This is a genomic window from Streptomyces sp. NPDC055254 (genome assembly GCF_053606025.1).
Map to the genome: position 1 here is coordinate 1 of NZ_JBSGQV010000013.1, position 57,671 is coordinate 57,671.

The window sequence follows — 57,671 nt, forward strand, 5'->3', positions numbered from 1 at the left end:
CGCCGGGGGAGCGGGGCCGGACCGTGCCCGGCCGTTCCGTCCCACCGACGATCGGGGCCGCGGGGCCCGGCGCCGGGGCCCCGGCCGGGCGACGCCCGGGGAGGGGGCCGGCGGAGCGCGGGGCCGGTTCGGACAAACCCGGCGGTTACCCCATTCGGGTCGGATCGTTGTACCGGTCGGGCGTACCGTTTCCGCCCCGCCCCGCCAGGCCTCCGGAGGAACCGATGACAGCGCCGCACACCCCCGGCAGCGTCCCCGGCTCCGCCCCCGCCACCACCCCCGGAACACCGCCCGCGCTCGCCGGCGGCCCCGGCGGTGCCGATGCCCTGCGGCCGCTCCTCGACACCGTCCTCGACGCCCTCCGCACCGGCGCCCGCGCCCGCGGCGGCCCGTTCCCCGCCGGCGGCCCCGACCCCGTCGCCGCCCGCACCCGGGCCGCGCTGGGCGACGTACTGCCCGCCCGCGGCGCCGGCGAACACGAGGCCCTGCGCACCCTCGTGCACGCCCTCGCCGCCGGCGCCGCCGACCCCGCGGACCCCCTCTGCGCCGCCCACCTGCACTGCCCGCCCCTCGCCGTCGCCGTCGCCGCCGACCTCGCCGTGAGCGCCCTCAACCCCTCCCTCGACTCCTGGGACCAGGCCCCCGCCGCCTCCGCCGCCGAAGCCCTCCTCACCCGCGCCCTCGCCGCCGAGTTCTACGACACCCCCCGCGCCGACGCCCTCGTCACCACCGGCGGCACCGAAGCCAACCAGCTCGCCCTCCTCCTCGCCCGCGAACGCCACGGACCCCGCCTCACCGTCCTGCACGGAGCCAACGCCCACCACTCCGTACCCCGCGCCGCCTGGCTCCTCGGCCTCCCCCCGGCCGTCGAACTCCCCACCCCCGCCGGCGTCCTCGACCCCGCACACCTCGCCGCGGCCCTGGCCCGCACCCCCGGCCCCGTCCTCGTCACCGCCACCGCCGGCACCACCGACGCCGGACTCGTCGACCCGCTCCACCCCGTCGCGGACCTCTGCGCCCACCACGGCGCCGACCTGCACATCGACGCCGCGTACGGCGGCCTCCTCGCCCTCAGCCCCCGCCACCGCGCCAAGGTCGACGGCCTCGGCCGCGCCCACTCCCTCACCCTCGACCTGCACAAACTCGGCTGGCAGCCCGTCGCCGCCGGACTCCTCGCCGTCCCCGACACCGCCCTGCTCGCCCCCCTCGCCCACCAGGCCGACTACCTCAACGCCCCCGACGACACCGAAGCCGGGCTGCCCGACCTCCTCGGCCGCTCCCTGCGCACCACCCGCCGCCCCGACGCCCTCAAGATCGCCGTCACCCTGCGCGCCCTCGGCCGCGACGGTCTCGCCCGGCTCATCGACCGCACCTGCGACACCGCGCACCACCTCGCCCGCATCCTCGACGCCCACCCCGGCTTCGAACTCCACGCGGCGCCCACCATCAGCACCGTCCTCTTCCGGCCCACCCACGCCGACGACGAGCAGGTCGCCGCCCTGCGCCGCACCCTGCTCCACCAAGGCCGCGCCGTCCTCGGCCGCACCCGCGCCGACGGCCGCCTCTGGCTCAAGGCCACCCTGCTCAACCCCCACACCACCGCGGGGGACCTGCGCGCCCTCGTCTCCCTCCTGGCCTCCACACCCTCCTGAAAGGCGGCACCGGCCGATGACCGCACTGCTCGAAGCACCGCATGACCTCGTCGGGATCGGCATCGGCCCCTTCAACCTCTCCCTCGCGGCCCTCGCCCACGGCCTGCCCCAGCAGGGCGCCGGTGAACTCTCCACCGCCTTCTACGACCAGCGCCGCGACTTCCGCTGGCACCCCGGACTCCTCCTCGACGGCGCCACCCTCCAGGTCCCCTTCCTCGCCGACCTGGTCACCCTCGCCGACCCGGCCAACCCCCTGAGCTTCCTCAGCTACCTCAGGCACAAGGACCGGCTCTTCCCCTTCTACTTCGCCGAGCGGTTCCACATCCAGCGCGCCGAGTACGACGCCTACTGCCGCTGGGCCGCCGCCCGCATCCCCGGCCTCCACTTCGGCCACCAGGTCGACGCCGTCCGCTGGAACCCCGAACACGACGTCTTCGAAGTCGACTTCACCCAGCTCGACGCCGACGGCGAAGCCGAGGCCCTCGGCCGCACCTACGCCCGCAACCTCGCCCTCGGCATCGGCACCGCCCCCTACGTCCCGGAACCGCTGCGCCCCCTCGTCGAAGCCCCCACCGCCCCGGTGATCCACTCCGCCGACTACCTCGACAACCGCGAGCGGATCCTCGGCGCCGAACACGTCACCGTCATCGGATCGGGCCAGTCCGGCGCCGAGGTCTTCCTCGACCTGCTCCGCGCCCGCCCCGCCGGCCGCGAACGCCTCACCTGGCTCGCGCGGAGCCCCGCCTTCGCCCCCATGGAGTACTCGAAGCTCGGCCTCGAACACTTCACCCCCGACTACACCCGCTACTTCCACTCCCTCCCCGAACCCGTCCGGGACCGGCTCGTCCCCTCCCAGTGGCAGCTCCACAAGGGCATCGACGCCGACACCATCGCCGCCATCCACGACGAGCTCTACCGCCGCACCCTGCACGGCGGCTGGCCCGACGCCGTCCTCACCCCCGGTGTCAGCGTCCGCACCGCCGGCCGCGTCGCCACCACCAAAGTCGAACTCCACCTCGAACACACCGACCAGGGCGCCCGGTCCCGCCTCACCACCGACGCCGTCGTCCTCGCCACCGGCTACCGGGAGCGCCCCCTGAGCCGGCTCCTCGCCGGCCTCGACCCCTACCTGCGCACGGACTCCTCCGGCCGGCCCCGCATCGACGAGCGCTACCGCATGGTCCTCGACCCGGCCGTCACCGGCAGCCTCTACGTCCAGAACGGCGAACGCCACACCCACGGCGTCGGGGCCCCCGACCTCGGCCTCGCCGCCTGGCGCAGCGCCGCCATCCTGAACGCCCTGACGGGCAAGGAGCCCTACCCCCAGCCCGGCCGCACCGCCTTCACCACCTTCGGCCTCGAACAGCGGGAGCACACCCGCCCGCGGCCCGCGGGCGAGCTGCTCCCCCTGGTCGATCACCCGTAGCGGCGTCCTAGAACACCGGCACGGAATCCCGCGTCAGCCGCCAGTCCACCGAGGCGAACCCCGCGGGATCCACCGTGCCCTTCGCCTTCACCCACTGGATGATCGTGTTCCGGATCTCGTCCGAGTTCGCCCACAGCTGCCTGGCCTGCGGCACGTGCGGGAAGTTCCCGCCCCCCGAGGCCCGGTAGTTGTTCACCGCCAGCACGAAGCTCCCCGCCGGATCCACCGGCGCCCCGCGGAAGGACAACCCCGTGATCCGCGCACCCACCGGCTGCGCGATGTCGATGTCGTACGTGAGGCCGTACACCGCGTCGTAGTTGTAGTCCGGGATGCCCTCCGCGTTCGTCAGCTTCGCCGGATCCACCACCTCACCCGGCGCCGTCCGCACGAAGTACCGCGCCGAGTACTCCAGGTAGTCCTTCAACTGCGCCCCGGTCATCAGCCGCGCCTCCAGCGTGTTCTCGAACGGGTACAGCCCCGCCGCGTCCCGGATCGTCACCTGCCCCGCCGGAATGGCCGCCGTCCGCGAGAAGCAGGAGGCCTGCGAGAGCACCGGCAGCGCCGCCCACTCGGTCCCCGCCAGCGCAGCCCGCACCGTCTCGGCCTGCACGTGGTTGATCAGGTCGATGATCGGCACGTCCTTGACCGGGCCCTCCGCCGAGGACATCACCCGCGTCGAGGTGCCGATCACCTGGTTCACGTACGCCACGACCTTGCGGTGCTCGTCCGACAGCAGCCCCGTGATCTTCGGATCCTCGGCGACCGCGTTGGAGTTCAGCACCTTCGCCGACACCTTCACCACCGACCAGCGGCCCCGCTCCCACGCCAGCTCGAAGTCGAACAGCGTCAGCCGCTGCCCCCACTTCAACGGCTCCGAGAGCACCACGTCCTTGCCCGTCGCCCGGTTCGCGACCCGGTACTCGGCGATCTCCGTGTGCGCGTGCCCCACCAGGATCGCGTCGATCCCCGGCACCTGCTCCGCCACCAGGGCCGCCGCGTTCTCCACGTACGGCAGCTGGTCCCCGTACGAGGACGTCCCGCTCGACCCGGAGTGCGCCGACACGATCACCACGTCCGCACCGAGCGAACGCAGCCTCGGCACGTACTTCGCCGCCTGCTCCTCCAGCCCCGGGAACGTCATCTTCCCCTGCACGTTCGCCTTGTCCCACAGCGCGATCCCCGGGTTCGTCAGCCCCAGCACCGCCACCTTCACGTCCGGCCCGTGCGGAGTCTTCAGCCGGTGCATGCTGTACGGCGGGAACGCCGGCCGCAACGTCCTCGCGTCCAGGGCGTTCGCCCCCAGCAGCGGGAAGTCGCACTGCTCCTCGAACCTGCGCAGCACGGGGATGCCGTAGTTGAACTCGTGGTTCCCCAGCGCCGCCGCGTCGTAGCCGATCGCGTTCATCGCCTGCGCCATCGGGTGCACCGGACCCCGCCGCGCGGTGATCGGGTCCACCTTCGCGTAGTAGTACGACAGTTGCGTGCCCTGGATGGTGTCGCCCGCGTCGATGAGCAGCGTGTTGCACCGCCCCTTCTCCGCCCGCACCTGGTCCACGAGGGTCGATATCTTCGCCAGACCGACGTCGTTGTGCGCCTTGTCGTCGAACTCCTTGTCCGTGAAGTAGTCCCAGTTGAACACGTTCCCGTGCAGGTCGGTCGTGCCCATCACCGTGAACGAGTACGTCCGCGGCCCGCGCCCCCGCGGCACCGGCCCGGCCGCCGCCGGGGCGCTCGCGGCCCCCGTCAGCGCCACCGCCGCACCCGTCGCGGCCGTGGTCCCAAGAAACGTCCTGCGGTCGAACGCCATGCCATCTCCCCTTGTGAGGCGTCACTACGCGTGTGAACAACGCGCGTAGATTTTGACCCATCCGTCACAGGCCGCAACACCCCCACCGGGTTTCGATCCGATGACCGACCCCGTACGAGTGACAGTGCGACAGTGAGGACATGACTCAGGACGCATCGCCCCAGCCCTACGGAACCCCCGAAGTCCCGCGCGTCGCCGTCCGCGGCGAAGCCCGCATCGAAGTCGACCCCGAGATCGCCCGCATCGGCATCACCGTCAGCGCCCGCGGCACCGACCGGCGCACCGCCCTCGAAGACCTCACCCGGCGCAACAACGCCGTCCTCGACCTCATCAAGAGCTACGGCGACCCCGTGGAGAAACTGGAGACGGGCTCCTTCTCCATCACCCCCGAACTCACCCGCCACGGCCGCGGCGAACGCGTCCGCGCCTACCACGGACGGGTCCATCTCACGGCCGAACTCAACGACTTCACCACACTCGGTGAACTCACCACCCGCCTCGCGGACCTCGACCTCACCCAGGTCGACGGCCCCTGGTGGGCCCTGCGCCCCACCTCGCCCGCCCACGGCAGGGCCCGCCGCCAAGCCGTCCTCGAAGCCGTCCAGCGCGCCCGCGAGTACGCCGAGGCCCTCGGCGCCCGCCTCGCCGCACTCGTCGAACTGGCCGACCTCGGCGCCGAGAACGCCGTGCCCTTCGAGGCCGGCCCCGGCGCCGGCATGCGCACCATGGCCTTCAGCACCGCCGAAGACGCCGGAGCCCCGCCCCTCGACCTCGAACCCCAGCGCCAGACCGTCTACGCCCAGGTGAACGCCCGCTTCACCATGACCCCTCCGCAGCTCTGACGCACCGAAAAGCAGCGCACCGGGGGTGCTCATCAGAGCACCCCCATGCACATTCAACAGTTGTCAACAAGCTTTTGCTCAAAGGTTGTTGAGTGGACACCCGGAACCAATTTCCTACTGCCTGGTAGGGGAATACGCTCGTTTCATGCGCCGAGCGAAAATCGTATGTACCCTGGGCCCCGCCACCGACTCATACGACCAGATCAAAGCCCTGGTCGAAGCCGGAATGGACATCGCCCGCTTCAATCTCAGCCACGGCACCTACGCCGAACACGAAGAGCGCTACCAGCGTGTACGCAAGGCCTCCGACGAGACGGGCCGCAGCGTCGGCATCCTCGCCGACCTTCAAGGCCCGAAGATCCGTCTCGGCCGCTTCCGTGAAGGCCCCGTACTCCTTGAACGCGGCGACGAGTTCACCATCACCGTCGAAGAGCACGAAGGCGACCGCCACGCCTGCGGCACCACCTACAAGGGACTCGCCGACGACGTCACCACCGGCGAACGCATCCTCGTCGACGACGGCCGCGTCACCCTCGAAGTCACCGCCGTCGAGGGCCCCCGCGTCCGCACCGTCGTCGTCGAAGGCGGCATGGTCTCCGATCACAAGGGCCTCAACCTCCCCGGCGTCGCCGTCTCCGTCCCCGCCCTCTCCGAGAAAGACATCGAAGACCTCCGCTGGGCCCTGCGCATCGGCGCCGACGTCATCGCCCTGTCCTTCGTGCGCAGCGGCCGCGACATCGAGGACGTCCACCGGATCATGGACGAGGAAGGCCGCCGCCTCCCCGTCATCGCCAAGATCGAAAAGCCGCAGGCCGTCGAGAACATCGACGCCATCGTCGCCGCCTTCGACGGCATCATGGTCGCCCGCGGCGACCTCGGCGTCGAAATGCCCCTCGAACAAGTCCCCATCGTCCAAAAGCGCGCCGTCAAGCTCGCCAAGCGCAACGCCAAGCCCGTCATCGTCGCCACCCAGATGCTCGACTCGATGATCGACAACTCCCGGCCCACCCGGGCCGAAGCCTCCGACGTCGCCAACGCCGTCATCGACGGCACCGACGCCGTCATGCTCTCCGGCGAGACCAGCGTCGGCAAATACCCCGTCGAAACCGTCCGGACCATGTCCCGGATCGTCGAAGCCGCCGAAGAGGACATCCTCGCCAAGGGCCTCCCCCCGCTCACCGAACGCAACAAGCCCCGCACCCAAGGCGGAGCCGTCGCCCGCGCCGCCGCCGAAATGGGCGACTTCCTCGACGCCAAGTTCCTCGTCGCCTTCACCCAGAGCGGCGACACCGTCCGCAGGCTCTCCCGCTACCGCTCACCCATCCCCCTCCTCGCCTTCACCCCCGACCCCGCCACCCGCTCCCAGCTCAACCTCACCTGGGGCGTCGAAACCTTCCTCGGCCCCCGCGTCGACTCCACCGACGCCATGGTCGACCAGGTCGAGGAACAACTCCTGCGCATCGGCCGGTGCGTCCCGGGCGACGTCGTCGTGATCACCGCCGGCTCACCCCCCGGCGTCACCGGCTCGACCAACCTGGTCCGCATCCACCACATCGGCGACGCCGTCCGCTAGACCGGCCCTCCCGCCGCACCGCCCCACCGCCGCGTCGGGCCACCACAGCCCGACGCGGACCCCGGCAGCCGGCAACCGCCCGGCCCCCGGCGCCGACCGCCCGCCGCAGCCCGCCCCGGCCCCCCCCCCCGCACACCGACCAGCCCGCCGGTCCGCACCCCGCCTACCAGCCGAACCGCCGCTCCACCACCGCCGCGAACTCCTCGAACGACAACACCGCGTCCCCGTTCTGATCCGCCGCGTCGAACAACGCCGACGACGCCTGCGCGTCACCCACACCCCAGAACGGCAGATCACCCCGAGCCGCCAACGTCGGCCCCTTCGCACGCAGCGCCGAGATCACCTCGAACCGCGTCAGCTCCCCGTCCGCGTTCAGATCCAACGCGTCGAACAACCTGCGAGCCTTCTCGCTCATCCCCGAATCCCTCTCTCACATCCGAAAACCTCGACCTCAACCTACGCCGAAGCACAGACGGCGAAGCCCGCCGCCTCCACCCCGTGCCCCCACAGCACGGAGCCCCGGCCACCGCTCCTCGCGGCGACCGGGACTCCCGGACACATCTGCACCACCACGCCCCTACGGGACGAAATACCCCAGCAGGTCCGTGATCACATGCGTGCTGCCGCCGTAGCTGTTCCACACGTCGACCCGACCGCCGCTCACCGGCGAGGTCACGTGATTCGGAACCGTCTCACCCGGACGCGTCTGCAGGCTGCTCGCCTGCGGCCGGACACCACCCTGAGCGAACACCGTCAAGAAGCCCGGACCGGACGCATCAGTGGCCGTGACGTTCAGCGCCGCACCCACCGCGTTCGCCGGGATACCGCCCACCGTCGCGGTCGCCCCCGGACTCAACTTCCCGGTGGCACGGGTGTCCGCCAGGCGCTGCGGCACGACCGGCGTGAACAGTGCCTTGCCCCCCTTGGCGTAGTAACCCACCGCATCGACGATCAAATGCGTCGACCCGGTGTTGGTGTACAGGACGATCGTCCCGTCCGGACCCACCGGCACGATCGCCTGGTTGGACTTGTCCTTGCCCGGCTCCGGATTCAGGTTCGACGTCGAAGGACGCTCCACCGGACCCGGATACGCGATCACATGGCTGTTCTCCGTCGAACCGGTACTCGTCAGATTCAGCGCGACGGCACTGGCATCCGCCGGAATACCGTTCACACCCGCCACCTTGACCGTACGGGTGTGGGTCAGCGGGCCACCCGATACCCGGGTGTCCGCCAGCCGGGTCGGAGCCATCGGACTGAACCGCTCGCCCGCGTTCGGCCGGTAGTAGCCCACGAAGTCCACGATCACCGACGCCGTACCGGAGTTCAGCTGCGCCAGCACCGAACTGCCCGCGCCCAGCGGCACGGTCACCGTGTTCGACGAGGTACCACCCGCCCGCACGTTCACGTTCGAGGTCACCGGACGCGGTTGGCCATTGGGCCAGATACTCAGGTGCGTGTCCTCCGTGGCCCCGGTGACCGTCACGTTCAGCACCGCGGCGGACGCACCACCCGAGTGGTAGCCCCCCGAGCCGTGCAGCACGACCGGCACGGTCACCGGAACCGGTGTACCGCCCTGCACGAGCCTGTACGGATTGCGGGTGTCCAGCACACGCTGCGGAGTGACAGCCACGTAACCGGACGGCATGTAAGCCACCTTCACCGTGTGGCTGACCGTCGAGGTACCACCCTTGACGTCCCGGACCGTCAACGACACCTTGTACTCGCCGGGCTTGGCGTACGCGTGCGAAATGGTCTCCAGACCGCTCCGGGGCTCGGACGTGCCGTCACCGAAGTCCACGGTCAGACCCTGCACCGGCCACGGCGTCCTCGTCGCGGTCCGCGGGTCGATCTCGGCGGTCAGCGGCGCCACGTACTTCGACGGCTCCTCAGCCGTCGGCAGCTCCTGCCGCCACGTGAAGCCGGCCGACAGCGGGGCGGACGGCGTCACCTTCGTCGCCTTCTCGGCGACGGCGCGCAGCGTACCGCTCGCCGCCGTCACCTTGACCACGCACTCGCACGGCGAGGCGTACACGTGCTCCGCCGAGCCCGTCGACGTGACGACCGGAGCCGTCCCGTCACCGAAGTCATAGGTGGAGGAGACCGGATTGCCCCAACGGGTCTTCGCCGAAGCCGTCGCCTTCACCACGGTCCCCGCCGGCGCCCACGGCTCGTCGATCCCCAGCGTCACCCCGTAATCGACCCAGGAATCCCGCGACTCGTACGCGCCCCGGTCGATGTGACCGCCACCCCTACCGGTGTTGGCCACCGTCGGGTCGTCCGAGACCGGCACACCCTCGATGTCCGAGTCCAGCACACCCGGCACCGTCGGATCTCCGGAGTCGATCGTGGGGGACCCGGTGTTGTAGTGGAACGTCCCCACGAACGAGTCCCGCAGGATGTCGTGCGCGCCCTGACCGCTCGCGGCCGTGAAAGCGGCCTGCGTCGTGTGGTCGACACCGGCCCACCGGTACGCCACCCGGTTGGCCACCGCGACACCGGTGATCAGGTTGTAGTCGACCCGGGTACCGGAGGCCGCGCTCTGCGACACCACGATGCCCCGGCGAGGCCCCGGAACCGGGCACGGGACGGTGAGGGACAACCGGACCACGTTGTTGACCACCGTCGAGCCGGTCGACGCGCCGTCGAGCGAGAGAGCCGACTCGCACTCCAGGTGCAGCTCGTTGTTGGTCACGACCGTGCCCGGCGCGTCCCACGCCGCGACCGCCGGCATCACGTAACCGAAGATCTCGTTGCGGCTGAGCACGGTGTTCCGCGCACCGCCCTCGATCTGCGCCGTGCTGTGCAGCCTGCTCCGGGTGACGCGGACGTCCGCGCTCCCCCCGTCCACCGCGAGGGCGACAGGAGCGGGCCCCGGGCCGCTGACTTCTGACCGGTCCAGCTCGACGGCGGTCGAGCCAGTGATCTTGGCGCCGCCGCTGACGCGCAAGCCGCGCAGGATCACGTGCGAGGCGCCGCTGACGGTCAGGGCGCGGTCCGTACCGAGGTCCACCCGGTCGGAGGGCTTCGGACCGTCGGCGACGAAAGCGATCGGCTTGCCGGGCTCGCCGGAGCGGTCGATCGTGACGGACTCGGCGTACGCCTTGCCCGGCTTGATCCGCACGGTCTGACCCGGCCGAACGACCTTGGCGGCGGCCCCGATCGTGCAGAACGGCGCCGAAGCGGAGCCGGCGCCGACGTCGGAGCAGTTGGCCCCGTCCTGATTGTTGACATAAAGACTGGACGGTGTCTCGGCGGCGACGGCGGTGGCCGGCAGCCCGAGAAGAGTGACGAGACCCGCGGTGAGCAGGACCGTCGTACGTGTGGCACGCACCAGGAGGGTTCCTTCGACAGAAACGACGTGGAATCGCCACGGATGCGTGCGGGTGCGGCCGTGCTGCGGCCGGTTCCCCCCAACAACCGGTCGGGCGCAAGCGAACCCATGGCGAGAACCAACATCATCCACTGCGCCGGCAGCCGCTGTCACATCGGATATTCGGCCCGCGCTACCCCAAACCCCTGGTCAGCGGCTGTCCTGAAACAGCCTCCGCTCCGGACGTGGCGCACCCGGTCCCCTTGTTGGCGCGCGACGCCCGCCGCCGCGGCTAGTGCTTCGGCCCGATGTGAGCGTCCATCAAGGCGACGGACTCCCGTCGGGCGACGGAGATGTTGCAGGCGTTGGCCCGCCGCCACTCGACGCCGAGGCGGTCCAGCGTGCCGGTCAGCAGCCGAATGATGTCCTCGGACCGGTTGGTGAAGAAGTACCGCGGGTACTCGTAGCGCTTGCGCACCCCACCGACGACCCGCGTGGTCCAGTTGACGGTCCGACACCCGTCGGAGTGGATCAGCCCCCGCACGAACTCCCAGGGGTGCGCGTCGACGATCTCCCGCTGCCAGTCGTCGAGGGCGATGCGCCGCCCGTGCTTCTTGCCGGGACCGTGCTGCGGGAACAGGCAGGTCCAGTGCCGCCCGTAGCTGGTGACGGCCACGCAGCCCTGGCGCTGCACCACGTAGACCTTGTCCGACGGTCGGACCGCCAGGACCGCCGTGCGGCACTGCTCGATGAGCCCGGGCCACGCGTCGGCGCACGCGATGCGCAGGTGATGGCCGCCCCGCGGGTGGGGGCTGATGCAGCCGTCGCCGAGGTAGAGGCCGAGGAGGTACGCGTAGGCGAGGGGGTCGGCCGGGCCCGAGCAGGTCCCGGCCTGGTTGAGCCGGGGGAGCGGATCGATGCGGACCTGCCAGGAGCGCAGGGACGACCGGGATATCCCGGTTTCCTTGCTGACCGAGTTCAGACTCCGTCCGTCGCCAAGAAGTCGAATGGCGTGCTTCCGGACATCGATGTCGTACACGCACTCGATGCTGCTGCGTACATATCGTGCCGGAGGGGCATTCTCGCGCGCGTCCGCTGGAAAGAGTGAAGGTCACGCAATCTCACGTGACCTTGGAAAAAGCGGAAAAGTGCCCCGGGTCGGACTCGAACCGACACTGAATGGGTTTTGAATCCATCGCCTGCTGCCAATTGGGCTACCGGGGCCCCGCGAATCGAAGGTTAGCCCCGACCCGCTGCGAGTCCACCTTACCGCAGCTAGGTAGGCTCGGGGGAGCAGTAATGCCCCGCACCGAGGAGCCCCCCGTGACCGCCGAGCACGAGTCGACGCCCACGCCCGACGCCGACCAGTCGCACGTTCCGCCGCTGACGACCCGCGTCGTCATCGCCGAGGACGAGGCGCTCATCCGTCTCGACCTGAAGGAGATGCTCGAAGAGGAGGGGTACTCGGTCGTCGGTGAGGCCGGGGACGGTCAGAGGGCCGTCGAGCTCGCGCGCGAGCACCGGCCCGACCTGGTGATCCTCGACGTGAAGATGCCCGTCCTGGACGGGATCTCGGCGGCGGAGAAGATCGCGGAGGAGTCCATCGCCCCCGTGCTCATGCTCACCGCGTTCTCGCAGCGCGACCTGGTCGAGCGGGCCCGCGACGCCGGCGCCATGGCGTACCTCGTGAAGCCGTTCAGCAAGAGCGACGTGGTGCCGGCCATCGAGATGGCGGTGTCGCGTTTCGCGGAGCTGAAAGCGCTGGAGAAGGAGGTCGCCGACCTCTCGCTCCGGCTGGAGACCCGCAAGCTCGTCGACCGCGCCAAGAGCGTGCTGCAGACGCAGTACGGCCTGTCCGAGCCGGCGGCGTTCCGGTGGATCCAGAAGACCTCCATGGACCGCCGGATGTCGATGCAGCAGGTCGCCGAGGCGGTCATCGAGGACGCCGAGGAGAAGAAGAACGCGGCCAAGGGCTGACCACCCGCCCCGCCCCGCGCATGCGTGAGGCCCGCCTCCCCCCGAGGGGAGGCGGGCCTCACGCGTGTGCGGACCCGGTGGGTCAGTCCTCGCCGAGGTAGGCCTTGCGGACGTCCTCGTTGTGGAGGAGGTCCTGGCCGGTGCCGGAGAGGACGATCTTGCCGACCTCCATCACGTGCGCGTGGTCGGAGAGCGAGAGCGCCGCCTGGGCGTTCTGCTCGACCAGCAGGATGGTGGTGCCCGTGGCCTTGAGCTCCTTGATGGTCGCCATGATCTTCTGCATCATCAGCGGGGAGAGGCCCATGGAGGGCTCGTCCAGCATGAGGAGCTTGGGCTGGCACATGAGTGCGCGGCCCATGGCGAGCATCTGCTGTTCGCCGCCCGAGAGGGTGCCGGCGGCCTGCTTGCGGCGCTCTCCCAGGATGGGGAAGAGGTCGTAGGCGCGCTGGATGTCCTTCTCGATGCCCTCCTTGTCGGTGCGCAGGAACGCGCCGAGCTGGAGGTTCTCGGTGATCGTCAGCCGGGGGAAGATGTGGCGGCCCTCGGGGGAGTGGGCCAGCTTCATCGCGACGATCTTGTGGGCGGGGACGTTGGCGAGGGGCTTGCCGTCGAAGGTGATCGTTCCGCTCTTGGGCTTGAGGAGCCCGGAGAGGGTACGGAGGGTGGTCGTCTTGCCGGCGCCGTTGGTGCCGACGAGGCAGACGATCTCGCCTTCGTTGACTTCGAAGGAGATTCCCTTGACGGCTTCGATCTTGCCGTAGGCGACTTTGAGGTCTTCGACCTGGAGCAGTGCGGTCACTTGGCCTCTCCTTCCGTGCGGGTGGTGCTGTCGGCCTCGCCCTCGGTGGAGGCGTCGTCCGCGTCCGGGGCCTCCGTGGAGGCATCGTCCGGGGTCGTGTCCGGGGCGTCGTCCGGGTCGGTGGCGGGCTCCGCGGCCGGTTCCGGCTTCTCGGCCGGCTCGGTCGCGGGCTCCGCGGCCGCGGCGGCTTCGGCGGCCTCGATCTCGGCGTCCTCCTCGGCGCCCGGGTCGCCTTCGAAGGGCTCGCCGAGGTAGGCGGCGATGACGCGCTCGTCGCCCTGGACCTCGGCGGCGGTGCCTTCGATGAGCTTCTCGCCCTGGACGAGGCAGGCCACGCGGTCGCAGAGGTTGAAGATGAAGCGCATGTCGTGCTCGATGACGAGGACGGCGATGCCCATGTCGCGGATGGCGAAGATGAGTTCTTCGGCGGCGCGGGTTTCCTGCGGGTTCATGCCGGCGGTGGGCTCGTCGAGGAGGAGCAGGCCCGGGTCGCTGGCCAGTGCGCGGGCGATCTCCAGCTTGCGCTGTTCGCCGTAGGGGAGGTTCTTGGCCAGGTGCTGGGCCTTGTTCTCCAGGCCGATGAACTCAAGGAGTTCCATGGCGCGCGCTTCGGAGGCGGCTTCGGCGCGCTTGAAGCCGGGGCCGCGCAGGAGGGCCGACCAGAGGCCTTCCTTGGTGCGGGTGTGGCGTCCGACGAGGACGTTCTCCAGCACGGTCATGTTGGAGAAGAGCCGGATGTTCTGGAAGGTGCGGGCGATGCCGGCCTTGGTGACGAGGTGGGGCTTGGGCGGCAGGACCGTGCCCTTGTAGCTGACGGTTCCCTCGGTGGGGATGTACAGCCCGGTGAGGCAGTTGAAGAAGGTGGTCTTGCCGGCGCCGTTGGGGCCGATGAGTCCGACGATCTCGCCTGCGTTGACCTTGAGGTCGACGGAGCGGACGGCGGTGAGGCCGCCGAAGCGCATGGTGACGCCGCTGGCTTCGAGGACGGTTTCGCCGGTCGGGGCGGTGGTGGCCGTGTCGGTCGTTTGGTTCGTCATGGTGGTTACGCCCCCGCCTTGGCGGTGGCCAGGTCCGTGGGGGCCTGGTCAGCGGTGTCGTCGTGGTACTCGAGCTTCGCGCGCTTGTTGGCGATGAGGCCTTCGGGGCGGAAGCGCATGAGCAGGATGAGGGCGATGCCGAAGCCGAGGAGCTGGTAGTCCTGGAGGAAGGACAGCTTGGCCGGGATCAGGAAGAGGAGTGCGGCGCCGAGGATGGGGCCGCGTACGGTGCCCATGCCGCCGAGGATGACGGCGGCGAGGAGGAACGCGGAGTTCGGGGGCACGGGGCCCGCGAAGACGTAGTTCTCGGGGACGACCGTGGTGTTGACGTGTGCCTGGATGGTGCCGGCGAGGCCGGCGAGGGTGGCGCCGAGGGCGAAGGCGATGAGCTTGACGTTGAAGCCGTTGATGCCCATGGCGGTGGCGGCGGTCTCGTCTTCGCGGATGGCGACCCAGGAGCGACCGATGCGGCTGTTGGCGGCGCGGGTGAAGATCACGATGACGAAGGCCATCACGAGCAGCATCAGCAGGTAGTAGTTGGCGTACGCGCCGAGCGTGACGCCGAAGACCACGTGCGCTTCCCCGAAGTTGAATCCGAAGAATTCGAGGTGGGGGATGTTGGGGATGCCGTTCGGGCCGTTGGTGATCTTCGGGCCGGAGACGCCGTCGAGGTTGCCCATGGCGATGCGGAAGATTTCTCCGAAGCCGAGGGTGACGATGGCGAGGTAGTCGCCGCGCAGGCGGAGGGTGGGTGCTCCGATGACCACGCCGAAGACGAGCGAGGCGAGGGCGCCGGTGAGGACCGCGGCCCAGAAGGGGAACTGGACTCCGAAGGCGGAGGAAGCGGCTCCGGAGACGAGGGCCGCGGCGTACGCGCCGACGCCGAGGAAGGCGACGTAGCCGAGGTCGAGGAGGCCGGCGAGGCCGACGACGACGTTGAGGCCGAGGGCGACGGTCGCGAAGATGAGGATGTTGACCGCGATGAGGGTGTACGTGTCGCCGCTCTGCTGGATGAACGGGAACGCGACGGCGGCGGCCATGGTGCCGATGACGGTGACCTGGCGGTTGTTCGCCGTGATGGTGGAGAAGCGGTCGATGAGGCCGGCCTTGAGCAGTGCGGCGGCGGAGAAGCCGACGATGATCAGGTAGGCGACGAAGAGCTGGGGTTCCTTGTCGTCGGTGTCGATGCCGAAGGTGACGACGAAGAGGCCGACCGCGAAGACGGCGGTGATGATGAGGATTTCGGCCCAGGACGGCAGTTGCTTGGCGGGGGTCGCCTTGCGGGTGTCGTCGGGGAGTTTGAAGGCGGCGACGGCCGGGATGGCGGAGGCGATGACGGCTACGCCCGCACCGGGTTCGAGGTCGACCAGTGCGCCGAGTTCCACGATGATCGCGAGGGCGGTGTACGTGGTGGTGGCGAAGGTGCCGAGGGCAAGGAGCCAGACGGCCTTGCGGGATCCGGCGGGGGTGAGCCAGCGGAAGCCGTTGACGCCGAGCGCGGAGAGCGCGAAGGCGGCGGTGAGGAGGGCTCCGACGAGGGTGAGGTACTGGAGGGGCGCGGGGCTGCCGTAGTAGGTCAGGTCGCCGGGGAAGGAGCTGTCCCAGGTCCAGGCGAGGAAGGTGCTGACCGCGGTGACGAGGCTCGCGCCGATGACCGTGTAGAGCAGGGCGGTGGGCTTGGAGCCCTGCTCGGTGACGGTGGTCTGCGGGGTGGTGTTGGTGGTCATGGTTCTCACGCCCGATCCGCGACGCGCTCGCCGAGCAGGCCTTGGGGCCGCACGAGGAGGACGACGATGAGGAGTACGAACGCCCAGACGTTGGACCAGGCTCCACCGCCGAGCTGCTGCATGCCGGGGATCTCTTCGATGTAGGCGATCGAGAGTGCTTCGGCGAGTCCGAGGACGACGCCGCCGACCATGGCTCCGTAGATGTTGCCGATGCCGCCGAGGACGGCTGCGGTGAAGGCCTTGAGGCCGAGGATGAAGCCCATCTCGAAGTTGATCTGGCCCTTGTCGAGGCCGTAGGCGACGGCTGCGACCGCGGCGAACGCGGCACCGATGGCGAAGGCCATGACGATGATGCGGTCGGTGTTGATGCCCATGAGCTTGGCGGTGTCGGGGTCCTGCGCGGTGGCCTGCATGGCGCGGCCGCTGCGGCTCTTGCTGACGAAGACGCCGAGGGCGAGCATGCACATGGGGGCGAGGAGGAGCACGAAGGCGTCAGCGCGCTGGATCGCGAGGCTGTCGGTGAGCTGGAAGGCCTTGCCCTTGAACTCGGGGAAGCTGACGGCCTTCTTGGCGTCCGGGTAGAACTGCCAGATGAGCTGCTGGAGCGCGATCGAGAGGCCGATTGCGGTGATGAGGGGGGCCAGCCGGGGTGCGCTGCGCAGGGGGCGGTAGGCGAAGCGTTCGGCGGCGGTGGCGACGAGGACGGAGGCGAGTGCGCCTCCGACGATCATGACGGGGATCGCCACCAGCAGGGAGGTCCCACTCGGAAGAACGGTGTAGGCGGTGAGGGCGCCGAAGCCACCGATCATGAATATCTCGCCATGGGCGAAGTTGATGAGCTGGACGATGCCGTAGACCATGGTGTACCCGATGGCGATGAGGCCATAGAGAGCACCGAGGGCCAGGCCGTTGGCCAGCTGTTGCGGCAGTTCGTGCACCGCAGGGCCTCCGATGAGCGTGTCGGATAAGACTCCGCGCGAGGGCGCTGTTTGCGCCCTCGCGCGGTGGGATTCATTTCAGGCGGTGGTGCTGGGTGGTGCGGGGTGGTGCCGGGGTTACTCGTTGAAGGTGTCGCTCTTGACGTCGACCCACTTGCCGCCCTCGACCTTGTAGACGGTGAGCTGCTTGTTGGTGGTGTCGCCGTACTGGTCGAAGGCGACCTTGCCGGTCACGCCTTCGAAGGTGACCTTGCCGAGGGCCTCGACGACCTTGGCGCGGGAGTCGGCGGGGAGCTTGCCACCGTTGGCGGCGACGACGGCCTTGACGGCCTGGACGACGGCCCAGCCGGCGTCGTAGGAGTAGCCACCGTAGGCGGCGTAGGGGTCCTTGTAGCCGCCGGCCTTGTAGTCCTCGATGAACTGCTTGGCGGTGGGAAGCTTCTCGACGGGGAAGCCGATGGAGGTCGAGAGGTCGCCTTCGTTGGCCTCGCCGGAGGCGCTGATGAAGGCGGGGTCCTGGATGCCGTCGCCGCCCATGAGGGGGATGTTGGCGCCGGTCTTCTTGATCTGGTCGGCGAGCAGGCCGCCCTCGGGGTACTGGCCGCCGAAGTAGACGGAGTCGGCGCCGGAGGCCTTGACCTTGTCGGCGGTGGAGGAGAAGTCGGTCTCCTTCACGGTGACGTGGTCGGTGCCGACGACCTCGCCGCCGAGCTTCTTGAACTCGTCGGAGAAGATCGCGGCGAGGCCGGCGCCGTAGGTCTGCTTGTCGTCGACGACGAAGACCTTCTTCTTGCCGGCGTCCTTGAAGAGGTACTGGGCGGCGAACTTGCCCTGGACCACGTCGGTGGCGGCGGTACGGAAGTAGGTGGCGAAGGGGCGCTTGAACTCGCCCTTGCCCCAGTTGTCGCCCTGGCTGAGTGCCGGGTTGGTGTTGGCGGGCGAGACCTGCGCCAGGTTGGCGGAGGCGAAGACGCCCTGCATCTGCTGGGCGACGCCCGAGTTCAGCGGGCCGACGACGCCCACGACGTCCTTGTTGCCGACGAGCTTGGTGGCGTTGGCCTGACCGGAGGCGGGGACCGCCTGGTCGTCGAGGGCCTCGACCTGGAACTCGATGCCCGGGACCTCGTTGTTCTTGTTGGCCGTCTTGGCCGCGAGGTCGACCGAGTTCTTGATGCCCTGGCCGAGGGCGGAGAGGGAGCCGGTGAGCGGGGCGTCCACGCCGATGACGACGACGGTCTTCTTGCCGCCGCTGTTGTCCTTGGAACCTGCGTCGTCGCGCGAGCCGCAAGCGGTGAGGGTCAGTGCTCCCGTGGTGATCACGGTGGTGAGAACGAGCAAAGAACGGTGTCGCACGATTCTTCCTTTCCCTGGCGCGGCCGCCTCTGTCGAGGTGCCGTTGAGCCGCCGGGCCGCACTGGGAGATACACGGCCGTGCTGATTCGCGCCCAGCGGCGCGGTGACTGGCCGTGACTCTAGGCCCGAGGTGGCGAGCGCGGGGAGCGGGGAAAGGAGGATGTGACTCTCTTGTTATGCCAAGGCCAAAAATGTGTGGTGAGAGTACGGACAAAACGGGCGTTTAGCCGCGCCCCCATGTGTCCGCATGTTGAGAATCCGCTAGTTAACTAAGGCGCTTGCGACCTTCATGGTCCTGTCTCTGATCACATTGCGCCGAATGTGGCTGCGCGTGGCCGAAACATTCCGTCGAGTGTTATTTCCCCGGGGAAAAGGGCGATTAAGTACGATGCCCTCATTACGCAGTGTGACGAAGGGGCGAGTGCGCTCGCCGGTGCGTGGATCTTGTCGCCCGGGGCAAAGGGCCTTCGACCTGCGGTTCGGTCGTGTGGGCGGAGGTGCGTCGGGGCGACCGGAAGCCGGACAGGGCGTACGGGAATGCGGTGACCGGGGTCACTCGGCGGGGCTCGGGGCGGCGGCTCTGCCGGTGGCGCCGTCCTCGTCGGCGCAGCGCCGGGCGACATACCGGTCGATCAGCTCAAGTGCCCTGTCCCGCCCGGAAGTTGCTTCCTCGGCCCGGCCTGCGGCGACGGCATCCTCGTGGATGGCGTACTGGTCGTTCGAGAGCCCCTTCTGTTCCCAGTCGAGGCCGGACCACGGGGTGCCCAGGAGGGTCTCCTTGGCCCAGTAGGAGACGAGGGCGGTGCAGATCCGCGCGGGTGGGGCGGGGGTGGGCGCGGGGGTGTGCGAGGAGGTCGGGGGAGCAGAGGCGGAGGGGGAGCATCCGGTCACGGCGAAGGCCGCGAAAAGGGTGGATGCGGCCGCGTGCCGGAGCGAGGTGCGTGACCGGGTCCCCATGAGGGGAAGGTAGGCGGTCACCATCGGTGACACAACTGCTCGCGGGGGAATGTAGTCGGACTGTCGCATTCCGGGCGGCTGGCCGGCGCGCGGACGGGCCGGGCGGCCGGCCGCGGCGGGCGGGTCGGGGCGGTGCCGGGAGGGCGGGGCCGGGGCGGTGCGGGCGGAGTGGGGGCGGGCGGTGAGGGCGGCGGGCCGGACGGCCGCCGGGCGGTGCGCGGACGGCTCCGGGCCCGCACGGCGCCGGCTCCCACGCCGCGGGCCCGGACCCCCTCGCCGCGGTGCGGTCGGGGTCCGGGCCCGGTGGTGCGGTACGCCGCAGGTCGCGCGCCGGAGGTCAGGCGCCGGCGGGGGCCTCGCCGGCCGGGGCGGCCGGGGCGTCGCGCAGCAGACAGGTGAGGCGGGCGGTGCAGACGCGGCGGTCCTGCTCGTCACTGATCACGATCTCGTACGTGGTCGTGGAGCGGCCCCGGTGCACGGGGGTGGCGACGCCCGTGACGATGCCTGACCGGGCGCCGCGGTGGTGGGTGCAGTTCAGGTCGACGCCGACGGCGATCTTGGTGATGCCGCCGTGCATCATCGCGCCGACGGACCCGAGGGTTTCGGCCAGTACGGCGGAGGCTCCGCCGTGCAGCAATCCGTAGGGCTGGGTGTTGCCCTCGACGGGCATGGTGGCCACGACCCGGTCGGCCGAGGCCTCCAGGATGCGGATGTCCATCCGTTCGCCGAGGTGGCCCGCCGAGAACAGCGAGGGCAGGTCGATGCCCAGGGCCGTGTACTCGTCGAGGACCTCCTGCGGGAACTTCACAGCGTGCTGCTCGCCCATGGGCCGGCTCCGTTCGTCAACGCTCGTTAACCATCTTGTCCTGGGGTCGTTCTATCAGGCCGGTTCGAAGCGCACGACGACGGACTTGCTCGCCGGGGTATTGCTGGTGTCGGCGGTGGAGTCGAGGGGGACCAGCACGTTGGTCTCGGGGTAGTAGGCGGCCGCGCAGCCCCGGGCGGTCGGGTAGTGGACGACGCGGAACCCGGGCGCCCGCCGCTCCACGCCGTCCTTCCACTCGCTCACCAGGTCCGTGTAGGCGCCGTCGGCCAGTCCCAGCTCCGCCGCGTCCTCGGGGTTGACCATGACGACGCGGCGGCCTCCGGTGATCCCCCGGTAGCGGTCGTCGAGGCCGTAGATCGTGGTGTTGTACTGGTCGTGGCTGCGCAGGGTCTGCAGCAGCAGCCGCCCCTGCGGGACGCGCGGGTACTCCACGGCGGCGGCGGTGAAATTGGCCCTGCCGGTCTTCGTCGGGAAGCGGCGCTCGTCGCGCGGGGCGTGCGGCAGGGTGAAGCCGCCGGGGCGGGCGGCGCGGGCGTTGAAGTCCTCGAATCCGGGGACCACGCGGGAGATCCGGTCGCGGATGGTCGCGTAGTCGCGCTCGAACTCCTCCCACGGCGTCTTCGAGGCCGGGCCGAGGACCGCCCGGGCCAGGCGGGCCACGATCGCGGGCTCCGACAGCAGGTGCGGGCTCGCGGGGGCGAGGTTGCCCCGGGAGGCGTGGACCATGCCCATGGAGTCCTCGACGGTGACGAACTGCTTGCCCGCGGCCTGCACGTCCTTGTCGGTGCGGCCGAGGGTGGGAAGGATCAGGGCGCGCCGGCCGGTGACCGCGTGGGAGCGGTTCAGCTTCGTGGAGACGTGCACGGTCAGGCGGGCGCGGCGGATCGCGGCCTCGGTGACCTCGGTGTCGGGGGTGGCGCCGACGAAGTTGCCGCCCATGGCGAAGAACACCTTGGCCTCGCCGTCGCGCAGGGCGCGGATGGAGCGGACGACGTCGAAGCCGTGGTGGCGGGGCGAAGTGATCCCGAATTCCCGGTCGAGGGCGTCCAGGAAGGCGGGCGCGGGGCGCTCGAAGATCCCCATGGTGCGGTCGCCCTGGACGTTGGAGTGGCCGCGGACCGGGCAGACGCCGGCGCCGGGCCGGCCGATGGCTCCCCGCAGCAGCAGCAGGTTGACGACCTCGCGGATGGTGGCGACCGAGTGCTTGTGCTGGGTGAGGCCCATGGCCCAGCAGACGATGGTGCGCTCGGAGGCCAGGATCATGGCCAGGGCGCGCTCGATCTCGGGCCGGGTCAGACCGGTGGCGGTGAGGGTCTCGGTCCAGTCCGCCTCCTTGGCGGTGGCCGCGAACTCCTCGTACCCGTGGGTGTGTTCGCGGATGAACTCCTCGTCCGTCCCTCCGTCCGCCTCGATCACCAGCTTGTTCAGCAGGCGGAAGAGGGCCTGGTCGCCGCCGATGCGGATCTGCAGGAACAGGTCGTTGAGGGCGGTGCCCTTGAGCATGCCGAGGGGGGTCTGCGGGTTCTTGAACCGCTCCATGCCGGCTTCCGGCAGCGGGTTCACCGAGATGATCTTCGCGCCGGCGGACTTGGCCTTCTCCAGCGCGGAGAGCATGCGCGGATGGTTGGTGCCCGGGTTCTGCCCGGCGACGATGATCAGGTCGGCCCGGTGGAGGTCTTCCAGGGAGACGCTGCCCTTGCCGATGCCGATCGTCTCGGTCAGCGCGGAGCCCGAGGACTCGTGGCACATGTTGGAGCAGTCGGGCAGGTTGTTGGTGCCGAACTCGCGGGCGAAGAGCTGGAAGAGGAACGCGGCCTCGTTGCTGGTGCGGCCCGAGGTGTAGAAGAGGGCCTCGTCCGGCGAGTCCAGCGCGGTCAGCTCCTCGGCGAGGACCGCGAAGGCCCGCTCCCAGGAGATCGCCTCGTACCGGTCGCCGCCCTCGGGCAGGTACATCGGGTGCGTGATGCGGCCCTGCTGGCCCAGCCAGTACCCGGAACGGCCGGCGAGGTCGGAGAGCGGGTGCGCGGCGAAGAAGTCGGGGGTGACCCGGCGCAGGGTGGCTTCCTCCGCGACGGCCTTGGCGCCGTTCTCGCAGAATTCGGCGGTGTGCCGCTTGTCGCCCTCGGGCCAGGCGCAGCCCGGGCAGTCGAAGCCGTCCTTCTGGTTGACCTTGAGCAGGGTCCGGGCGGTGCGGGCCACGCCCATCTGCTGCCGGGCCATCCTCAGCGTGTGCCCGATCGCGGGCAGCCCGGCGGCCGCGTGCTGCGGGGGCGCGACCTGGGGCGCGTCCTGTACCGGATCACCTGCGGGCGGCTTGGCGGCCATGTCGCTCCCCTTCGAGCAGTCTTCGCGTACACCTCCGATCCTGTCACGGTCCGCCGACATCGCCGCCGCCGGAATTGTCGGCGGGGGCGCCTAGGATCGGGGACGTGGCAGATTCAGCATCGAAGAAGACCGACCAGACGACCGCAGCGGACCGCCCCCGCCTGATGCTCATGGACGGGCACTCCCTGGCGTACCGGGCGTTCTTCGCGCTGCCCGCGGAGAACTTCACGACCGCGACCGGCCAGCCGACGAACGCCATCTACGGCTTCGCGTCGATGCTGGCGAACACGCTGCGCGACGAGGCGCCCACGCACTTCGCGGTGGCCTTCGACGTCTCGCGCAAGACGTGGCGGTCCACGGAGTTCCCCGAGTACAAGGCGAACCGCTCCAAGACCCCCGACGAGTTCAAGGGGCAGGTCGAGCTGATCGGCGAGCTGCTCGACGCGATGAAGGTGCCCCGGTTCGCCGTCGACGGCTTCGAGGCCGACGACGTGATCGCGACGCTGGCGACGCAGGCGGAGGCCCTCGGCTTCGACGTGCTGATCGTCACCGGTGACCGGGATTCCTTCCAGCTCGTCTCCGAGCACACCACGGTGCTCTACCCCACCAAGGGCGTCTCCGAGCTGACCCGGTTCACGCCGGAGAAGGTCGAGGAGAAGTACGGGCTCACCCCCCAGCAGTACCCGGACTTCGCGGCCCTGCGCGGCGACCCGTCCGACAACCTCCCGGGCATCCCCGGCGTCGGCGAGAAGACCGCCGCCAAGTGGATCATCCAGTTCGGGTCGTTCAAGGAACTGGTGGAGCGCGCCGAGGAGGTCAAGGGCAAGGCCGGGCAGAACTTCCGCGACCATCTGGAAGCGGTCAAGCTCAACCGCGTCCTGACCGAGATGGTCAAGGACGTCGAGCTGCCCGGTACGCCCGCCGACCTGGCCCGCGCGCCCTACGACCGCGCCGCGGTCACCGGGGTGCTGGACGTGCTGGAGATCCGTAACGCCTCGCTGCGCGAGCGGCTGCTGGCCGTGGACCCGGGCGCCGCCGAGGAGGCGGCACCCGCCCCCGTCGCGGCCGGTGTGGAGTTGGACGGCTCAGTGCTGGGCACGGGTGAGCTGGCGCCGTGGCTGGAGAGCCACGCGGGAGCGCCGCTGGGTGTCGCCACCGTCGACAGTTGGACGCTGGGCACGGGCCGGATCACCGAGATCGCGCTGGCGTCGGCCGGCGGCGCCGCCGCCTGGTTCGAGCCGTCCGCGCTGGACGAGGCCGACGAGCGCGCCTTCATCGCCTGGGCGGCGGACCCGGCGCGGCCCAAGGTTGTGCACAACGCCAAGGGCCTGATGCGGGTCTTCCCGGAGCACGGCTGGAGCCTCGCCGGCGTCGCCATGGACACGGCGCTCGCCGCCTACCTGGTCAAGCCGGGCCGCCGGTCCTTCGCCCTGGACGTGCTGTCCATGGAGTACCTGCACCGGGAGCTGGCGCCGGCCGCCGCGGACGGCCAGCTGGCCTTCGGCGCCGACGACACCGCCGAGGCGGAAGCGCTGATGGCGCAGGCCCGCGCGGTCCTGGACCTGGGCGACGCCTTCACCGACAAGCTCGACGAGGTCGGCGCCGTCGAGCTGCTGCACGACATGGAGCTGCCGACCTCCGAGCTCCTCGCCCGGATGGAGCGGGCCGGTATCGCCGCCGACCGCGAGCACCTGGAGGCCATGGAGCAGCAGTTCGCGGGCGCCGTGCAGCAGGCGGTCAAGGAGGCCCACGCGGCGGTCGGGCACGAGTTCAACCTCGGCTCGCCCAAGCAGCTCCAGGAGGTGTTCTTCGGCGAGCTGGACCTGCCCAAGACGAAGAAGACCAAGACCGGCTACACCACGGACGCCGACGCCCTGGCCTGGCTGGCGAAGCAGACCGACCACGAACTCCCGGTGATCATGCTCCGGCACCGTGAGCAGGCCAAGCTTCGCGTCACGGTCGAGGGCCTGGTCAAGACCATCGCCGTCGACGGCCGGGTGCACACCAGCTTCAGCCAGACCGTCGCCGCCACCGGCCGGCTCTCCTCCACCGACCCCAACCTGCAGAACGTGCCGGTGCGCACCGACGAGGGCCGCGCCATCCGGCGCGGGTTCGTCGTCGGCGAGGGCTACGAGTCCCTCATGACCGCCGACTACAGCCAGATCGAGCTGCGCGTCATGGCCCACCTCTCCGAGGACGAGGGCCTCATCGAGGCCTTCGCCACCGGCGAGGACCTCCACACCACCGTCGCCTCCCAGGTGTTCGGGGTGGAGCGGACCGCCGTCGACGCCGAGATGCGCCGCAAGATCAAGGCCATGTCGTACGGGCTCGCCTACGGGCTCTCCGCCTTCGGGCTGGCCCAGCAGCTGAACATCGAGCCCGCCGAGGCCCGCGGCCTGATGGAGACGTTCTTCGAGCGGTTCGGTGGGGTCCGGGACTACCTGCAGCGCGTCGTGGACGAGGCGCGGGCCACCGGCTACACGGCGACGATCTTCGGACGGCGCCGCTACCTGCCGGACCTCAACAGCGACAACCGCCAGCGTCGCGAGGCCGCTGAGCGGATGGCGCTCAACGCCCCGATCCAGGGCACGGCCGCCGACATCGTCAAGGTGGCCATGCTGCGCGTGGACCGGGCGATCGCCGAGGCCGGGCTGGCGTCGCGGATGCTGCTCCAGGTCCACGACGAAATCGTGCTGGAGATCGCTCCGGGCGAGCGGAAGAAGGTGGAGGAGCTGGTGCGCCGCGAGATGGGCGCCGCCGTCGAGCTCCGCGCACCGCTGGACGTGTCCGTGGGCGTCGGCCCCGACTGGGAGTCCGCCGCGCACTGACGGGCCGGGCGCTGCGGGCCGTGGACTGACGCGCCGCGCACTGTCCCGCCGGTCCGGCGGACCGCCTGCGGGCCGGTCCGCGTGCGTACGGTTCGCTCCGCGCCCGTCCCCGCCCGTCCTAGACGGTGGGGGCGGGCGTTCGCGCGTCCCCGGCCTCGGCCCCGGCCTCGCGGTGGCGGTCGCCGCCGCGGTGGCGCAGCCGTACGAGGACCCCGTACAGCAGCAGGGCCACGGCGAGGCCGCCGCCCGCGCCGAAGCAGACCGTCGGAATGATGTCCAGCGGCGTGCGGATCCGGTCGAAGAACGTGAACCAGCGGATCACGCGCAGTGTGATCCCCACCGCCACGCACACCACGACCAGGGCCAGCGCGCCCAGCACCTCCGTGCGGCGGAGCACCGGCACGGACGCCGGAACGGGGCGGTCCGGCAGCCGCCGCAGCGCGGTCGCCGCGAACCACGCCAGCACGCAGGCCGCCGCGGCCGAACTGCCGTACTGCACGTACGAGTAGAGGGGCAGACCGAAGGCGAAGGGCTCACCGAGCGCCGGCAGCACCTCGGTCCCCCAGCGGCCGGGGTGCGTGAAGCTGTCCCACGCGACGTGCGTGAACGAGCCGGCGACCGCGGACAGGTAGAACCAGACCGCCAGCGACGGCAGTCGGCGCCCGCGCCAGTGCTCGCCGCGGAGCAGGGCGTGCACCCGGCCGCGCCGGCGGCGCGGCAGCAGCGCGATCAGGGGTTCGCGCAGCAGCAGCCAGCAGGCCGCGAGGGCGGCGGTGAGCAGGGCGTCCACCGTGAGCACGCCCACCGGCGAGTGCGTGAGGGCGCCGTGGCGCATGGCGCCCTGCACGACGGCGTCCGCGAAGTACACGGTGTCGGGGGCGAACGACCCGAGGACCAGCGCCGAGGCGACCAGCGGGCCCCGGGCGCGGCCGGTCCGGCGGAGGGCGGGCAGCACGGCGGCCGCGTGGCTGAGGGTGAACGGCACGGCGCGTCTCCTGGGGTGCTCTGCTTTTCGGCGGTTCGGCGGTTCGGCGGCTCTACGGTCCCGGGGGTCCTGCGGTCCTGCGGTCCTCTGTTCCCGCGGTTCCGCGGTGTCCGGCGCGGCCCCGTCGTCGGCCGGTGCCCCGGAAGGGTCCGGACAGTATGCGCGACCCGTGCCGGGACGGGGGGACGTGGCGGAGCCAGGACCGCGGTGCGTGCCCTGTGCAGCGGGTCGACCCTCGCGGCGATCGGCAAGGTCGAGTCCGGGCAGGCGCGCGGGGGGCGGGTGGGCGCGGGCGGGACCATGCTGCGGCCGATCCTGGGGCCGGACCGTCCACCTGGGCGGCCTGGGGCCAGGACGCGGACGGCGACGGCAGGTGCGACCCGAACAACATGCACGACGCGCCCTCGCGGCCGGCCGGTACCTGTGCGCCGGGTCGCGGGACCTGCGGGTGGAGGCAGACCTGGACCGGGCGGTGCTCTCCGCCGACCGGTCCACGGAGTACCTGCGCACGGTGCGGTCCGGGTTCACGTACTACCTCAAGGGCACGCACGAGGTCCCGGACGGCCAGGCGGCCGCCCCGGACAAGGGCGCGCCGCCGACGACACCCCCGAAGCCGACCCCGCCCGCCCCGACCCCTGCCCCGCGCCCCGCCCCGTCACCGATCCCGACGCGTCGCCCTCCGTCGCGCCGCGCACGCCCGGCCCGGCGGCCATCCCGTAGTCGAACGCTCCTGCGGTCAACACGTCCCCGAGAGCGGGCTGTTGGCTGCCCTACCATCCACGAGTGACAGATTTAACCGGTGCCGGTCCAGGCCCCGGCGCGGTCCGTGCGGCCCGTGTCGGCTGGCGCATCCTCAATCAACGTCGTTGGTACCGCTACGTGCGCTACCAAGCGGTGGTCAACGCCCTCATGGTTGGCGACGACGTCGACGACCCCACACCCCACGCCATCCATGAGGCGGCCCTCCGCCTGTGCGAGATCCTCGAAGCACTCTTCGTACCGATGGAAGCCCGTACCGGATTCTTCACGAAGACCGGACGCTGGCTGCGCGAGAAAATCACCCAGGGTGTGCGTTACCCCCTCCACGACGGCCCGCACGCCTCAACCTACTGGGATCGGCTCTACCGATGGGCCAGGGCCGCAGCCGAAACGCATGACGGGGTCGAGGCGCTCGACCACGCACGCTTCCCGGCGATCGAGGACCGCGCCCACCTATTCGCCCAGCGGGTCGTGGCCAAGACCTCCGCGTTGCTGCTCAGCCACGCCCTGGTGGACGACGGACTGAACGAGGTCCGCGACCGAATGTCGGCGCAGGTCCACAGGGGACGGACTCGCAACGAGGCCGTTGCCGTGCACCGGCGCGTCATCGCCCTCGCCCGCACCGCGACGGCGGGCGTCGCGTCGACCTTCCTGATGCACGTCGGGTTCGACCAGGACCTCACCAGCTCCTTCACCGTCGGGGGCGTTGCCCTGGCGTCCGCCGCCGTGCACGAGGTCACGACGGGGGGCTTCATTACTGTCTCGGAACCCATGGAGGCGGCCCGCCGGCAGGCCCGGGATTGGTTGGCCACGATGTCGATGTGGCTCGTCCAGTACGTGACCTGGAGGGACGGCCTCATCCGGGAGGGCCGAGGGGACGGCATCCACCAGCTCCTCGGCATTCTGACGGCCATCCGGTCCGGAGCGGCCGGGTTGAAGCGTCCGGACGACACCGAACGCGTCGAGTACCACCTCAAGCGCCTCATCGAGAACGCGAGCAGAGTGGGCGACGGTGAACTGGAGACGGCGCTGATGAACCTGGAGAGCGCGGTCCTTTACCGTCCGGACCGGATCCTCAACGCGTTGACGGCGCTGATCACCCTGGTCGACGGGGTCCCCGACCTGCCGGGGCCCGACACGCCGGACACGGGCTACGGCCCGAGCCCCGGCCCCGGTCTGCGGGCGCCCGGGTCGGCCGGCCGGGTGCCACCCCAGGTGGGCGAACGCGAGGGCGCGCGGTCCTTCCCGGCACCCTGAGCCGGCGCGACCTCCTGGCCGACCTCCGCCGGGCGGGGGGGAGCCCCGCCCGGCGTGAGGGGACCCACCGCCACCGCCACCGCCACCGCCTTCGCGGGCCGGGGACGGCGTTCCGGGGCGCCGACCACCGGGTTCGTGGGGGTCGGACGGTTCTCATCTGGCGGCGGCGTTGCTACGGTGCCTCCGCCCTGACGCCCAATCAGATTCCGGAGGCCCGGCATGCGCGCACTCGTCGCCGCCGCCAGCGGGCTCGCCCTCGCGGTGCTCCTCGTCCTCGCCGTCACGGCGCTCGGGGCGACCGAGGGCAAGACCTCCCCCAAGCCCCTGCTCACCACCGCGCCCGCCGCGCCCGGAAAGTAGAGGAGGGCTCGGCCATGCGACGCAGAGCGAGCCTCGTCCTGCTGGCCCTCGCCGTGTTCTGCACGGCCCTCGCGCCGCTGCTGCGCTGGTACGCGTACCCGCGTCTGGCGAAGATCCCGCCGAACCAGTACCAGGAGGTGGTCCTGGAGGCGAAGGACGCGACCCTCCTCGACTACTTCGACGGCATGAAGCCGAAGAAGGTGGACAAGGTCACCATCGTCCAGACCCTCAAGGGCAACGTGGAAGCGTCCGAGGAGATCGAGGCGAGCGCCGGCAAGGACGTCGTCGTCTGGGACACGCTGTCCTACATCATCGGCCCGGACGGCAAAATGGTCTCCCAGATCCCCGAGCGCTACATCTTCGACGCGCACACCCAGGACCCGGTGCACGCCACCGGCGAGATGGTCGACGGGGACCCGGTCGAGCGCGAGGGCATCGAGTTCAAGTGGCCGTTCTTCACCGAGCCGCGCGACTACCTGTACTTCGACGCGCAGACCCGCACCTCGTCGCCGATCCACTACGTCGGCCCCCGGACGTTCAAGGGCATGGACGTCTACTACTTCGAGCAGGACATCCCCTGGACCAAGGTTCCCATGCCGAAGAAGATGCCGATCGAGGGCATCGATCCGGCGACGATCGAGGCCACCACCGGCACCAGCCTCTGGTACACGGTCAAGGCGAGGTTCTGGGTCGACCCGGTGACCGGCGCGCCCGTCAACGCCGAGCAGGACATCCAGCAGGAGATGCGCGGCGGCCTCGCGGCGGGCGCCCCGGACGGCAGGCTCACCGCCTTCGCCGGGCACGTGACCATGCGCGAGGACTACAGCGATTACACCGTCGCACTCGTCACGTCGAACCGTACGAAGGTCCTCACGCTGCACACCTACGCGCCGATCGGGCTGGCCGGCGCCGGGATCGTGCTCCTCGGGTGCGCGCTGTGGCTGGAGGCGCGGGCGCGCGCCAGGCGCGCGCCGGACGGGGAGCTCAGCGCCTGAGGCGGGCGTTGGTGTGGCGGGTGGGCTCGGCGGTGGCCGGGTCCTCGGGCCAGGGGTGCTTGGGGTAGCGGCCGCGCAGCTCGGCGCGGACGGCGCGGTAGCCGCCCCGCCAGAAGGAAGCCAGGTCGGCGGTGACGGCCGCCGGCCGCCCGGCGGGGGACAGCAGGTGCACCAGCACCGGTACGCCGGCCACCCGGGGGGTCTCGGCCAGCCCGAACAGTTCCTGGAGCTTCACGGCGAGCACCGGCTGCTCGGCGGAGTAGTCCACCCGGATCCGGGACCCGCTGGGCACCTGGAGGCGCTCCGGAGCCAGCTCGTCCAGTCGGACGGCCTCGCCGGTGGCCCAGGGCAGCAGCCGGTTCAAGGCCTGCCCGGCGTCGATCCGGCCGAGGTCGGAGCGCCGCCGGGCCCGGGACAGCTCGGGCTCCAGCCAGTCGTCGGCCCGGTCCAGCAGGGCGGCGTCGTCCGCCACGTCGGGCCAGCCGCCGCCGAGCGTCCGGTGCAGGAACCCCAGCCGGGCCCGGAGCGAGCGGGCGTCCTCGGACCAGCGCAGCAGGTCCAGCCCCTCCGTGCGGAGCCCGTCCAGCAGGGCGGCCCGGACGCGCGCCGGGGCGGGGGCGCGCAGGGGCCGCGCGGCGAGTTCGATCGCCCCGAGCCGCTGGGCGGCGCGGGCGACGACGTCCCCGTCCTCCCAGCGCACCTCCTCGCCGTCCGTACGGAGGTGCCCGGCGGCGGCCAGGGCGGTGCCCTCGTCGACGACGGCGGCCAGCCGGATCCGTGCGGAGGCGGCGTGGGCGGCCCGGTCGGCGACGGCCACGGCCAACCAGGCCGCGCTGCGCAGCCCGGACCCGTCGCCCAGCTCGGCCCCGGTCCCGGAGGCCATCAAGAAGGCCCCCTCGCCCCTGGCCTTCGCGACCCGCTCGGGGAAGGCGAGGGCAGCGATCAGCCCGGCGGCGGCGTCGTCTCCGAGGCTCCGCTCCGGACCCCTCACCTCGCACGCCGGTGAGGCCGGGTGCGGCTGCTGTCGTTCGCCCGGCGCGGGCCGGGCGGCCCGCAGGGAAGATCCGGCCCCGTCGGCGTTCGAGGCGCGGGGGTCCGGGGACGCAGCCCCCGCCGGGTCGGGGACGGAGCCCCGGGATCCGGCCCCGGGTTCGGGGGTGGGCCCCGCCGGGTCGGCGGCGGCCCGTTCCAGGCGGCGGACCTCCGCGCGCCAACGCGCGGCGTAGCCGTCCGCACCCCGCCGCGCCGCCCGCCAGGCGGCGGCCAGGTCGTCCCCGTACTCCCGCGGCGGTTCCTCGCTGAGCAGGGCCACCACCTCCGCCGCCCGCCGGGCGCCGAGGGCGGCGCAGCCGTCCAGCAGGGCCCGGGCCAGCCGAGGGTGCAGCCCCAGCCGGGCCATGCGCAGCCCGCGCGGGGTCGGCCGGCCGGCGCCGTCCACGGCGCCCACGGCGGTCAGGACCTCCCGGGCGGCGGCCATCGCCCCGGCCGGCGGCGGGTCCAGCAGCGCCAGCCCGGCCGCGTCCGGGTCGCCCCAGCAAGCGGCCTGCAGGGCGAACTGCGTCAGATCGGCGACCCGGATCTCCGGTGCCGGGAACGCGGGCAGCCGGACGTCCTCCGCCTCGGTCCAGCAGCGGTACACCGTGCCCGGCGCCTCACGCCCGGCCCGGCCCGCCCGCTGGCGGCCCGCCGCGCGCGACGCCCGTACGGTCGCCAGCGCGCCGAGCCCCCGGGCGTGGTCCACCCGGGGTTCGCGGGCGAGTCCGGAGTCCACCACCACCCGGACGCCCGGCACGGTCAGGCTCGACTCCGCGAGCGAGGTCGACAGGATCACGCGGCGGTGCGCCGCGGCCGTCAGCGCCGCGTCCTGCACGGCCGCCGGGGCCCGGCCGTGGACCTGGAGCACCTGCGCGTCCACCCCGCCCAGCTGCCCGGCGACGCGGGCGATCTCCCCGACACCCGGCAGGAAGCACAGGACGTCGCCGGTGCGCTCCGCCAGCGCCCGCCGCACCACCGTGGCCACGTGCGTCAGCTGCGCGGGGTCCACCCGCATCCCGTGCGGAGGCCGTACCGGCCGGGTCGGCGGCGCCCACACCGTCTCCACCGGGTACGCGACCCCGGCGGCCTCCACCACCGGCGCGCCGCCCAGCACCCGGGCCCAGCCCGCCGCGTCGGTGGTCGCCGAGGCCGCCACCAGGCCCAGCTCCGGGCGCAGGGTCTCCCGTACGTCCAGGAGGAAGGCGGCGACGGTGTCGGCGTCCAGGTGCCGCTCGTGGCACTCGTCCAGGACGACCACGTCCACGCCGGCCAGTTCCTGGTCCCGCTGGAGCCGCTGGAGCAGTACGCCGGTGGTCACCACCTCGACCACCGTGCCGGGGCCCGCGACCCGCTCGCCGCGCACGGTGAAGCCCACCGAGTCGCCGACCCGCTCGCCCAGCAACCAGGCCATCCGGCGCGCCGCCGCCCGGGCGGCGATCCGCCGGGGCTCGGCCACCACGACCCGGCGGCGCTCACCGCCGCCGACCAGCCCGGCCAGGACCAGCGGCACCAGGGTGGTCTTGCCGGTGCCCGGCGGCGCGCAGAGCACTGCCGCACCGTGGCCGGCCAGCGCGGAGACGAGGGCGGGCACGGCTTCCCGTACCGGGAGGGCGTCCAGGGCGGCGGTACGGATCACGTCAGCCGCGCTCGCAGACGAAGATCGCGGTGCCGGGGATCAGATTGCCGCGCAGCGGGGACCAGCCGCCCCACTCCTGGCGGTTCCAGGCGGGCCACTCCGGTTCGACCAGGTCCACGAGCCGGAAGCCGCCCGCGACCACGTCGCGGACCCGGTCGCCGAGGGTCCGGTGGTGCTCGACGTACACCGCGCGGCCCTCCTCGTCCTGCTCCACGTACGGCGTCCGGTCGAAGTAGGAAGCGGCGACGGACAGGCCCTCGGGTCCGGGCTCGTCGGGGAAGGCCCAGCGGACCGGGTGGGTGACGGAGAAGACCCAGCGGCCGCCGGGGCGCAGCACGCGGCGCACCTCGCGCATGACGTTCACCGGGTCGGCGACGAAGGGGACGGCCCCGTAGGCGGAGCAGGCGAGGTCGAAGGAGCCGTCGCGGAAGGGCAGCCTGCCGGCGTCGGCCTCGACCAGGGGAACGTCGTCGCCGATGCGCAGGGCGTGCTGGAGCTGGCGGTGCGAGAGGTCCAGGGCGACCGGGCGGGCGCCCCGGGCGGCCAGCCAGCGCGAGCACTGGGCGGCGCCGGCGCCGATCTCCAGGACGTCCTTGCCCTGGAGGGAGGCCGCGGGGCCGAGGAGCGCGGCCTCGGCCTCGTCCAGGCCCTCGGGCCCCCATACGAAGCGGTCGTCGCCGAGGAAGGCGCCGTGCTCGCTCTGGTACTCGTCGGCGTTGCGGTCCCACCAGGCGCGGCTCGCTCGGCTGCTCTCCGCTTCCCCGGCGTTACGCCGGGTGGCCTCGGCGTCGTCCGCGGGCACCGAATCCGCCCCGTGCGCGTCTTCGATGGCGTAGTCCTCTTGGTTCATGGGGCCCGTCGTCGTAGTCTGCGAAATGTGGCAGGAAGCGTCATCAGGGCCTTCCCGTCCATGAATTCTGCCGGTTGTGCGGCGATCTGCCCGGGGTGTGCCCCTTCGCGCATTGACCCTGTCCGGCCGCCCCCGTATGCTACAAGTTGCGCTGCGAGCCTGTGCTCCTCAGACCTAGCAGGCTGCGCTTGCATCTGTTGATGTCCCCTCGGTTTTCGAGGCCCCGCCGCTCCCCTGCGGATCGGGGGTCTCCTTGGCTGTCCGGTCTTCGGTGGATGCCGATAAGGGCTCCCGGCGTAGCAGTACCTACGACTTTCTGTCCGTAACCGGAGCCCTTTCCCACATGACGAGCAGCACCGAGACCACCGCCACCACTCCGCAGGTAGCGGTCAACGACATCGGCGACGCGGACGCGTTCCTCGCGGCGATCGACGCGACGATCAAGTACTTCAACGATGGCGACATCGTCGACGGCGTCATCGTCAAGGTTGACCGGGACGAGGTTCTCCTCGACATCGGTTACAAGACCGAAGGCGTCATCCCGAGCCGCGAGCTCTCGATCAAGCACGACGTCGACCCGAACGAGGTCGTCAAGGTCGGCGACGAGATCGAGGCCCTGGTTCTCCAGAAGGAGGACAAGGAAGGCCGCCTGATCCTCTCGAAGAAGCGCGCTCAGTACGAGCGTGCCTGGGGCACCATCGAGAAGATCAAGGAAGAAGACGGCATCGTCACCGGTACCGTCATCGAGGTCGTCAAGGGTGGTCTCATCCTCGACATCGGCCTCCGCGGCTTCCTGCCGGCCTCTCTCGTCGAGATGCGTCGCGTCCGCGACCTCCAGCCCTACGTGGGCAAGGAGCTCGAGGCGAAGATCATCGAGCTGGACAAGAACCGCAACAACGTGGTCCTGTCCCGCCGCGCCTGGCTCGAGCAGACCCAGTCCGAGGTTCGCCAGACGTTCCTCACCACCCTGCAGAAGGGTCAGGTCCGCTCCGGCGTCGTCTCCTCGATCGTCAACTTCGGTGCCTTCGTGGACCTGGGTGGCGTCGACGGTCTCGTGCACGTCTCCGAGCTGTCCTGGAAGCACATCGACCACCCCTCCGAGGTCGTCGAGGTCGGTCAGGAAGTCACCGTCGAGGTCCTCGACGTCGACATGGACCGCGAGCGTGTCTCCCTGTCGCTGAAGGCGACGCAGGAGGACCCGTGGCAGCAGTTCGCCCGGACCCACCAGATCGGTCAGGTCGTCCCGGGTAAGGTCACCAAGCTGGTTCCGTTCGGTGCGTTCGTCCGCGTGGACGAGGGCATCGAGGGTCTGGTCCACATCTCCGAGCTGGCCGAGCGCCACGTGGAGATCCCGGAGCAGGTCGTCCAGGTCAACGACGAGATCTTCGTCAAGGTCATCGACATCGACCTTGAGCGTCGCCGGATCTCGCTGTCGCTCAAGCAGGCCAACGAGTCCTTCGGTGCCGACCCGGCGTCGGTCGAGTTCGACCCGACCCTGTACGGCATGGCCGCGTCGTACGACGACCAGGGCAACTACATCTACCCCGAGGGCTTCGACCCCGAGACCAACGACTGGCTCGAGGGCTTCGACAAGCAGCGCGAGGCCTGGGAGACCCAGTACGCCGAGGCGCAGCAGCGCTTCGAGCAGCACCAGGCTCAGGTCATCAAGAGCCGCGAGGCCGACGAGGCCGCTGCCGCCGAGGGCGCTGCCGCCCCGGCCGCCAGTGGCAACGCCGGTGCGGGCATCTCGGGTGGTTCGTACTCCTCGGAGTCGGACGAGACCTCCGGCGCCCTGGCGTCGGACGAGGCCCTGGCCGCGCTCCGCGAGAAGCTGGCCGGCGGCCAGAGCTGATCGCAGCGCGCATCACACTCCGGTGTGAGCCGAGCTGAGTAGTCGCGTAGCACGGTGAGGCCCGTCCCCTTCGGGGGGCGGGCCTCACCGCGTTTTCCGCCCCGAGATCTGTTGCGTTCTCGTGAAGGGACACGAAGGAGCCCAACTGGGGAATGGTGAAGGCTCCTTGGACGTTCTTGGCAGAGAACACGGCGAGGAGGAGTGGTGACGGTGCTTGATCCGCAGGGTTTGTACGAATGGGACGCCAAGGGCCTGGCGGTGGCCGACCTGGCGCTGACCCAGGACTCGGCCGGCCTGGTCATGCTGTATCACTTCGAGGGCTACATGGACGCGGGCGAGGCCGGCGACCAGATCATCGAGCGACTGCTCGACACCCTGCCCCACCAACTGGTGGCCCGGTTCGACGCCGACCGCCTGGTGGACTACCGGGCCCGGCGCCCGCTGCTGACCTTCCGGCGTGACCACTGGAGCGAGTTCGAGGAGCCCCGGCTGGAGGTCCGGATCGTCCAGGACGCCACCGGAGCCCCCTTCCTCCTCCTGTCCGGCCCGGAGCCGGACGTGGAGTGGGAGCGCTTCTCGGTCGCCGTCCGGCAGATCGTCGAGCGCCTCGGGGTCCGCCTCTCCGTCAACTTCCGGGGCATCCCGATGGGCGTCCCGCACACCCGGCCCGTCGGCATCACCCCGCACGGCAACCGGACCGACCTCATGCCCGGCCACCGCAGCCCCTTCGACGAGGCACAGGTACCGGGCAGCGCGGAGTCGCTCGTGGAGTTCCGCCTCGCACAGGCCGGGCACGATGTGCTCGGGGTCGCCGCGCACGTCCCGCACTACGTCGCCCGCTCCCCGTACCCGGACGCCGCGCTGACGGCGCTGGAGGCGATCACGGCGGCGACCGGGCTGGTGCTGCCGGCCGTGGCGCACGCGCTGCGCACCGAGGCGCACCGCACCCAGACGGAGATCGACCGGCAGATCCGGGAGGGCGACGAGGAGCTGGTCGCCCTGGTGCAGGGTCTGGAGCACCAGTACGACGCGGCGGCCGGCGCCGAGACCCGGGGCAACATGATCGCCGAGCCCGCGGAGATCCCGTCGGCGGACGAGATCGGGCGCGAGTTCGAACGGTTCCTGGCGGAGCGCGAGGGCGAGGGCTGAGACCACCCCCTGGGCACCCGGGCCGCCCGGGTACCCGGACACCCCGGGGCCCCGCGATCCGGTGAACGCGGCGCTAGGCTGCTGACCATGCTGAAAGTGGGCCTGACGGGCGGAATAGGTGCCGGCAAGAGCGAGGTCTCGCGCCTGCTGGCGGGGTACGGTGCCGTGGTCGTGGACGCCGACCGGATCGCACGGGAGGTCGTCGAGCCGGGTACGCCTGGGCTCGCGGCCGTCGTGGCGGCCTTCGGGGAGTCGGTACTGACCCCCGAGGGGAGGCTGGACCGGCCCGAGTTGGGCTCGATCGTGTTCGCCGACCCGGCGAAGCTCCAGATCCTCAACGCCATCGTGCACCCGCTGGTCGGCGCCCGGTCCGCCGAGCTGGAGGCCGCCGCGGGAGCCGACGCCATCGTGGTGCACGACGTACCGCTGCTCGCGGAGAACGGCCTGGCGCCGCTGTACGACCTGGTGGTCGTGGTGGACGCGGCGACCGAGACGCAGCTGGCGCGGCTGACCGCGCGGCGCGGGATGGCCGAGGAGGAGGCGCGGGCCCGGATGGCCGCGCAGGCCACGCGGGAGCGGCGGCTGGCGGTGGCCACGCTCGTCATCGACAACGACGGTCCGCTGGAGGCGCTGGAGCCGCAGGTCCGCACGGTGTGGGAGGAGCTCACGGCGCGGGCCGCGGCGCGGGCCGCCGACCGCGGGGCGTGACGTGCCCATGGAATAGCGGGCCCGCCGTCGAGCGTTGAACGCGGCCGTAGAGGGAAGGAACAGATCGTGTCCGACACCACGCCGCCGCCGTCCTCGTCGTCTTCGTCCTCCGGATCGGCGAGTCCGGAGACGCACGTCATCGACTACCGGGCCGCCGAGCAGCTGCTCGCCGCACGCGACCCGCGCGGCGCGGTGAAGCTGCTCGACTCCGTCATAGCGGCCCACCCGGAGAACACGGCGGCCCGGCTGCTGCGCGCCCGGGCCTTCTTCGCGGCGGCCCAACTGCGCCCGGCCGCCCTGGAGTTCGAGCTGGTGCTGGAGCGGGAGCCGGACAACGCCTTCGCCCACTTCGCGCTGGCCCGCACCCATCAGCGCTCGGGCCGGCCCGAGCAGGCGCGCAAGCACTTCCGGCTGGCCGCCGCCCTCGATCCGCAGCCGGAGTACCTGGAGGCCGCCCGCTTCGAGCGGTAGCAGGGCTGGGGCGCGCCCCAGCCCGCGGCCCCGGCCGCCCTCAGTGCGTTCGGGGCGGCTTCGGCATCCTCGGCTGCTCCGGCGGCTCGTACGGGGGGACGTCCGGGCCCGGCTGGTAGTGCGGCCCCTGGCGGATGTGCCGGGTCACCACGATCAGGTCCACGGCGGCCAGCAGCGCGATCGCCCCGCAGACCGCCGCCCAGCCGGAACGGTCGGCCAGTGAGAAGGCCACCGTCCCGGCGACGGACCAGAGCAGCCCCCACAGACTCAGCCAGAACCGCATCCGCAGCGGACTGCGGGCGGTCACCGGCTCGTTCCCGGAACGCATGGCCATCGCCTCGGATCGGCTGGAGGGGCCCGGTCTCCATGGTCCCACCGGTGGGGCGCGGGGGCGCCGTGCTCACGGGTTGAGCTTGTTCACGGCCTTGGTGGTGGTCTTCTTGAAGGCGGCGACCGGGGCCCGGGACAGGTCGCCCATCTCCCCCCACGTCACGACGGTGACCGTGGAGCCGTCGCGCCCGACCCCGTACAGGTGCACGCCGGGCTCGGACTCCGGCATCGAGCTGTGCACCCCGTAGACGTGCGCGCCCTCCTCCACGGGAAGGGTCCCGTAGTCCTGCCAGGAGGCCGTGCCGCCCGGGCTCGTCCGCAGCCAGTCGGCGGCGCAGGCCGCGACCCGCCGCTCCAGCTTCCCGACCAGCTCGACGGCGGCCGCCGTCGACGCGGCGCGGACGGAGATCTGCGTGGCACCCGTGTCGTACTCGGTGCCGAACTCGCGGTGCCAGCTGCCCGCGGCCGGGAGCACGCCGCCCAGGCAGAACGGCGCGAACGCGGGCAGCCCCCGGTTGACCTGGCCGGCGAACCACGGCGAGCCGGGGTGGGGCGGCAGGTCGGCGCCGCTCAGGAACCCGGGTGCGGTCGCGGCCGTGGCGGAGGTCGAGGCGGTGAGGACGAGGGCGGCGGCCGCCGCGACGAGCGCGGTGGTGAGGGTGGTGGCGGTGCCGGAGCGTCGGAACATGGTCGGTTCTCCCCGTGGTGGTCGGTGTGGTGATCGCTGCTGAGGGGTACGTCGACAGCCTTCCCCCGGCCCGGGGTGTCGGGCGACGGATCGCGTCGGATTCGGGACACTGGAACGGCCGTACGTGCTGTCACCTGGGGGAACACCCCTTGCATGGAACGCAGTCGTGGGACGGGGGAACGCCGTGGGTGCGGGTCGGGGCGAGGTCGGGGGCGAAGGAGCGGGTTCGGGCGAGGCGGAGCGGTTCGCCCGGCGCTTGCGGGAACTGAAGGAACGGGCGGGGCTGAGTTACGGGGTGCTCGCGCGGAAGCTGCACACGAGCACCTCGACCCTGCACCGGTACTGCAAGGGGGAGGCGGTCCCGACGGAGTTCGCGGTGGTCGACCGCTTCGCGCGGCTCTGCGGGGCCTCGCAGGCGGAGGCGGTGGAGCTGCACCGGGCGTGGCTGCTGGCGGACGCGCGGCGACGGGCGGCGGCGCGGACGGCGCCGTCGGGGGCGGGGGTGACGGGAGTGACGGGGGCGGCGGGGGCGACGGTCGCCGCGGTGACCGGGGAGCCGGCCGCCGCGACCGCTGCGGGTGCTTCTGCCGTTGCTGCCGTCCCGACCGACGAGCCGGAGCCGGTGGCGGTCGTGGTGGCGAGCGCTCCTGGTGCCGCTACCGTCCTCGTCTCCGTTCCCGCGGCCGCGGTACGGCCGCCCTGGTACCGGCGGCGGGGGGCGGTGGCCGCCGCGGCGGGCGTGACGGCGGGGGCGGTGGTCGTCGCGGTCCTGGCGGCGGCCGGTCCGCAACGGCGTGATCCGCGGGCGGGGGCCGGACCGACGGCGTCGGCGCCCGCCGACCGCGCGCCGTACCCCTCCCCGTCGTCCACGGCGTCCGGGTCGTCCGGGTCGTCCGTTTCGGCGGTCCCGACCGAGCCGTCCGCCACGGCCGCGCCGACGGCCCTCACCACTCCGTCCGGCCCGCCCGCCGCTCCGGCGGTACCGCTGAGGGCGGCGGTGCGGACCCATGTCTGGGCGGCCGGCTGCGACCACGCCTACCTGGCCGAGGGGGGTCCCGGCTCGGTGCCGCCGCCGCCCGTGGAGGCGGACGCGCCCGCTTGGGCGGGGGCGCAGCGCGCCGTGCACGCCGGGACCCAGATCGTGGAGGCCACCCTGCACGGCACGGGTGCGGGCACCGTGGTCTTGGAGGGCCTGGACGTACGGGTGACCGCGCGCCGGACCCCGCCCGCCTGGAACGTGTACCAGATGTCGCAGGGCTGCGGCGGGGCCCTGACGCCGGCCGCCTTCGCGGTGAACCTGGACGCGCCGCGCCCGCTGGCCCGGCCCGTCGCGGGCAACGACGCCGGTTCGGCGCTGCCCGCCCCCGCCTTCCCCCTGCGCGTGTCGGCCGCCGAGCCCGTCGTGCTGCGGGTGGAGGCCGCCACCACGGGCTGCGACTGCGACTGGTCCCTGGACCTGCGCTGGACCGGGCCGTCCGGCTCCGGCACCCTGCGCCTCGACGACTCCGGCCGTCCGCTGCGCACGAGCGCCACCACGGGCCGACCGGTGTACGGCTACGCGGCGGAGCAGTCCCGCTGGAGCCGCTGACCGGCTCGGGTCGACCCCTCGGCCTGAGGAGTGCGCAGGTCAGCGGGGTTGTCAGTGGCCGCGCCTAGACTCGGCGGCACCGGACATCCGTACCGGTCGCGATCAGAGCGGAACAGAGCAGAGCAGACCAGCGAAGGGGGAGGCGCCGTGACATCGCAGACGCAGACGCAGCCCCCGCACGGCTTCGCGCGCGCCCTGCTGCGCCACGCCGCCGTCTTCCTGCCCGCCGCCGTCCCGCGCGAGGGGCGGGTCGCCTTCTGGGCGCCCGACGGGGACGACCTGCCCGAAGCGGGGAAGGCGGTACCGCTCACGGTCGTGCGGCCGCACGGGGACGGCGTCCGCAGCCGTACGGTGCCCGCCGTGACCCTGTCCGTCACCACCGCCCTGCCGCTGCTCGCCCGGGCGCCCCGCAGTCCCGGCGCGCACCCCGCCACCCGCGCCTGGGGGACCGCCGCCGTCCAGGCCCTGACCCTGGTCGCCCGGGGCCGCTTGCTCCCCGGGCTCACCCCCGAGGGCATCGACGCCTGGCGCGCCGGCCCGCTGGACGCCGCCGACATCGACCACCTGCGCGCGGTGGCGGCCGCCCTCCCGTACGAGGGGTACGCGACGCCCCTGGTCGACCGTCGTCCGCTCCAGCTGCCCGATCCGGAGGCACTGCTGCGCGCCTTCCTCGACGCCGTCGCCGACAGCCTGCCCCGTACCCCCGCCGCAGCCGTGGCCGCCGGCCGCCCCTTCGCCGCCCGGGAACCGCAGCGGGTGCCCGGGATACAGGACTGGGCCGCACAGGTGGCGGCCGGAGCCGACACGGGCGTCGGGATCTCGCTCAGGCTGGACCTGTCCTCCTTCCGCATGTTCGATCAGGACGAGGACGAGGAAGGCGGGTACGGCGAGGCGTACGAGGACGGAGGAGCGGCGGGCCGCGCCGATGCGCCGCGCCGCGCGGGGGCCGCCGTCGTCCAGGTGCACAGCCTCGCCGATCCCACCCTCGTCACCGACGCCGGGACGCTGTGGGCGGGCACGGCCGCCGCCGGGTTCGGCGCCCGCGCCCGGATCGACGCGGTGCTCGCGCTGCGCCGGGCCGCGCGCGTGTGGCCGCCGCTGCTGCGCCTGCTGGACCAGCCCGCGCCCGATGTCCTCGCCCTGTCGGACCCGGAGCTCGAAGACCTGCTGGGCGTGGCCGCGACCCGGCTGGCCGAAGCCGGGGTCCTGGTCCACTGGCCGCGCGAGCTCGCCCGCAGCCTCACCGCGACCGCCGTCGTACGGTCCACCGCGCCCGGCTCCGCCACCGACGGCACGGCGTTCTTCGACGCGGAGCACCTCTTCGCCTTCTCCTGGGAACTGGCGCTCGGCGGCGACCGCCTCACCCCCGGGGAGATGGACGCCCTGGCGCAGGCCCACCGGCCGGTGGTGCGGCTGCGGGACCAGTGGGTGCGGGTCGACCCCGAGCTCGTGCGCAAGGCGCGCAAACGGGAGCTCGGGCTGCTGGATCCGGTGGACGCGCTGGCCACCGTACTGTCGGGAACGGCCGAGGTCGACGGGCAGCCGGTCGAGGCGGTTCCGGTGGGGGCCCTCGCCGCCCTGCGGGAGCGGCTCACGGGCGAGCTGGAACCGCTGCCGCCACCGCCCGCGCTCAAGGCCACCCTGCGCGACTACCAGGCACGCGGACTGGCCTGGTTGGACCTGATGACCTCGCTCGGCCTCGGCGGCTGCCTCGCCGACGACATGGGCCTGGGCAAGACCGTCACCCTCATCGCGCTCCACCTGCACCGGAACCGACCGGAGCCGACGCTCGTGGTGTGCCCCGCGTCGCTCCTGGGGAACTGGCAGCGCGAGATCGAGAAGTTCGCGCCCGGTACGCCCGTGCGCCGCTTCCACGGCGGCAGCCGCAGCTCCGACGACCTGACCTCCTGCGCGGGCGGTTTCGTGCTCACCACGTACGGGACGATGCGCGCCAGCGCCCCGTTGCTCGCGGAGCAGAGCTGGGGCATGGTCGTCGCCGACGAGGCGCAGCACGTCAAGAACCCCCATTCCGCGACGGCCAAGGCACTGCGCACGCTCCCCGCGCCGGCCCGGGTGGCGCTGACCGGCACCCCCGTGGAGAACAACCTCTCCGAGCTGTGGGCGCTGCTCGACTGGACCACGCCGGGGCTGCTGGGCCCGCTCACCACCTTCCGGGCCCGCCATGCCCGGCCGGTGGAGCACCAGCAGGAGGAGGACGGGGCCAATGAGGCGGCGGTCGCCCGGCTGGCCGCGCTGGTACGCCCCTTCCTGCTGCGCCGCAAGAAGTCCGACCCCGGGATCGCGCCGGAGCTGCCGCCGAAGACGGAGACCGATCACCCCGTCTCGCTCACCCGCGAGCAGGCCTCGCTGTACCAGGCAGCGGTGGACGAGGCGATGGCCGTGATCGAGTCGAGCGAGGGCATGGAGCGGCGCGGCATGATCATGAAGTTGCTGGCCTCGCTCAAGCAGATCTGCAACCACCCCGCGCAGTACCTGAAGGAGGCCCCGTCCGCGGACGGGCGGCTGCGCATCGCGCACCGCTCGGGCAAACTCGCGCTGCTGGACGAGCTGTTGGACACGATCCTGGCCGAGGGCGGCTCGGTCCTGGTCTTCACCCAGTACGTGACCACGGCCCGGCTCATCGAGCGGCACCTGTCCGACCGGGACATCCCGCACCAGCTGCTGCACGGCGGGACGCCGGTGCCGCGGCGCGAGGAGCTGGTGGACCGCTTCCAGGCGGGCGAGGTCCCGGTGTTCCTGCTGTCCTTGAAGGCGGCGGGCACCGGACTGAACCTCACCCGCGCCGGACACGTCATCCACTTCGACCGCTGGTGGAACCCGGCCGTCGAGGAGCAGGCCACCGACCGCGCCTACCGGATCGGCCAGACCCAGCCCGTCCAGGTCCACCGCATCATCGCGGAGGGGACGGTCGAGGACCGCATCGCCGAGATGCTGGAGACGAAGCGGGCCCTGGCCGACGCCGTCCTCGGTTCCGGGGAGTCGGCCCTGACCGAGCTGACCGACCGGGAGTTGGCCGACCTCGTCTCCCTGCGGAGGCCCGCGTGATCACCGCCCGGGACGACCGCCGCCGCACCTTCGACGCCGTGCCCGCAGGGGTGGAGGCCGCCAGCTGGTGGGGCCGGGCCTGGGTCTCGGCCCTCGAAGAGGTGTCCCGGGACCCGGCGCGCCTGGCCCGCGGCCGCACGTACGCCGCCGAGGGCCACGTGGACGCCGTCACCGTCACCCCGGGCCGGATCGTGGCGTACGTGCGGGGCAGTCGGGCCCGCCCGTACCGCACCGAGTTGTCCTTGCCCGCCTTCTCCGGACCCGAGTGGGACGACCTGCTGGAGGCCGTCGCGGCCGATCCGGCAGCCCTGGCCGCACTGCTGGAGCGGGAGGTTCCGCAGTCGCTCGCGGACGGTGTCCTGCCGGCCGAGGGCGAGCTCGTCCCGCGCTGCTCCTGCCCCGACGTCGCACGGCCGCCCTGCAAGCACGCGGCGGCCCTGTGCTACCGCGCCGCCCGGCTCCTCGACGAGGACCCGTTCGTCCTGCTGCTCCTGCGCGGCCGGGGCGAGCGGGAGCTCCTCGACGAGCTGACCCGCCGCAGCGCCGCCCACGCAGCGCGCGAACGGCCGGAGGACGCGCCGGACTTCCCCGGCGTGCCGGCCCGGGCCGCGCTCGCCCGGACCGCTCTGCCGCTGCTGCCGGCCCCGCTCGCCGCACCCGCCGCCGCCGGCCTGCCGCCCGCGTACCCGGCGGACCCGGCGGCCCCGGATCCGCTGGCCCTGGACCAGCTCGCCTGCGACGCGGCCGCCCGCGCCCTGGCCCTGCTCACCACCGCCGAGGACCCGATCGCCGGGCTCGACCTGTGGCAGGACGCCGTCCGCCTGGCCTCGGCGCACCCCACGGCGGGCCTGACCGGTGCGGCCCGCACCCTCTACCGCGACCTGGCCCGTGCCACCGGCCGGACCAGCACCGATCTGGCCCGGGCCGCCGCGGCCTGGCGCCAGGGCGGCCTCCGCGCCCTCGCCGCGCTGGAGGAGCCCTGGGATCCTCCGGCCGGCCCCTTCGACCGGGCCCGCCCGGCGCTACTCGCCGCCGGCGAGGGCTCCTTCCGCCCCGCCCGCAACCGCCTGACGGCCCTCACCCGGCAGCTCCGGCTGGGCCGGGACGCGCTCTGGTACGCCTACGAGTCCCGGCCGGACGAGGAGGACTGGTGGCCCACCGGCCACCCCTCCCCGGACCCGGTCACCGCCCTCCGGCACTGATCGCCGCCGCCCACGTCGTCAACGCCGTGAGAAGTGGGACGGGTGCAGCCGGGCCCTCAACCCGCGCCGGGCGCTGCTGAACCCCGCACCGCGCCGGGCCGTCCACACGGTCGGGTGCATCCGGCGACCTGTGTACCCGGTGACCTGTGCATCCGCGCAGGCCCGGGAAGGCGGCACGGAACGGGTCGAGCGGGCCGTCCACGTTCGGGAGGAGCGGCGGTCGTTCAGTCAGGAAGTAGGCACTACCCAGTACACGATGGGGTGAAATGCTTACCGGCCCTATAACCCGAACGGGTTCAGGGCGTTGTCTCCGGTGCGGGTGCAGCGCCCGCGGACTCCTCCGGAAGGCAGGGAACTGATGCGTCACAGTCGTCGGAATGGCTTGATCGCGGCGGTGGTCGCGGGAGGCGGGCTGGCGGTCGCGGGTATCGGCGGGCTCGCGCACGCCGACGCGGAGGCCGGTGGGCGGGCCGAACGCTCGCCCGGACTGCTGTCGGGGAATCTGGTCCAACTGCCGGTGAACACGCCGGTGAACGTCTGCGGCAACACGGTGAGCGTGATCGGCCTGCTCAATCCGGCCGCCGGGAACCGCTGCGCCAACGAGACCGGGGGCGGTGGCGGTGGGTATGCGGGGTCGAGCTCGCATGCGGCGCCCCGTCCGGCGGGGCCGTCGAAACCCGGCGCCGGCAACGGCGGCGGGGCCGTCGCCGACGCGCGCGGAAAGGATTCTCCGGGGCTGCTGTCCGGCAACGGGATCCAGCTCCCCGTCGACCTGCCGCTGAACGTCAGCGGCAACTCCGTCAATGTCGTCGGCGTCGGCAACGGCTCCCACGGCAACACCTCCGTCAACGGCGAGCGGCCCACCGGCGGCAAGCCCGCCCAGCCGTCCGTGGTCGGGCCGCCCGTGACCGAGCGACCGGCGACCCCGCCCGCCCCCGTGGCCCCGCCGCGGCACACCGAGGCACTCGCCCACACCGGCGCCGACGGCCTCGGATACCTGCTGCCCGGCGGTGGAGCGCTGCTACTGGGCGGGGCGCTCCTGTACCGCCGCTTCCGCCTCCGGTAGCGGATCCGTCCGCCAGCCGTCCAGGACGGCGTCGATCCGCGCGGCCAGTCGGGCCCGGGCCGCGAACCTCGGGACACCCGCCATCAGCAGGGCGTCGTACTCGGTGTCGGTGTGCCGCACGGCCGCCCGCACCGCCATCGACACCGCCGGCCCGTCGAGGGCCCGGCCGGCGGCGCTGCGGCCCACCCGGCCGCTGCCGCGCACCGAGGCGTGGGTCGCGATCGCCTGCGCTCGGGCGGGCGGGCACCCCGGGAACAGCCGGAGTATCTCCGCCGCGAACGCCGCCGTGAAACGGGTGTCCTCGGCCGCGCGGCGCAACCGGTCGCGCTCCCGGCGCCTGGCCCGTGCCTCGGAGTCCGCGAGACAGGCGCGCTCCGCGCGGGCCAGGGCGGCGTCCTCGACGAGGAGGCCCTGCCGCTCGTAGCGACGGCGCCGCCGGTTGAAGCGGACGACGACCGCGGACAGTGAACTGGCCTCCCGGGAACGCCGGGTGAGCGCGGCGTCCCCGCGCGGGAGGTACACCAGATGACCGAGATCGGCGCAGTCCAGGCAGCGCGGCACGCCCGCCTCGCGCACGAGGTGCCGCAGCGGCCCCCGTCGGCACTCGGCGCAGTGGATCTGCTTCCGGGACTCGAACACCACCAGGCTCATGCAGGTGTGATACCGCCGCGCCGGGCTCCTATCACCTGCGGAAGAACGGAGTTCGATGTTTCATCAACTCTTCCTGGATGCGGTGCTGTCCTCCTACGGTGGGGCCGGTGAGCCGCGACGGCTCACCGGGGGAGGACACATGGGTGGACGGCAGGCGACGGTACGGCCCGCGAGGGCGCGCTACGTGATACCCCCGGTCGGCCGGGAGATAGTCATCGCGCCCGGCGCCTGTACCGGCTGGCACTACCACCGGGTCCAGTTGAACGCCGTCGTGCGGTCGGGAACCCTGACCCGGGTTCTGCACGACCGCACCATAGAGGTGCACGCGGCCGGCACCACCTTCGTGGAACGGGCGGGCATCGGCCACGTCCACCTGGGCCACAACCTCGGGACCGAGCCGGTCGTCCTCTACGTGACCCCGGCGGGCCCCGACCGGGAGCCCTTCGCGATACCCGTCCCCCCGCCCCCCGGTGCGAGCCCGGCGGTCTGCCGGGCGCACCCCGAGTGAACCCGCCCGACCGGCCCGCCCCGCGCGTACCCGCCCCGCGCGTGCCCGCCCCGCGCGTGCCCGCCCCGCGCGTGCCGGAGCCGGCTCACACCAGGCGGCGTATCTCCCCGCGCACCCGGTAGAAGCCTCCCGAGGAGGCGTGCAGCCCGTCCACCACGTACCGGGCGCCGGGCTCCCGGATCCCGCGGGGGAACTGCACGTTCCACGACGGCTCGAAGCCCCCCGACACCACCTGCACGCGCATCCTGTTCCCCTGCTGCACGCACTCCACGATCACGCCCCCCGCCGGGGCCGCCGCCACCGACACCGAGGCCATGGACGCGGCCGAAGCGGCCGGCGTGTACACGGGCAGGGCCGCCGCCGACTTCACGTCGACCGCCGCCGGGACCGTGCCCCGCTGCGCCGCCGCGATGGCCTGCTCGCTCGCGTCGACGCAGACCAGCGATCCGTCCGTGGTGACCAGGTACAGCCGCTCGTCCAGGTACTGCATCGACAGCGCGGAGCCGCTGCCGGTACCCAGCTTCCACAGCCGCCGCCCGTCGGCGTCGAAGCAGTACACCGAGGAGCTGTAGTCACCGGCGAAGACGTGCTTGCCGTCCGGGGACGTCGCGCACGAGTACACCGCCGCGTCGCACTGGTAGGACGCCTCGATCGCACCGGTGGCCTTCGAGAGCCGCTGCACGGTGTTGCGCCCGGTGCCCGCGTACACCACGTGCTCCTCCTGCCAGCCGAACAGCACCCCGCCGTTGGTGCCGGTGTGCCACAACTGCCGCCCGCCGTCCGGGGCGTACGCGGTGACCCCCTTGCTGTGCCCGTGGTAGACCCCCCGCTCGTCGGCCCGGACCATCCAGGCGTGGGAGCCGTCCGACCGGCGCGACCACTGGAACTCGTCCTCGTGGTCGATGACCGTCAGACCGCCGTCGCGGTCGGACACGTTCAGCACGCCCTCGCGGATGTCGAGCCAGAAGATGTCCACGTCCTCCGCGATGTCGTACGCCCCGAACGGCACCTTCGACGACAGGTCGTACACCGTGCCGTCGTCGCAGCCCGCGTATATCCAGAACTCGTCCGCGACCAGGCACTTCACCCCGTCCGGCAGGGCGTAGCGCGCCAGCACCTCGCCGCCGTGGCTCAGCGTGTAGACGTCCCCCGCCTGGTTCCCGACCCAGCAGCGCTCCTCGTCCACATGGATCCCGAAGGCGGCGGAGCCCGTACGGAAGCGCCACAGCACGGGAGCCACCGCCCGCGCCGTCGACGGCGCCGAGACCACCTGGCGGCGCGTCACCGACCGGGCCGCGCGCTGTCCCCGCACCGCCGGGGCGTACCCCTTGCGCACCTTCTCGCCGATCTTCTTCGCGGCGGCGGCCCGCGCCTTGTCGACCGTCGGGAACGAGGAGCTCTGCAGCTGGCCGGCCGCGCCGATGCGCCCGTACCGCACGGAGACGGCGGTCCCGTCGACCGTCACCTCGTAGAACTTGTGCGCCGCGCCGTCCTCCTGCGACAGCTCCAGATACGTCGTCTCCCGAGCCATGACAGACCCCTCCCCGAAGGCCGGGCCGCCGGCTCCTGTCCGCCGGTGATCCCTCGTCAAAAACACTAGGGGCCGGCACTGACAACGGGCCGACACAATGGGTCCGTGCAGTTCGAAGCGATCACATGGCAGCGGATGGCCGAGCGGCTCGCCGGCCACCTCGGGACCCTCGCGGGCCCCTCCGGCGGGAACGCCCCCGAGTCCGGCGCGGGCGGATGGCAGCGCGTGGGCATCGACGGGGCCCCGGCCGCCGACACCGGCGTACTGGCCGCCGAGCTCGCCGACGCGCTGCGGTCGCGCGGCCGGCCGGTCCTGGTGGTCCCCGCCGGGGGCTTCCTGCGGCCGGCCTCCCTCCGCTTCGAGTTCGGGCGCGAGGACGTGGACTCCTACCTCGGCGCCTGGTACGACACGGCCGCGCTCTGGCGGGAGGTGTTCGGCCCCACGGACCCCGGCGGCACCGGGCGGGTGCTGCCCGACCTCTGGGACCCGGTGACGGACCGGGCGACCCGCAGCCCCTATGCGGAACTCCCCCCCGGCGGGGTGCTGATCGTGCACGGCCCGCTGCTGCTGGGGCACTGGTTCCCCTTCGACCTCGTCGTCCACGTGCGGCTCTCGGCGGGGGCGCTGGCCCGCCGCACCGAGGAGTCGGCGCGCTGGACCCTGCCCGCCTTCGCCCGCTACGAGGCCGAGACCGACCCGGCGTCGGCCGCCGACGTGCTGGTCAGGGCCGATGACCCGCGCCACCCCGCCTGGACGGGCGTCCGGGAGCGGTAGCGGGGCGCCAACGGTGCCGTCCGTCCGGGGATGCCCGCCCGTCCGGCGGTGCCCGCCTACGGCCTCCCGCCCAGGAGCGTCACCGCCACGGCGGCCGCGCGGCACCCGGCGCGCGCCGCCTCGACGGGGTCCGCGCCCGCCAGCCGGGCGGCGAGGAAGCCACCGGTGAACGCGTCCCCGGCCCCCGTGGAGTCCACCGCCTCGGCCGGCTCCGCCGCCACCTCGGCGGTGATCCGCCCCCGCTCGGCGACCAGGGCCCCGGCCGCGCCCCGGGTCACCACCACCAGCGGCACCCGCAGGCTGAGCTCCGCCGCGGCCCGGGCCACCCCGGCCGGCTCCGGCAGGCCCGCCAGCAGCCGGGCCTCGTCCTCGTTGGGCAGGAGTACGCCGATCCCCGCCACGGCGTCGAGGAAACGGTCGGGCCCCAGCCGCGCCAGGAACCCGGCCGAGGCCGGATCCACGCTCACCGGCACCCCCCGGGTCCGCGCCGCCCGCAGCGCGACCAGGGCCAGTTCCCGGCTGGAGTCGGCGAAGAACAGGTAGCCGGACAGGTGGAGGTGGGCCGCCCCGTCGAGCAGCGAGGGGGCCCAGTCGGCCGGGCAGAGCCGCAGCGCCGCCCCGAAGTCGGTCAGGAAGGTCCGCTCCGCGTCCTTGCCGACGAGCACCACCACCGTCCCGGTCGGCTCGGTCCGGTCGGTCACCAGCCGGGGCCGGACGCCCGACGCCAGCAGTGCCCGCTCGTGCCAGCGCGCCGATTCGGCGCCCACCCGGGCGAGGAGCCGTACCTCCCCCTCCCCCGTACGGGCCGCCCAGCAGGCGGCGTTGGCGCCGGCTCCGCCCGGCAGGGTCCGGATCCGGGCGACCGTGTCCGTGGCCGGAACCAGTGGCTCCGGGTGGACCGCCACCACGTCGGTCACGACGCCCCCGACGACCAGCAACGCCCCCGGCCCGGACGCCCGCGCCCCCGCCTCCGCTCCCGCCCCCGCATGCTCCGCCGCGCCCGCTGCCGCTCCCGCGCCCGCTGCCGCTCCCGCTCCCGCACCCTCCGCCGCGCCAGGCCCGGACGCCCCCGCCCCCGCCCCGGGCGCCCGCGCGGCGTCCGCCGGCCCGTGTGCGCCCGTCTCGCCCCCCGGCCCGGTCATGCCCGGGCCGCCCAGGCCCGCGCGATGCCGGCCCCGAGCCGCACGTTGCCCCGTACCGCCGCCAGGTTCGCCTCCAGCGAGGCCCCCTCCGTCGCCCGTACCAGGAAGTCCAGCAGGAACGGCGTCACCGCCTGCCCCGTGACGCCCCGCACCCGGCACTCGGCGAGTGCCTCCGCCAGCACCCGGTCGTGCAGGTCCGGATCCAGTTGCTCCGCCTCCGCCACCGGATGGGCCACCAGCAGCGCCGACTCCGGACCGCCGAGCGCGTCCTGAGCGGCCATCACCGCCGCCACCTCCTCCGGCCGGTCCACCGTCCAGTCCACCGGCTCGCCGGAATCGGCCAGGTAGAAGCCGGGGAAGCGGCGCGTCCGGTACCCGAGCACCCCCACCCCCAGCGTCTCCAGCCGCTGCAGCGTGGCCGGTACGTCCAGGATGGACTTCACCCCCGCGCACACCACCGTGATCCGCGTCCGCGCCAGCAGCGACAGGTCCGCCGACTCGTCCTGCGCCCGCACCCACTCCCGGTGCACGCCCCCCAGCCCGCCCGTGGCGAAGACCCGCAGGCCCGCCCGCGCGGCCAGGAAGGCGGTCGCGGACACCGTCGTCGCGCCGGTCGCCCCCGTCGCGAGCGCGGGGGCCAGGTCCCGGTGGCCGAGCTTGCGCACCCCCTCGCCGCCGGCGATCCGCTCCAGCTGCGCCTTGTCGAGACCCGCGTACGCCACGCCGTCCACGACCGCGATCGTCGCCGGTACCGCGCCCTCCGAGCGGACCAGCGCCTCCAGTTCCGTCCCCACCGCCAGATTGCGTGGGCGCGGCAGACCGTGCGCGATGATCGTCGATTCGAGGGCCACGACGGGCCGGCGCCGGGCGAGTGCCTCGCGTACCTCTTCGGACAGGACGGGTACGGGAAGCGGCCCCCGGGCTGCTGTGTGTTGTGACATGTCCCCATCCATGGCACAGGATTCGCGCCCCCAAACGCGCACCGGCCGCACCGGGCCGATCGTGTCCGAGTAGCACCCCGCGCCGCCCCCGGGGCCGGTCGCGAGGAGGGAGCCGGCCCGATGCCGCCGCGGGCCTGCGCGCCCTGCTCTTCGCGGACGCCCCCTTCGACACCGCGGCCTGCGCCGACGACGCCCCGCCCCACCCGCCGACCGCCGAGGACGCGGGCACCGCGACGGCCGGAACCCGCCGGTCCTCCCGCACGCCCCGCGCCGGCACGCGCCAGGGGAACCGCTGGACAGGGTGACGCGTCGGCGCTCGCGTTGCTGGACGCTGTGGTCACCGTGCCGGGCCGGCGGGCCGGATTAGGCTGGCGGGCCATGAGCACCAGTGATCACACGGACGAGTCCGCCGCCCCCGCCTCCTTCGCCGTCTCCGTGACCGACGTCCCCGACGCCGAACTGGAGGACGACGAGCTCGACCCCGAGCAGATCGTCTCCGGCGACCCGGTGGTGACGGGCCGGGTGCTGTGGGAGTCGGCGGACGGCAAGCAGGTGCGCGGCATCTGGCAGATCACCCCGGGCGTGGTCACCGACATCGAGGCCAACGAGCTGTTCGTGGTGGTCAGCGGCCGGGCCACGATCGAGGTCGAGGACGGCCCCACCCTGGAGGTCGGCCCCGGCTCCGCCTGCGTGCTCCGCGAGGGCGACCGGACCGTCTGGACCGTGCACGAGACGCTCCGCAAGGCCTACCACATCAGCTACTCCTGACGGGGGTGGCGCCGCGCGGTGAACAGCGCGAGCGCCGCCATCGGCAGCAGCAGCGCGGCCCCGATCGCGTTGAGCCAGCCGTAGCCGGCCTGCGCCATGACCAGGCCGGACGCCGCGCCGCCCACCGCGGCGGCCGTGTTCATGGTCAGGTCGCTCAAGCCCTGTACGGCGGCCCGCGCGGGCTGCGGCACCGAGTCGGTGAGCAGCGCGGAGCCGGACACCATCCCGGCTGACCAGCCCAGGCCGAGCAGGAACAGTCCGAGGGCGCTCTGGACGTGGCTCGGCCCGGCCGTGCCCGCGAGCAGCGCCGCGACCGACAGCAGCCCGGCCGCCAGACCGATCACGGACAGCCGCCCCAGACGGTCCGCGAGCCACCCCATCACGGGCGAGAAGGCGAACATGCCCGCGATGTGACCGCTGATGACCAGGCCGATGAGCTCCAGTCCGGCGCCGTGGTGGCCGAGGTCCACCGGGGTCATCACCATGATCGACACCATCGTGGTGTGGGACACGGCGACGGTGAGCAGGGCGAGCCGGGCGCGCGGGGACGCCTGGACGGCGGCGAGCGCCGCGCGCAGCGAACGGCTCGCGCGGGTCTGCTCCTCCGGCGCGGCCAGGGCCCGGGCGGTCAGCAGCGGATCCGGTCGCAGGAGTACGGCGATCAGCGCGCCGGTGAGCAGGAAGACGGCGGCGGCCCATACGAAGGGGCCCGCCGTCTGGGGTATCGAGGTGCCGGCGAAGCTCCGGCTGGCCGGGGCGGACAGGTTGGGTCCGAGCACCGCCCCGAGGGTGGAGGCCCACACGACGAGGGAGATCGCCCGGGCCCGCCGGTCCGGGGCGGCGAGGTCGGCGGCGGCGAACCGGGACTGGAGGTTGGCGGAGGACGCGGCACCGAAGGCGGCCATGCCGATCATCAGCAGCGGGAAGCTCTTGACGATGGTGGCGAGGACGACGAGGCCCGCGCCGAAGGCACCGATCAGGTACGCCAGGACCAGTCCGGGCCGGCGGCCCCGCGCGGTCATCAGGGCGGCGAGGGGCAGGGAGAGCAGGGCGGTGCCGACCACCGAGGCGGTGGAGGCGAAGCCGGACAGTGCCTCGGTGCCGCTGACCTCGGTGGCGAGCACCGGGGCCAGGGCGATGCTGATGGGCACGCCGATGCCGCCGAGGACCTGGGCCGCTATCAGCACGCCCGTCGTGCGCCGCCGGAGCCCCGGCAGGTCGGCCGCGGTCACGGCCGACGGCCGGTCGGTACCGGGCGAGGCGCTCACGCCGCGCGCCCCTGCCGCGATCGGCGGGCAGCTGTCCCGCGGGGCGGATACGGGGGACAAGGGCGGGCGGCGGGGCCGGGCGCGGCGGCGGCAGGAGTCACCGCGGCAGTGTGCCACCCCCCACCGCGCGCACGGAACCGAAAATCGGACCGGTTGTCCGTCCGGGCGGTGCGCACCCCGGCCGTGTCAGAACAGCGGCTGCGGAAGGACCCCCTCCAGGGCGAGGAGCAGGCGCTTGGTCTCCAGCCCGCCGCCGAACCCGCCGATGCCGCCGTCGTTCTCGACGACCCGGTGGCAGGCCACCACCAGCGGCAGCGGATTCGACCCCATGGCATTGCCCACGGCCTGGGCCCCGGAGGGCCGGCCGACGCGCGCGGCCAGTTCTCCGTACCCCACGACCGCCCCGTAGGGCACGGAACGGTCCAGTTCCAGCAGCACCTGCCGGTTGAAGCCGGAGCTGAGGCGCCAGTCCAGCGGCAGCTCGAAACGCCGCAGCGAACCGTCGAAGTACGCGGCGAGTTGGCGTACGGGCTCGGCGAGCAGCACTTCCTCACCCGGCGCGGGCCGCCGGGCGTCGGCGCCGAGCCGGGAGACGAGCCGGCCGATCAGCGCGTCGACGCGGTCCGGTCCGGCATGGAACTCGACCCGGACCAGACCCTCCGGGGTCGCTGCCAGGAGCAGGGGGCCGACGCCGCTGGGGACGACGGTCCATTCGAGGTGCGGCCCGCGGGGCCGCTCGGTGCTGTCCACACGTCCACGGTACGGGGCGGGACCGACAGTGCGGGCCCCGTACCGGCGTCATGGATCACTATCGGTCACACCGGTGACGGGTCTCGGGACTGGTCGCAGGACCCGCCGCGGAACCGGTCGCGGGACCGGCCTCGCGGGACCCGCCGCGGAGAGGGTCACCGGAACGGGTCACCGGGCCCGGTCGCCCGGGGCCGGCGGCCCCAGAGGTGCTCAGAACCCGCCCACGGCCTCCCGCACCACGTCCGGGGCGTTGGTGATGATCCCGTCCACCCCCATGCTCCGCACCTTCCGGGCCGTGGCCGCGTCGTCCACGATCCAGGTGTCCACCTCCATGGTCCTGCCGTGGGCGCCGCGCAGGCCGTGCACGGCCGCGACCCAGTCGGCCGAGATCGTGGTGTGCCACGGGTTGATCCGGTCGGTGAACTCGGCGTACTTCGGCAGGTCCGCCACCGACGGAGTGCCCAGGAACGCCGTGACGAGGTCCGGGCGCAGCCGGTGCACGATGCGGACGCAGTCGGTGCTGAAGCTCTGCACCACCAGACGCTGCGTCACGTACCGCTTTTCGAGCCAGCCGGCCTCGCCGAGCACCTTGAGGGTCTCCTCCTCGATGCCGGGGTAGAGCTCGGGCTTCTTGATCTCCAGCAGCAGCCGCTGCTGGTTGCGCCGCACCCGGTCGAGGTACTCCCGCAGCGTCGGTACGAAGGCCCCCGCGTACTCCTCGTCGAACCAGGTGCCCGCGTCCAGGGTGGCGATCTCCGCCGCGGTGAAGTCCCTGACCCGCCAGGGCTTGCGGTCCGGGAACACCTGCTCGACGTCGGTGGTGCGGGCCAGGGTGTCGTCGTGGATCACCACCAGCTCGCCGTCCTTCGTGCGCTGCACGTCGTTCTCGACCCAGTCGAATCCGAGCCGCATCGCCAGGTCGACCGCTTCGAGGGTGTTCTCCGGGGCGTAGGCCGAAGCCCCCCGGTGGGCGTACACCACGGGCCCCTCGAACAGGCCGCCGTCCCCGGCGGACCGGGGGGCGAAGGGGCGGCCCGGGGAGGCGGCGGAGGCGGCGGAGACTGTCCCGCCGAGCACGGTGAGGGTGAAACCCAGGAATGCGGCGGCTGCCGCGGCGGCGGGTCGGACGACGTACATGTGCGTTCTCCTCGGGTCGTGAACCCTGGTCCCCGTCCCGAACGGACGCGGCGCGGCAGACGTTGCGGCGATGCACTTCACGGCGGTCTTTGTCAGGCGATCATGTGGTTGAAGATCACATGGGCGCCACCGAACTACGACAAACGGACCACGCGGCCGAGGTCCCGCCGCAGCCGGGCGCGCCGCCGCCGCCGTGCTTTCACCCGGCCTTCACCGCGTCGTCGCCCCGCCGCCGCCCGGCCACGGTGCGGTACCCACCCGTCACCGCCCGGAGCGCACGCGCGGGTGGGGCGTGAGTGTCAGTGGGGGGTCGTACGGTTGACCCATGCGGCCCGTATCGAAGATCGAACGCACGGTGGCGCCTTTCGAGGTCGTCAGCCCCTACCAGCCCAGCGGGGACCAGCCGGCGGCCATCGCCGAGCTGGAGAAGCGCATCCGCGCGGGGGAGAAGGACGTCGTCCTGCTGGGTGCGACCGGCACCGGCAAGTCGGCGACCACGGCCTGGATGATCGAGAAGCTACAGCGCCCGACCCTGGTGATGGCCCCGAACAAGACGCTGGCCGCCCAGCTGGCGAACGAGTTCCGCGAGCTCCTGCCGAACAACGCCGTCGAGTACTTCGTCTCGTACTACGACTACTACCAGCCCGAGGCGTACGTACCGCAGTCGGACACGTACATCGAGAAGGACTCCTCGATCAACGAGGAGGTGGAGCGGCTGCGCCACTCCGCCACCAACTCGCTGCTGACCCGGCGCGACGTGATCGTCGTCGCCTCCGTGTCCTGCATCTACGGCCTCGGAACCCCGCAGGAGTACGTCGACCGGATGGTCTCCCTCAAGATCGGCGAGGAGATCGACCGGGACCAGCTGCTGCGCCGCTTCGTGGACATCCAGTACACCCGCAACGACGTGGCCTTCACCCGGGGCACCTTCCGGGTGCGCGGCGACACCATCGAGATCTTTCCGGTCTACGAGGAACTGGCCGTCCGCATCGAGATGTTCGGCGACGAGATCGAGGCCCTCTCCACCCTGCACCCGCTGACGGGCGAGGTCATCAGCGAGGACCGCGAGCTGTACGTCTTCCCCGCCAGCCACTACGTCGCGGGCCCCGAGCGCATGGAGAAGGCGGTCCGGGGCATCGAGGCTGAGCTCACCGAGCGGCTCGCCGAGCTGGAGAAGCAGGGCAAGATGCTGGAGGCCCAGCGGCTGCGCATGCGCACCACCTACGACCTGGAGATGATGCGCCAGATCGGGTCCTGCTCCGGCATTGAGAACTACTCGCTGCACATGGACGACCGCGAGCGCGGCTCGGCGCCCAACACGCTCATCGACTACTTCCCCGAGGACTTCCTCCTCGTCATCGACGAGTCGCACGTCACGGTCCCGCAGATCGGCGCGATGTACGAGGGTGACGCCTCGCGCAAGCGGACCCTCGTGGACCACGGCTTCCGCCTGCCCTCCGCTCTCGACAACCGGCCGTTGAAGTGGGAGGAGTTCCAGAAGCGGATCGGCCAGACCGTCTACCTGTCGGCGACCCCCGGCAAGTACGAGCTCTCCCGCGGGGACGGCTTCGTCGAGCAGATCATCCGCCCCACCGGCCTCATCGACCCCGAGGTCGTCGTCAAGCCCACCGAGGGCCAGATCGACGACCTGGTGCACGAGATCCGCGGGCGCGTCGAGAAGGACGAGCGGGTCCTGGTCACCACCCTGACCAAGAAGATGTCCGAGGACCTCACCGACTACTTCCTGGAGCTCGGCATCCAGGTCCGCTACCTGCACAGCGACGTCGACACCCTGCGCCGCATCGAGCTCCTGCGGGAGCTGCGGGCCGGCGAGTACGACGTGCTCGTGGGCATCAACCTGCTCCGCGAGGGCCTCGACCTGCCCGAGGTGTCCCTGGTGGCGATCCTCGACGCCGACAAGGAGGGCTTCCTGCGCTCGGGGACCTCGCTCATCCAGACCATCGGCCGTGCCGCGCGCAACGTGTCGGGCCAGGTCCATATGTACGCGGACAAGATGACGCCGGCGATGGAGAAGGCCATCGACGAGACCAACCGGCGCCGCGAGAAGCAGATCGCCTACAACACGGCCAACGGGATCGACCCGCAGCCGCTGCGCAAGAAGATCAACGACATCGTCGCCACCATCGCCCGAGAGGAACTCGACACCGAGGAGCTCCTCGGTACCGGCTACCGGCAGGCGAAGGACGGCAGGGCGGCCAAGGCGCCGGTGCCCGCGCTCGGCGGCAAGGCGGACCGGTCCAAGGCGGGCAGGGGCGCCAAGGGGGCCGCGTCCGGCGAGGTGCTCACCGACCGTCCCGCCGCCGAACTGGCCTCGCTCATCGAGCAGATGACCGAGCGGATGCGCGCGGCCGCGGCCGAGTTGCAGTTCGAGGTCGCCGCCCGGATCCGGGACGAGGTGGGCGAGCTGAAGAAGGAGCTGCGGCAGATGAAGGAAGCGGGCCTCGCCTGACCCGGACCGGGTCAGTAGGGTTGGGGTACGGCCGCAGGTACACGCTGCGCACCGGTATTTCGGGGCGGGCTACGGAGAGGGGACAGCGCGTGACGGTCAACATGACCAAGGGTCAGGCCATCAGTCTGCAGAAGGCGGACGGAGGCACGCTGACCGCGGTCCGCATGGGCCTCGGTTGGCAGGCGGCGAAGCGCCGCGGGTTGTTCGGCTCGCGGACCCGGGAGATCGACCTGGACGCGTCGGCGGTGCTCTTCGCCGACAAGCAGCCGGTGGACGTCGTCTTCTTCCGGCACCTGCAGAGCGACGACGGCTCGGTCCGGCACACCGGTGACAACCTCGTCGGCGGCGTCGGCC

The 57,671-nt window shown here is 72.5% G+C and carries 46 protein-coding genes, 1 tRNA gene and 1 pseudogene (1 of these 48 running past the window's edge); 23 read left to right on the forward strand and 25 right to left on the reverse strand.

Translation table 11 applies throughout. The features are described 5' to 3' along the window. The first annotated feature begins 224 nt into the window (after positions 1-224). The gene (locus ACWFQ8_RS15475) at positions 225-1,652 is read left to right on the forward strand and encodes a pyridoxal phosphate-dependent decarboxylase family protein (RefSeq protein ID WP_453786733.1); all 1,428 of its coding nucleotides are present in this window, start codon (positions 225-227) and stop codon (positions 1,650-1,652) included. Between the two features lie 16 nt (positions 1,653-1,668). Further along, entirely contained in the window at positions 1,669-3,078 is a 1,410-nt protein-coding gene (locus ACWFQ8_RS15480; RefSeq protein WP_453786734.1) for a lysine N(6)-hydroxylase/L-ornithine N(5)-oxygenase family protein, read from the forward strand. Positions 3,079-3,085: 7 nt separating this feature from the next. Here the strand turns inward: ACWFQ8_RS15480 and ACWFQ8_RS15485 are convergent, their stop codons facing one another. Next, the gene (locus tag ACWFQ8_RS15485) at positions 3,086-4,885 is read right to left on the reverse strand and encodes a bifunctional metallophosphatase/5'-nucleotidase (protein ID WP_453786735.1); all 1,800 of its coding nucleotides are present in this window, start codon (positions 4,883-4,885) and stop codon (positions 3,086-3,088) included. 140 nt (positions 4,886-5,025) lie between these two features. Between ACWFQ8_RS15485 and ACWFQ8_RS15490 the strand changes: the two genes are divergently transcribed. Further along, on the forward strand, positions 5,026-5,727 hold the full coding sequence (locus ACWFQ8_RS15490; protein WP_453786736.1) for an SIMPL domain-containing protein: 702 nt from the start codon (positions 5,026-5,028) through the stop codon (positions 5,725-5,727). Positions 5,728-5,872: 145 nt separating this feature from the next. Then, positions 5,873-7,300 (forward strand): pyruvate kinase, encoded by a 1,428-nt coding sequence (pyk, locus tag ACWFQ8_RS15495; protein WP_453786737.1) that lies wholly within the window; start codon positions 5,873-5,875, stop codon positions 7,298-7,300. A gap of 163 nt (positions 7,301-7,463) precedes the next feature. Here pyk and ACWFQ8_RS15500 read toward each other — a convergent pair whose 3' ends face one another. From ACWFQ8_RS15500 to ACWFQ8_RS15515, 4 genes are all read right to left on the reverse strand, one after another. Next, positions 7,464-7,715 (reverse strand): EF-hand domain-containing protein, encoded by a 252-nt coding sequence (locus ACWFQ8_RS15500; RefSeq protein WP_453786738.1) that lies wholly within the window; start codon positions 7,713-7,715, stop codon positions 7,464-7,466. A gap of 162 nt (positions 7,716-7,877) precedes the next feature. Further along, positions 7,878-10,634, reverse strand: coding sequence for a PKD domain-containing protein (locus ACWFQ8_RS15505; protein ID WP_453786739.1), 2,757 nt, complete (start codon positions 10,632-10,634; stop codon positions 7,878-7,880). Between the two features lie 271 nt (positions 10,635-10,905). Next, positions 10,906-11,652: a transcriptional regulator gene (locus tag ACWFQ8_RS15510; protein WP_453786740.1), complete on the reverse strand. Its 747-nt coding sequence runs from the start codon at positions 11,650-11,652 to the stop codon at positions 10,906-10,908. A 110-nt stretch (positions 11,653-11,762) separates the two neighbouring features. Further along, positions 11,763-11,837 (reverse strand) — tRNA-Leu (locus tag ACWFQ8_RS15515). Positions 11,838-11,912: 75 nt separating this feature from the next. On the opposite strand from ACWFQ8_RS15515, the gene ACWFQ8_RS15520 reads away from it, so the two are divergent. Further along, positions 11,913-12,590, forward strand: a complete 678-nt coding sequence (locus ACWFQ8_RS15520) for an ANTAR domain-containing response regulator (RefSeq protein WP_453786741.1) — start codon at positions 11,913-11,915, stop codon at positions 12,588-12,590. Between the two features lie 82 nt (positions 12,591-12,672). On the opposite strand, the gene ACWFQ8_RS15525 is transcribed toward ACWFQ8_RS15520, so the two are convergent. The 8 genes from ACWFQ8_RS15525 to ACWFQ8_RS15560 all read right to left on the reverse strand — a co-directional run bounded on the left by ACWFQ8_RS15525 (position 12,673) and on the right by ACWFQ8_RS15560 (position 22,552). Further along, a complete protein-coding gene (locus tag ACWFQ8_RS15525) occupies positions 12,673-13,389 on the reverse strand; it encodes an ABC transporter ATP-binding protein (protein ID WP_453786742.1) in 717 nt (238 codons plus the stop codon). Further along, a complete protein-coding gene (locus tag ACWFQ8_RS15530; protein ID WP_453786743.1) occupies positions 13,386-14,426 on the reverse strand; it encodes an ABC transporter ATP-binding protein in 1,041 nt (346 codons plus the stop codon). Before ACWFQ8_RS15530 ends, ACWFQ8_RS15525 begins: the two co-directional genes overlap by 4 nt. 5 nt (positions 14,427-14,431) lie before the next feature. Beyond that, a complete protein-coding gene (locus tag ACWFQ8_RS15535; protein WP_453786860.1) occupies positions 14,432-16,153 on the reverse strand; it encodes a branched-chain amino acid ABC transporter permease in 1,722 nt (573 codons plus the stop codon). 5 nt (positions 16,154-16,158) lie between these two features. Next, positions 16,159-17,091, reverse strand: coding sequence for a branched-chain amino acid ABC transporter permease (locus tag ACWFQ8_RS15540; RefSeq protein WP_453786744.1), 933 nt, complete (start codon positions 17,089-17,091; stop codon positions 16,159-16,161). A gap of 117 nt (positions 17,092-17,208) precedes the next feature. After that, positions 17,209-18,444 carry a branched-chain amino acid ABC transporter substrate-binding protein gene (locus tag ACWFQ8_RS15545; RefSeq protein ID WP_453786745.1) on the reverse strand — a complete coding sequence of 412 codons (1,236 nt, stop codon included), beginning with the start codon at positions 18,442-18,444 and terminating at the stop codon, positions 17,209-17,211. Positions 18,445-18,996: 552 nt separating this feature from the next. Further along, entirely contained in the window at positions 18,997-19,401 is a 405-nt protein-coding gene (locus tag ACWFQ8_RS15550) for a hypothetical protein (protein WP_453786746.1), read from the reverse strand. Positions 19,402-19,738: 337 nt separating this feature from the next. Beyond that, a complete protein-coding gene (locus ACWFQ8_RS15555; RefSeq protein WP_453786747.1) occupies positions 19,739-20,227 on the reverse strand; it encodes a PaaI family thioesterase in 489 nt (162 codons plus the stop codon). Positions 20,228-20,281: 54 nt separating this feature from the next. Next, a complete protein-coding gene (locus tag ACWFQ8_RS15560; RefSeq protein WP_453786748.1) occupies positions 20,282-22,552 on the reverse strand; it encodes an FdhF/YdeP family oxidoreductase in 2,271 nt (756 codons plus the stop codon). Between the two features lie 104 nt (positions 22,553-22,656). On the opposite strand from ACWFQ8_RS15560, the gene polA reads away from it, so the two are divergent. Continuing rightward, positions 22,657-25,380, forward strand: coding sequence for a DNA polymerase I (gene polA / locus ACWFQ8_RS15565; protein ID WP_453786749.1), 2,724 nt, complete (start codon positions 22,657-22,659; stop codon positions 25,378-25,380). Positions 25,381-25,498: 118 nt separating this feature from the next. Here the strand turns inward: polA and ACWFQ8_RS15570 are convergent, their stop codons facing one another. Beyond that, complete coding sequence (locus ACWFQ8_RS15570) at positions 25,499-26,365, reverse strand: DUF4184 family protein (protein WP_453786750.1); 867 nt, start codon at positions 26,363-26,365, stop codon at positions 25,499-25,501. Positions 26,366-26,599: 234 nt separating this feature from the next. Between ACWFQ8_RS15570 and ACWFQ8_RS15575 the strand changes: the two are divergent. The 4 genes and pseudogenes from ACWFQ8_RS15575 to ACWFQ8_RS15590 form a co-directional block, all read left to right on the forward strand. After that, positions 26,600-27,071 (forward strand): annotated as a pseudogene (locus tag ACWFQ8_RS15575) (hypothetical protein); the annotation flags it as partial. A gap of 77 nt (positions 27,072-27,148) precedes the next feature. Then, positions 27,149-28,381, forward strand: a complete 1,233-nt coding sequence (locus ACWFQ8_RS15580; protein WP_453786751.1) for a hypothetical protein — start codon at positions 27,149-27,151, stop codon at positions 28,379-28,381. Between the two features lie 219 nt (positions 28,382-28,600). Beyond that, positions 28,601-28,741, forward strand: coding sequence for an SPW_0924 family protein (locus ACWFQ8_RS15585; protein ID WP_453786752.1), 141 nt, complete (start codon positions 28,601-28,603; stop codon positions 28,739-28,741). Between the two features lie 14 nt (positions 28,742-28,755). Further along, positions 28,756-29,736 carry a DUF3068 domain-containing protein gene (locus ACWFQ8_RS15590; protein ID WP_453786753.1) on the forward strand — a complete coding sequence of 327 codons (981 nt, stop codon included), beginning with the start codon at positions 28,756-28,758 and terminating at the stop codon, positions 29,734-29,736. On the opposite strand, the gene ACWFQ8_RS15595 is transcribed toward ACWFQ8_RS15590, so the two are convergent. Then, entirely contained in the window at positions 29,726-32,407 is a 2,682-nt protein-coding gene (locus ACWFQ8_RS15595) for an ATP-dependent RNA helicase (protein ID WP_453786754.1), read from the reverse strand. The two genes, ACWFQ8_RS15590 and ACWFQ8_RS15595, sit on opposite strands and share 11 nt — an antisense overlap. Position 32,408: 1 nt before the next feature. Beyond that, a complete protein-coding gene (locus ACWFQ8_RS15600; protein WP_453786755.1) occupies positions 32,409-33,257 on the reverse strand; it encodes a class I SAM-dependent methyltransferase in 849 nt (282 codons plus the stop codon). Between the two features lie 343 nt (positions 33,258-33,600). On the opposite strand from ACWFQ8_RS15600, the gene rpsA reads away from it, so the two are divergent. The 4 genes from rpsA (at position 33,601) to ACWFQ8_RS15620 (ending at position 37,437) form a co-directional block, all read left to right on the forward strand. Beyond that, positions 33,601-35,109 (forward strand): 30S ribosomal protein S1, encoded by a 1,509-nt coding sequence (rpsA, locus tag ACWFQ8_RS15605; RefSeq protein WP_362729955.1) that lies wholly within the window; start codon positions 33,601-33,603, stop codon positions 35,107-35,109. A gap of 210 nt (positions 35,110-35,319) precedes the next feature. After that, positions 35,320-36,258, forward strand: a complete 939-nt coding sequence (locus ACWFQ8_RS15610) for a PAC2 family protein (RefSeq protein WP_453786861.1) — start codon at positions 35,320-35,322, stop codon at positions 36,256-36,258. A gap of 87 nt (positions 36,259-36,345) precedes the next feature. Then, a complete protein-coding gene (coaE, locus tag ACWFQ8_RS15615; RefSeq protein ID WP_453786756.1) occupies positions 36,346-36,966 on the forward strand; it encodes a dephospho-CoA kinase in 621 nt (206 codons plus the stop codon). 66 nt (positions 36,967-37,032) lie between these two features. Next, complete coding sequence (locus tag ACWFQ8_RS15620; protein WP_453786757.1) at positions 37,033-37,437, forward strand: tetratricopeptide repeat protein; 405 nt, start codon at positions 37,033-37,035, stop codon at positions 37,435-37,437. A 40-nt stretch (positions 37,438-37,477) separates the two neighbouring features. On the opposite strand, the gene ACWFQ8_RS15625 is transcribed toward ACWFQ8_RS15620, so the two are convergent. Both ACWFQ8_RS15625 and ACWFQ8_RS15630 read right to left on the reverse strand, forming a co-directional pair. Further along, entirely contained in the window at positions 37,478-37,765 is a 288-nt protein-coding gene (locus ACWFQ8_RS15625; RefSeq protein ID WP_453786758.1) for a DUF6343 family protein, read from the reverse strand. Positions 37,766-37,837: 72 nt separating this feature from the next. Continuing rightward, positions 37,838-38,455, reverse strand: a complete 618-nt coding sequence (locus tag ACWFQ8_RS15630) for a hypothetical protein (RefSeq protein WP_453786759.1) — start codon at positions 38,453-38,455, stop codon at positions 37,838-37,840. A 166-nt stretch (positions 38,456-38,621) separates the two neighbouring features. Here ACWFQ8_RS15630 and ACWFQ8_RS15635 point away from each other — a divergent pair, with 166 nt between their 5' ends. The 4 genes from ACWFQ8_RS15635 to ACWFQ8_RS15650 all read left to right on the forward strand — a co-directional run bounded on the left by ACWFQ8_RS15635 (position 38,622) and on the right by ACWFQ8_RS15650 (position 45,377). Next, positions 38,622-40,043, forward strand: a complete 1,422-nt coding sequence (locus tag ACWFQ8_RS15635) for a helix-turn-helix domain-containing protein (RefSeq protein WP_453786760.1) — start codon at positions 38,622-38,624, stop codon at positions 40,041-40,043. A gap of 147 nt (positions 40,044-40,190) precedes the next feature. Next, positions 40,191-43,109 (forward strand): SNF2-related protein, encoded by a 2,919-nt coding sequence (locus tag ACWFQ8_RS15640; protein WP_453786761.1) that lies wholly within the window; start codon positions 40,191-40,193, stop codon positions 43,107-43,109. Continuing rightward, entirely contained in the window at positions 43,106-44,311 is a 1,206-nt protein-coding gene (locus tag ACWFQ8_RS15645) for an SWIM zinc finger family protein (RefSeq protein WP_453786762.1), read from the forward strand. Before ACWFQ8_RS15640 ends, ACWFQ8_RS15645 begins: the two co-directional genes overlap by 4 nt. Before the next feature lie 358 nt (positions 44,312-44,669). Continuing rightward, positions 44,670-45,377 carry a chaplin gene (locus ACWFQ8_RS15650; protein ID WP_453786763.1) on the forward strand — a complete coding sequence of 236 codons (708 nt, stop codon included), beginning with the start codon at positions 44,670-44,672 and terminating at the stop codon, positions 45,375-45,377. Here ACWFQ8_RS15650 and ACWFQ8_RS15655 read toward each other — a convergent pair. After that, complete coding sequence (locus ACWFQ8_RS15655) at positions 45,333-46,028, reverse strand: DUF2293 domain-containing protein (protein ID WP_453786764.1); 696 nt, start codon at positions 46,026-46,028, stop codon at positions 45,333-45,335. The genes ACWFQ8_RS15650 and ACWFQ8_RS15655 overlap by 45 nt on opposite strands. Positions 46,029-46,167: 139 nt before the next feature. Here ACWFQ8_RS15655 and ACWFQ8_RS15660 point away from each other — a divergent pair, with 139 nt between their 5' ends. Beyond that, positions 46,168-46,536, forward strand: coding sequence for a cupin domain-containing protein (locus ACWFQ8_RS15660; protein WP_453786765.1), 369 nt, complete (start codon positions 46,168-46,170; stop codon positions 46,534-46,536). Between the two features lie 85 nt (positions 46,537-46,621). On the opposite strand, the gene ACWFQ8_RS15665 is transcribed toward ACWFQ8_RS15660, so the two are convergent. Beyond that, positions 46,622-48,067, reverse strand: coding sequence for a WGR domain-containing protein (locus ACWFQ8_RS15665; RefSeq protein WP_453786766.1), 1,446 nt, complete (start codon positions 48,065-48,067; stop codon positions 46,622-46,624). A gap of 105 nt (positions 48,068-48,172) precedes the next feature. Between ACWFQ8_RS15665 and ACWFQ8_RS15670 the strand changes: the two genes are divergently transcribed. Beyond that, complete coding sequence (locus ACWFQ8_RS15670) at positions 48,173-48,841, forward strand: uridine kinase (RefSeq protein WP_453786767.1); 669 nt, start codon at positions 48,173-48,175, stop codon at positions 48,839-48,841. A 56-nt stretch (positions 48,842-48,897) separates the two neighbouring features. Here the strand turns inward: ACWFQ8_RS15670 and ACWFQ8_RS15675 are convergent, their stop codons facing one another. Both ACWFQ8_RS15675 and ACWFQ8_RS15680 read right to left on the reverse strand, forming a co-directional pair. Beyond that, on the reverse strand, positions 48,898-49,758 hold the full coding sequence (locus ACWFQ8_RS15675) for a carbohydrate kinase family protein (RefSeq protein ID WP_453786768.1): 861 nt from the start codon (positions 49,756-49,758) through the stop codon (positions 48,898-48,900). Positions 49,759-49,979: 221 nt separating this feature from the next. Further along, a complete protein-coding gene (locus tag ACWFQ8_RS15680) occupies positions 49,980-50,924 on the reverse strand; it encodes a pseudouridine-5'-phosphate glycosidase (RefSeq protein ID WP_453786769.1) in 945 nt (314 codons plus the stop codon). 378 nt (positions 50,925-51,302) lie between these two features. Here ACWFQ8_RS15680 and ACWFQ8_RS15685 point away from each other — a divergent pair, with 378 nt between their 5' ends. After that, positions 51,303-51,692, forward strand: coding sequence for a cupin domain-containing protein (locus ACWFQ8_RS15685; protein WP_453786770.1), 390 nt, complete (start codon positions 51,303-51,305; stop codon positions 51,690-51,692). Here ACWFQ8_RS15685 and ACWFQ8_RS15690 read toward each other — a convergent pair. The 3 genes from ACWFQ8_RS15690 to ACWFQ8_RS15700 all read right to left on the reverse strand — a co-directional run bounded on the left by ACWFQ8_RS15690 (position 51,683) and on the right by ACWFQ8_RS15700 (position 54,847). Next, positions 51,683-52,960, reverse strand: coding sequence for an MFS transporter (locus ACWFQ8_RS15690; RefSeq protein WP_453786771.1), 1,278 nt, complete (start codon positions 52,958-52,960; stop codon positions 51,683-51,685). The two genes, ACWFQ8_RS15685 and ACWFQ8_RS15690, sit on opposite strands and share 10 nt — an antisense overlap. Positions 52,961-53,146: 186 nt before the next feature. Continuing rightward, positions 53,147-53,710 (reverse strand): methylated-DNA--[protein]-cysteine S-methyltransferase, encoded by a 564-nt coding sequence (locus ACWFQ8_RS15695; protein WP_453786772.1) that lies wholly within the window; start codon positions 53,708-53,710, stop codon positions 53,147-53,149. Between the two features lie 210 nt (positions 53,711-53,920). Beyond that, a complete protein-coding gene (locus ACWFQ8_RS15700; RefSeq protein WP_453786773.1) occupies positions 53,921-54,847 on the reverse strand; it encodes a glycerophosphodiester phosphodiesterase in 927 nt (308 codons plus the stop codon). 325 nt (positions 54,848-55,172) lie between these two features. Between ACWFQ8_RS15700 and uvrB the strand changes: the two genes are divergently transcribed. Further along, positions 55,173-57,317, forward strand: coding sequence for an excinuclease ABC subunit UvrB (uvrB, locus tag ACWFQ8_RS15705; RefSeq protein WP_453786774.1), 2,145 nt, complete (start codon positions 55,173-55,175; stop codon positions 57,315-57,317). Positions 57,318-57,406: 89 nt separating this feature from the next. After that, on the forward strand, positions 57,407-57,671 hold the start of the coding sequence (locus ACWFQ8_RS15710; protein ID WP_362878708.1) for a TerD family protein. Its footprint extends 314 nt past the window's final position; the window shows 265 of its 579 coding nt (coding positions 1-265); its start codon is at positions 57,407-57,409; its stop codon lies off the right edge, out of view.

Bases quoted from the DNA above. Each gene is read 5' to 3' on its own strand.
- ACWFQ8_RS15475 (WP_453786733.1), top strand. From the start codon at position 225: ATGACAGCGCCGCACACCCCCGGCAGCGTCCCCGGCTCCGCCCCCGCC.
- ACWFQ8_RS15480 (WP_453786734.1), top strand. From the start codon at position 1,669: ATGACCGCACTGCTCGAAGCACCGCATGACCTCGTCGGGATCGGCATC.
- ACWFQ8_RS15485 (WP_453786735.1), bottom strand. From the start codon at position 4,885: ATGGCGTTCGACCGCAGGACGTTTCTTGGGACCACGGCCGCGACGGGT.
- ACWFQ8_RS15490 (WP_453786736.1), top strand. From the start codon at position 5,026: ATGACTCAGGACGCATCGCCCCAGCCCTACGGAACCCCCGAAGTCCCG.
- pyk (WP_453786737.1), top strand. From the start codon at position 5,873: ATGCGCCGAGCGAAAATCGTATGTACCCTGGGCCCCGCCACCGACTCA.
- ACWFQ8_RS15500 (WP_453786738.1), bottom strand. From the start codon at position 7,715: ATGAGCGAGAAGGCTCGCAGGTTGTTCGACGCGTTGGATCTGAACGCG.
- ACWFQ8_RS15520 (WP_453786741.1), top strand. From the start codon at position 11,913: ATGCCCCGCACCGAGGAGCCCCCCGTGACCGCCGAGCACGAGTCGACG.
- ACWFQ8_RS15530 (WP_453786743.1), bottom strand. From the start codon at position 14,426: ATGACGAACCAAACGACCGACACGGCCACCACCGCCCCGACCGGCGAA.
- ACWFQ8_RS15535 (WP_453786860.1), bottom strand. From the start codon at position 16,153: ATGACCACCAACACCACCCCGCAGACCACCGTCACCGAGCAGGGCTCC.
- ACWFQ8_RS15550 (WP_453786746.1), bottom strand. From the start codon at position 19,401: ATGGGGACCCGGTCACGCACCTCGCTCCGGCACGCGGCCGCATCCACC.
- ACWFQ8_RS15555 (WP_453786747.1), bottom strand. From the start codon at position 20,227: ATGGGCGAGCAGCACGCTGTGAAGTTCCCGCAGGAGGTCCTCGACGAG.
- ACWFQ8_RS15560 (WP_453786748.1), bottom strand. From the start codon at position 22,552: ATGGCCGCCAAGCCGCCCGCAGGTGATCCGGTACAGGACGCGCCCCAG.
- ACWFQ8_RS15585 (WP_453786752.1), top strand. From the start codon at position 28,601: ATGCGCGCACTCGTCGCCGCCGCCAGCGGGCTCGCCCTCGCGGTGCTC.
- ACWFQ8_RS15590 (WP_453786753.1), top strand. From the start codon at position 28,756: ATGCGACGCAGAGCGAGCCTCGTCCTGCTGGCCCTCGCCGTGTTCTGC.
- ACWFQ8_RS15600 (WP_453786755.1), bottom strand. From the start codon at position 33,257: ATGAACCAAGAGGACTACGCCATCGAAGACGCGCACGGGGCGGATTCG.
- rpsA (WP_362729955.1), top strand. From the start codon at position 33,601: ATGACGAGCAGCACCGAGACCACCGCCACCACTCCGCAGGTAGCGGTC.
- coaE (WP_453786756.1), top strand. From the start codon at position 36,346: ATGCTGAAAGTGGGCCTGACGGGCGGAATAGGTGCCGGCAAGAGCGAG.
- ACWFQ8_RS15625 (WP_453786758.1), bottom strand. From the start codon at position 37,765: ATGCGTTCCGGGAACGAGCCGGTGACCGCCCGCAGTCCGCTGCGGATG.
- ACWFQ8_RS15630 (WP_453786759.1), bottom strand. From the start codon at position 38,455: ATGTTCCGACGCTCCGGCACCGCCACCACCCTCACCACCGCGCTCGTC.
- ACWFQ8_RS15650 (WP_453786763.1), top strand. From the start codon at position 44,670: ATGCGTCACAGTCGTCGGAATGGCTTGATCGCGGCGGTGGTCGCGGGA.
- ACWFQ8_RS15655 (WP_453786764.1), bottom strand. From the start codon at position 46,028: ATGAGCCTGGTGGTGTTCGAGTCCCGGAAGCAGATCCACTGCGCCGAG.
- ACWFQ8_RS15660 (WP_453786765.1), top strand. From the start codon at position 46,168: ATGGGTGGACGGCAGGCGACGGTACGGCCCGCGAGGGCGCGCTACGTG.
- ACWFQ8_RS15665 (WP_453786766.1), bottom strand. From the start codon at position 48,067: ATGGCTCGGGAGACGACGTATCTGGAGCTGTCGCAGGAGGACGGCGCG.
- ACWFQ8_RS15680 (WP_453786769.1), bottom strand. From the start codon at position 50,924: ATGTCACAACACACAGCAGCCCGGGGGCCGCTTCCCGTACCCGTCCTG.
- ACWFQ8_RS15685 (WP_453786770.1), top strand. From the start codon at position 51,303: ATGAGCACCAGTGATCACACGGACGAGTCCGCCGCCCCCGCCTCCTTC.
- ACWFQ8_RS15700 (WP_453786773.1), bottom strand. From the start codon at position 54,847: ATGTACGTCGTCCGACCCGCCGCCGCGGCAGCCGCCGCATTCCTGGGT.
- uvrB (WP_453786774.1), top strand. From the start codon at position 55,173: ATGCGGCCCGTATCGAAGATCGAACGCACGGTGGCGCCTTTCGAGGTC.